This window comes from Sphingomonas sp. AAP5, assembly GCF_004354345.1.
GTDB classification, from domain to species: Bacteria; Pseudomonadota; Alphaproteobacteria; order Sphingomonadales; family Sphingomonadaceae; genus Sphingomonas; species Sphingomonas glacialis.
This window is the reverse complement of sequence record NZ_CP037913.1, coordinates 3,764,673-3,818,180: the sequence shown is the minus strand read 5'-3', so window position 1 is coordinate 3,818,180 and position 53,508 is coordinate 3,764,673. Positions and strand designations below refer to the sequence as shown.

66 protein-coding genes and 2 tRNA genes (1 of these 68 cut by a window edge) are annotated in these 53,508 nt (G+C 67.2%); 11 read left to right on the top strand and 57 right to left on the bottom strand.

The genetic code is table 11. The features are described 5' to 3' along the window. Positions 1-43 precede the first annotated feature (43 nt). Both E2E30_RS17780 and E2E30_RS17775 read left to right on the top strand, forming a co-directional pair. A complete protein-coding gene (locus E2E30_RS17780) occupies positions 44-541 on the top strand; it encodes a surface-adhesin E family protein (protein ID WP_133191690.1) in 498 nt (165 codons plus the stop codon). Between the two features lie 143 nt (positions 542-684). Then, positions 685-1,347, top strand: a complete 663-nt coding sequence (locus tag E2E30_RS17775; protein ID WP_133191689.1) for an SHOCT domain-containing protein — start codon at positions 685-687, stop codon at positions 1,345-1,347. A 34-nt stretch (positions 1,348-1,381) separates the two neighbouring features. On the opposite strand, the gene E2E30_RS17770 is transcribed toward E2E30_RS17775, so the two are convergent. From E2E30_RS17770 to E2E30_RS17740, 7 genes are all read right to left on the bottom strand, one after another. Continuing rightward, positions 1,382-2,116 carry a hypothetical protein gene (locus E2E30_RS17770; protein ID WP_133191688.1) on the bottom strand — a complete coding sequence of 245 codons (735 nt, stop codon included), beginning with the start codon at positions 2,114-2,116 and terminating at the stop codon, positions 1,382-1,384. Between the two features lie 88 nt (positions 2,117-2,204). Then, the gene (locus E2E30_RS17765; RefSeq protein ID WP_133191687.1) at positions 2,205-2,441 is read right to left on the bottom strand and encodes a hypothetical protein; all 237 of its coding nucleotides are present in this window, start codon (positions 2,439-2,441) and stop codon (positions 2,205-2,207) included. Then, entirely contained in the window at positions 2,438-2,836 is a 399-nt protein-coding gene (locus E2E30_RS20945) for a winged helix domain-containing protein (RefSeq protein WP_206365610.1), read from the bottom strand. The genes E2E30_RS17765 and E2E30_RS20945 overlap by 4 nt, the downstream gene beginning before the upstream one ends. Further along, entirely contained in the window at positions 2,829-3,023 is a 195-nt protein-coding gene (locus tag E2E30_RS17755; RefSeq protein WP_133191686.1) for a hypothetical protein, read from the bottom strand. The genes E2E30_RS20945 and E2E30_RS17755 overlap by 8 nt, the downstream gene beginning before the upstream one ends. 107 nt (positions 3,024-3,130) lie before the next feature. Next, entirely contained in the window at positions 3,131-3,589 is a 459-nt protein-coding gene (locus E2E30_RS17750; protein ID WP_133191685.1) for a hypothetical protein, read from the bottom strand. A gap of 47 nt (positions 3,590-3,636) precedes the next feature. Further along, a complete protein-coding gene (locus E2E30_RS17745; RefSeq protein ID WP_133191684.1) occupies positions 3,637-4,821 on the bottom strand; it encodes a tyrosine-type recombinase/integrase in 1,185 nt (394 codons plus the stop codon). 141 nt (positions 4,822-4,962) lie between these two features. Beyond that, positions 4,963-5,055: transfer RNA gene (locus tag E2E30_RS17740), tRNA-Ser, on the bottom strand. A 167-nt stretch (positions 5,056-5,222) separates the two neighbouring features. Here E2E30_RS17740 and E2E30_RS17735 point away from each other — a divergent pair. The 3 genes from E2E30_RS17735 (at position 5,223) to E2E30_RS20840 (ending at position 6,750) form a co-directional block, all read left to right on the top strand. Then, positions 5,223-6,080: a DUF1134 domain-containing protein gene (locus tag E2E30_RS17735; RefSeq protein WP_133192179.1), complete on the top strand. Its 858-nt coding sequence runs from the start codon at positions 5,223-5,225 to the stop codon at positions 6,078-6,080. Positions 6,081-6,154: 74 nt separating this feature from the next. Then, positions 6,155-6,601, top strand: coding sequence for a DoxX family protein (locus tag E2E30_RS17730; RefSeq protein WP_133191683.1), 447 nt, complete (start codon positions 6,155-6,157; stop codon positions 6,599-6,601). Continuing rightward, a complete protein-coding gene (locus E2E30_RS20840) occupies positions 6,598-6,750 on the top strand; it encodes a hypothetical protein (protein ID WP_165954556.1) in 153 nt (50 codons plus the stop codon). Before E2E30_RS17730 ends, E2E30_RS20840 begins: the two co-directional genes overlap by 4 nt. A gap of 7 nt (positions 6,751-6,757) precedes the next feature. On the opposite strand, the gene pyrC is transcribed toward E2E30_RS20840, so the two are convergent. Next, positions 6,758-7,795, bottom strand: coding sequence for a dihydroorotase (gene pyrC / locus E2E30_RS17725; RefSeq protein WP_133191682.1), 1,038 nt, complete (start codon positions 7,793-7,795; stop codon positions 6,758-6,760). 78 nt (positions 7,796-7,873) lie between these two features. Between pyrC and ygfZ the strand changes: the two genes are divergently transcribed. Then, the gene (gene ygfZ / locus E2E30_RS17720; RefSeq protein ID WP_133191681.1) at positions 7,874-8,587 is read left to right on the top strand and encodes a CAF17-like 4Fe-4S cluster assembly/insertion protein YgfZ; all 714 of its coding nucleotides are present in this window, start codon (positions 7,874-7,876) and stop codon (positions 8,585-8,587) included. Positions 8,588-8,601: 14 nt separating this feature from the next. Here ygfZ and E2E30_RS17715 read toward each other — a convergent pair whose 3' ends face one another. From E2E30_RS17715 to E2E30_RS17585, 27 genes are all read right to left on the bottom strand, one after another. After that, entirely contained in the window at positions 8,602-9,915 is a 1,314-nt protein-coding gene (locus tag E2E30_RS17715) for a UDP-glucose dehydrogenase family protein (protein ID WP_133191680.1), read from the bottom strand. A 207-nt stretch (positions 9,916-10,122) separates the two neighbouring features. Continuing rightward, a complete protein-coding gene (locus tag E2E30_RS17710; RefSeq protein WP_165954589.1) occupies positions 10,123-11,253 on the bottom strand; it encodes an OmpA family protein in 1,131 nt (376 codons plus the stop codon). Between the two features lie 138 nt (positions 11,254-11,391). Further along, positions 11,392-11,898 (bottom strand): DUF2793 domain-containing protein, encoded by a 507-nt coding sequence (locus E2E30_RS17705; protein ID WP_133191679.1) that lies wholly within the window; start codon positions 11,896-11,898, stop codon positions 11,392-11,394. 12 nt (positions 11,899-11,910) lie between these two features. Next, positions 11,911-14,088: a phage tail protein gene (locus tag E2E30_RS17700; protein ID WP_133191678.1), complete on the bottom strand. Its 2,178-nt coding sequence runs from the start codon at positions 14,086-14,088 to the stop codon at positions 11,911-11,913. Between the two features lies 1 nt (position 14,089). Then, a complete protein-coding gene (locus E2E30_RS17695) occupies positions 14,090-14,491 on the bottom strand; it encodes a peptidoglycan endopeptidase (RefSeq protein WP_133191677.1) in 402 nt (133 codons plus the stop codon). Then, positions 14,488-15,300 (bottom strand): DUF2163 domain-containing protein, encoded by an 813-nt coding sequence (locus E2E30_RS17690; protein WP_133191676.1) that lies wholly within the window; start codon positions 15,298-15,300, stop codon positions 14,488-14,490. The genes E2E30_RS17695 and E2E30_RS17690 overlap by 4 nt, the downstream gene beginning before the upstream one ends. A gap of 104 nt (positions 15,301-15,404) precedes the next feature. After that, a complete protein-coding gene (locus tag E2E30_RS17685) occupies positions 15,405-17,699 on the bottom strand; it encodes a DUF2460 domain-containing protein (protein WP_133191675.1) in 2,295 nt (764 codons plus the stop codon). 109 nt (positions 17,700-17,808) lie between these two features. After that, positions 17,809-18,366, bottom strand: a complete 558-nt coding sequence (locus E2E30_RS17680) for a tail tape measure protein (RefSeq protein ID WP_133191674.1) — start codon at positions 18,364-18,366, stop codon at positions 17,809-17,811. After that, the gene (locus E2E30_RS17675) at positions 18,356-18,559 is read right to left on the bottom strand and encodes a phage tail assembly chaperone (protein WP_133191673.1); all 204 of its coding nucleotides are present in this window, start codon (positions 18,557-18,559) and stop codon (positions 18,356-18,358) included. Before E2E30_RS17675 ends, E2E30_RS17680 begins: the two co-directional genes overlap by 11 nt. Continuing rightward, a complete protein-coding gene (locus E2E30_RS17670; RefSeq protein ID WP_133191672.1) occupies positions 18,559-18,873 on the bottom strand; it encodes a gene transfer agent family protein in 315 nt (104 codons plus the stop codon). The genes E2E30_RS17675 and E2E30_RS17670 overlap by 1 nt, the downstream gene beginning before the upstream one ends. Then, positions 18,870-19,277 carry a phage major tail protein, TP901-1 family gene (locus E2E30_RS17665; RefSeq protein WP_133191671.1) on the bottom strand — a complete coding sequence of 136 codons (408 nt, stop codon included), beginning with the start codon at positions 19,275-19,277 and terminating at the stop codon, positions 18,870-18,872. The genes E2E30_RS17670 and E2E30_RS17665 overlap by 4 nt, the downstream gene beginning before the upstream one ends. A 223-nt stretch (positions 19,278-19,500) precedes the next feature. Then, entirely contained in the window at positions 19,501-19,887 is a 387-nt protein-coding gene (gene gp17, locus E2E30_RS17660) for a tail completion protein gp17 (protein ID WP_133191670.1), read from the bottom strand. Next, on the bottom strand, positions 19,884-20,081 hold the full coding sequence (locus E2E30_RS17655) for a hypothetical protein (protein WP_133191669.1): 198 nt from the start codon (positions 20,079-20,081) through the stop codon (positions 19,884-19,886). The genes gp17 and E2E30_RS17655 overlap by 4 nt, the downstream gene beginning before the upstream one ends. Next, on the bottom strand, positions 20,075-20,623 hold the full coding sequence (locus tag E2E30_RS17650) for a head-tail connector protein (RefSeq protein WP_133191668.1): 549 nt from the start codon (positions 20,621-20,623) through the stop codon (positions 20,075-20,077). Before E2E30_RS17650 ends, E2E30_RS17655 begins: the two co-directional genes overlap by 7 nt. Before the next feature lie 219 nt (positions 20,624-20,842). Next, the gene (locus tag E2E30_RS17645; protein ID WP_133191667.1) at positions 20,843-21,886 is read right to left on the bottom strand and encodes a phage major capsid protein; all 1,044 of its coding nucleotides are present in this window, start codon (positions 21,884-21,886) and stop codon (positions 20,843-20,845) included. Between the two features lie 129 nt (positions 21,887-22,015). Further along, complete coding sequence (locus E2E30_RS17640; protein WP_133191666.1) at positions 22,016-22,213, bottom strand: cold-shock protein; 198 nt, start codon at positions 22,211-22,213, stop codon at positions 22,016-22,018. Further along, positions 22,206-22,673, bottom strand: coding sequence for an HK97 family phage prohead protease (locus E2E30_RS17635; RefSeq protein ID WP_133191665.1), 468 nt, complete (start codon positions 22,671-22,673; stop codon positions 22,206-22,208). Before E2E30_RS17635 ends, E2E30_RS17640 begins: the two co-directional genes overlap by 8 nt. Beyond that, positions 22,670-22,984: a DUF6127 family protein gene (locus E2E30_RS17630; protein WP_133191664.1), complete on the bottom strand. Its 315-nt coding sequence runs from the start codon at positions 22,982-22,984 to the stop codon at positions 22,670-22,672. The genes E2E30_RS17635 and E2E30_RS17630 overlap by 4 nt, the downstream gene beginning before the upstream one ends. 116 nt (positions 22,985-23,100) lie before the next feature. After that, complete coding sequence (locus tag E2E30_RS17625) at positions 23,101-24,258, bottom strand: phage portal protein (protein ID WP_133191663.1); 1,158 nt, start codon at positions 24,256-24,258, stop codon at positions 23,101-23,103. Between the two features lie 171 nt (positions 24,259-24,429). Continuing rightward, positions 24,430-25,113 carry a spermidine synthase gene (locus E2E30_RS17620; RefSeq protein ID WP_133191662.1) on the bottom strand — a complete coding sequence of 228 codons (684 nt, stop codon included), beginning with the start codon at positions 25,111-25,113 and terminating at the stop codon, positions 24,430-24,432. A gap of 229 nt (positions 25,114-25,342) precedes the next feature. After that, positions 25,343-26,692: a DNA-packaging protein gene (locus E2E30_RS17615; RefSeq protein WP_133191661.1), complete on the bottom strand. Its 1,350-nt coding sequence runs from the start codon at positions 26,690-26,692 to the stop codon at positions 25,343-25,345. Then, entirely contained in the window at positions 26,689-27,246 is a 558-nt protein-coding gene (locus E2E30_RS17610; protein ID WP_133191660.1) for a hypothetical protein, read from the bottom strand. The genes E2E30_RS17615 and E2E30_RS17610 overlap by 4 nt, the downstream gene beginning before the upstream one ends. Before the next feature lie 148 nt (positions 27,247-27,394). Then, complete coding sequence (locus E2E30_RS17605; RefSeq protein WP_133191659.1) at positions 27,395-27,943, bottom strand: glycine zipper 2TM domain-containing protein; 549 nt, start codon at positions 27,941-27,943, stop codon at positions 27,395-27,397. 71 nt (positions 27,944-28,014) lie between these two features. Beyond that, a complete protein-coding gene (gene dapF / locus E2E30_RS17600) occupies positions 28,015-28,959 on the bottom strand; it encodes a diaminopimelate epimerase (RefSeq protein ID WP_133191658.1) in 945 nt (314 codons plus the stop codon). A gap of 84 nt (positions 28,960-29,043) precedes the next feature. Then, entirely contained in the window at positions 29,044-30,123 is a 1,080-nt protein-coding gene (locus E2E30_RS17595; RefSeq protein ID WP_133191657.1) for a DUF2855 family protein, read from the bottom strand. Positions 30,124-30,180: 57 nt separating this feature from the next. Then, positions 30,181-30,444: a hypothetical protein gene (locus E2E30_RS17590; RefSeq protein WP_165954421.1), complete on the bottom strand. Its 264-nt coding sequence runs from the start codon at positions 30,442-30,444 to the stop codon at positions 30,181-30,183. Positions 30,445-30,513: 69 nt separating this feature from the next. After that, positions 30,514-30,975, bottom strand: coding sequence for a DUF6456 domain-containing protein (locus E2E30_RS17585; RefSeq protein WP_133191655.1), 462 nt, complete (start codon positions 30,973-30,975; stop codon positions 30,514-30,516). A gap of 91 nt (positions 30,976-31,066) precedes the next feature. Between E2E30_RS17585 and E2E30_RS17580 the strand changes: the two genes are divergently transcribed. Both E2E30_RS17580 and E2E30_RS17575 read left to right on the top strand, forming a co-directional pair. Then, the gene (locus E2E30_RS17580) at positions 31,067-31,651 is read left to right on the top strand and encodes a helix-turn-helix domain-containing protein (protein ID WP_133191654.1); all 585 of its coding nucleotides are present in this window, start codon (positions 31,067-31,069) and stop codon (positions 31,649-31,651) included. Next, positions 31,651-32,430, top strand: a complete 780-nt coding sequence (locus E2E30_RS17575) for a glutaminyl-peptide cyclotransferase (protein ID WP_443018355.1) — start codon at positions 31,651-31,653, stop codon at positions 32,428-32,430. Before E2E30_RS17580 ends, E2E30_RS17575 begins: the two co-directional genes overlap by 1 nt. 47 nt (positions 32,431-32,477) lie before the next feature. On the opposite strand, the gene E2E30_RS17570 is transcribed toward E2E30_RS17575, so the two are convergent. From E2E30_RS17570 to E2E30_RS17530, 8 genes are all read right to left on the bottom strand, one after another. Next, the gene (locus E2E30_RS17570; protein ID WP_133191652.1) at positions 32,478-32,843 is read right to left on the bottom strand and encodes a hypothetical protein; all 366 of its coding nucleotides are present in this window, start codon (positions 32,841-32,843) and stop codon (positions 32,478-32,480) included. A gap of 128 nt (positions 32,844-32,971) precedes the next feature. Then, positions 32,972-33,047 (bottom strand) — tRNA-Val (locus E2E30_RS17565). 79 nt (positions 33,048-33,126) lie between these two features. Further along, positions 33,127-34,089, bottom strand: a complete 963-nt coding sequence (locus E2E30_RS17560) for a hypothetical protein (protein ID WP_133191651.1) — start codon at positions 34,087-34,089, stop codon at positions 33,127-33,129. 196 nt (positions 34,090-34,285) lie between these two features. After that, positions 34,286-35,731 carry an NAD(P)(+) transhydrogenase (Re/Si-specific) subunit beta gene (locus E2E30_RS17555; protein ID WP_133191650.1) on the bottom strand — a complete coding sequence of 482 codons (1,446 nt, stop codon included), beginning with the start codon at positions 35,729-35,731 and terminating at the stop codon, positions 34,286-34,288. 108 nt (positions 35,732-35,839) lie between these two features. Next, positions 35,840-36,148: an NAD(P) transhydrogenase subunit alpha gene (locus E2E30_RS17550; RefSeq protein WP_133191649.1), complete on the bottom strand. Its 309-nt coding sequence runs from the start codon at positions 36,146-36,148 to the stop codon at positions 35,840-35,842. 18 nt (positions 36,149-36,166) lie between these two features. After that, on the bottom strand, positions 36,167-36,619 hold the full coding sequence (locus E2E30_RS21090; protein ID WP_240698970.1) for a type II toxin-antitoxin system HicB family antitoxin: 453 nt from the start codon (positions 36,617-36,619) through the stop codon (positions 36,167-36,169). Positions 36,620-36,628: 9 nt separating this feature from the next. Then, complete coding sequence (locus tag E2E30_RS17535) at positions 36,629-37,750, bottom strand: NAD(P) transhydrogenase subunit alpha (RefSeq protein ID WP_133191647.1); 1,122 nt, start codon at positions 37,748-37,750, stop codon at positions 36,629-36,631. A 1-nt stretch (position 37,751) separates the two neighbouring features. Further along, entirely contained in the window at positions 37,752-37,880 is a 129-nt protein-coding gene (locus tag E2E30_RS17530; protein ID WP_133191646.1) for an aa3-type cytochrome c oxidase subunit IV, read from the bottom strand. A gap of 200 nt (positions 37,881-38,080) precedes the next feature. On the opposite strand from E2E30_RS17530, the gene E2E30_RS17525 reads away from it, so the two are divergent. Both E2E30_RS17525 and E2E30_RS17520 read left to right on the top strand, forming a co-directional pair. Continuing rightward, positions 38,081-39,505: a sigma-54-dependent transcriptional regulator gene (locus tag E2E30_RS17525; protein ID WP_133191645.1), complete on the top strand. Its 1,425-nt coding sequence runs from the start codon at positions 38,081-38,083 to the stop codon at positions 39,503-39,505. A 96-nt stretch (positions 39,506-39,601) separates the two neighbouring features. Then, entirely contained in the window at positions 39,602-39,988 is a 387-nt protein-coding gene (locus E2E30_RS17520) for a hypothetical protein (RefSeq protein ID WP_133191644.1), read from the top strand. Positions 39,989-40,012: 24 nt separating this feature from the next. Here the strand turns inward: E2E30_RS17520 and folP are convergent, their stop codons facing one another. The 7 genes from folP to glmM all read right to left on the bottom strand — a co-directional run bounded on the left by folP (position 40,013) and on the right by glmM (position 46,710). Further along, positions 40,013-41,077, bottom strand: coding sequence for a dihydropteroate synthase (gene folP / locus E2E30_RS17515; protein WP_133191643.1), 1,065 nt, complete (start codon positions 41,075-41,077; stop codon positions 40,013-40,015). Positions 41,078-41,207: 130 nt separating this feature from the next. Then, positions 41,208-42,335, bottom strand: a complete 1,128-nt coding sequence (locus E2E30_RS17510) for a site-specific DNA-methyltransferase (protein ID WP_133192177.1) — start codon at positions 42,333-42,335, stop codon at positions 41,208-41,210. Positions 42,336-42,526: 191 nt separating this feature from the next. Further along, positions 42,527-43,570 (bottom strand): alpha/beta fold hydrolase, encoded by a 1,044-nt coding sequence (locus tag E2E30_RS17505; RefSeq protein ID WP_133191642.1) that lies wholly within the window; start codon positions 43,568-43,570, stop codon positions 42,527-42,529. A gap of 22 nt (positions 43,571-43,592) precedes the next feature. After that, positions 43,593-44,201 carry a ribonuclease HII gene (locus tag E2E30_RS17500; RefSeq protein WP_133191641.1) on the bottom strand — a complete coding sequence of 203 codons (609 nt, stop codon included), beginning with the start codon at positions 44,199-44,201 and terminating at the stop codon, positions 43,593-43,595. Positions 44,202-44,203: 2 nt separating this feature from the next. Beyond that, positions 44,204-44,983, bottom strand: a complete 780-nt coding sequence (gene thiD, locus E2E30_RS17495; RefSeq protein ID WP_133191640.1) for a bifunctional hydroxymethylpyrimidine kinase/phosphomethylpyrimidine kinase — start codon at positions 44,981-44,983, stop codon at positions 44,204-44,206. Then, the gene (locus E2E30_RS17490; protein WP_133191639.1) at positions 44,980-45,210 is read right to left on the bottom strand and encodes a DUF1272 domain-containing protein; all 231 of its coding nucleotides are present in this window, start codon (positions 45,208-45,210) and stop codon (positions 44,980-44,982) included. The genes thiD and E2E30_RS17490 overlap by 4 nt, the downstream gene beginning before the upstream one ends. 159 nt (positions 45,211-45,369) lie before the next feature. Then, positions 45,370-46,710, bottom strand: a complete 1,341-nt coding sequence (gene glmM, locus E2E30_RS17485) for a phosphoglucosamine mutase (RefSeq protein WP_133191638.1) — start codon at positions 46,708-46,710, stop codon at positions 45,370-45,372. A 74-nt stretch (positions 46,711-46,784) separates the two neighbouring features. Between glmM and E2E30_RS17480 the strand changes: the two genes are divergently transcribed. Beyond that, complete coding sequence (locus tag E2E30_RS17480) at positions 46,785-48,068, top strand: dicarboxylate/amino acid:cation symporter (protein WP_133191637.1); 1,284 nt, start codon at positions 46,785-46,787, stop codon at positions 48,066-48,068. Here the strand turns inward: E2E30_RS17480 and E2E30_RS17475 are convergent. From E2E30_RS17475 to E2E30_RS17445, 7 genes are all read right to left on the bottom strand, one after another. Next, the gene (locus E2E30_RS17475; RefSeq protein WP_133191636.1) at positions 48,065-48,808 is read right to left on the bottom strand and encodes a sigma-70 family RNA polymerase sigma factor; all 744 of its coding nucleotides are present in this window, start codon (positions 48,806-48,808) and stop codon (positions 48,065-48,067) included. The genes E2E30_RS17480 and E2E30_RS17475 overlap by 4 nt on opposite strands. Continuing rightward, positions 48,805-50,856 (bottom strand): flagellar biosynthesis protein FlhA, encoded by a 2,052-nt coding sequence (flhA, locus tag E2E30_RS17470; protein ID WP_133192176.1) that lies wholly within the window; start codon positions 50,854-50,856, stop codon positions 48,805-48,807. The genes E2E30_RS17475 and flhA overlap by 4 nt, the downstream gene beginning before the upstream one ends. Positions 50,857-50,905: 49 nt before the next feature. Next, positions 50,906-51,808 carry a lytic transglycosylase domain-containing protein gene (locus tag E2E30_RS17465; protein WP_133191635.1) on the bottom strand — a complete coding sequence of 301 codons (903 nt, stop codon included), beginning with the start codon at positions 51,806-51,808 and terminating at the stop codon, positions 50,906-50,908. A 60-nt stretch (positions 51,809-51,868) separates the two neighbouring features. Beyond that, on the bottom strand, positions 51,869-52,219 hold the full coding sequence (locus E2E30_RS17460) for a flagellar protein FlgN (RefSeq protein ID WP_133191634.1): 351 nt from the start codon (positions 52,217-52,219) through the stop codon (positions 51,869-51,871). Then, positions 52,216-52,503 carry a flagellar biosynthesis anti-sigma factor FlgM gene (locus E2E30_RS17455; RefSeq protein WP_133191633.1) on the bottom strand — a complete coding sequence of 96 codons (288 nt, stop codon included), beginning with the start codon at positions 52,501-52,503 and terminating at the stop codon, positions 52,216-52,218. Before E2E30_RS17455 ends, E2E30_RS17460 begins: the two co-directional genes overlap by 4 nt. A 94-nt stretch (positions 52,504-52,597) precedes the next feature. Continuing rightward, positions 52,598-53,143: a flagella basal body P-ring formation protein FlgA gene (locus tag E2E30_RS17450; protein ID WP_206365609.1), complete on the bottom strand. Its 546-nt coding sequence runs from the start codon at positions 53,141-53,143 to the stop codon at positions 52,598-52,600. Then, positions 53,140-53,508 carry the 3' portion of a flagellar motor protein MotB gene (locus tag E2E30_RS17445; RefSeq protein WP_133191632.1) on the bottom strand. The gene runs 222 nt beyond the window's last position, so 369 of the gene's 591 nt are visible here — the last part of the coding sequence; its start codon lies beyond the right edge, outside the window; it ends in the stop codon at positions 53,140-53,142. Before E2E30_RS17445 ends, E2E30_RS17450 begins: the two co-directional genes overlap by 4 nt.

Below are 53,508 nucleotides of genomic sequence, written 5' to 3'. Positions count from 1 at the left end.
GAAATAGGAACTACTAACATCCATTACCGGGGGACGCGCTGGCATGAAAATTATGGCATCATTTTTAGCGGCCGCAGCATTGCTAACCTACTCGACTGAGGCGGTTGCGAGCGACTGGTGGTTCGTTACGTTGGGGGGGCAAAAGCCGGATCGGCAAATAAGTTTTCTTGATACATCGTCTACAGTTAATTTGCGGAACGGAGTCATCAGAGCTTGGTCTTCAACATACTTTGAGTCGGCCGAGACAAAAACGAGCGAAGTAAAGTATGACAAAAAATTGAATGAATATGATTGCAATGCACGTACTATGAGGCTGATTTCGTGGGCCGATTACGATTCAAATGGTAGGCTAATCAACTCAACCTCTTTAAATACATATCAACAAAATGTTGTTCAGGTTATTCCGGACTCGATCGGTGACGATAAAATGCAGTTCGTTTGCAAGGATCTTCGAGATAATTCGATACATGTGGGCCAGATGACGGATGTCATTACGGCGGGAAAGACAATTATAGTTATGTTAGATAATCTAGAGAAATGAGACATCGAATTGATAAATATTTTCCATTTAGTCTGCGCCTCTACGTAAATTAACGGCTCATCGGTTCTCGCTCCACCCCGCCCGCTCGCCGACAACGCGCCCGCCGGGTTTGACGCACTCCAGCGCCAGCAATCGAGGGTACAATGCAACAACATCAAATGGACCGCCTCGCAAAACTAAATGAGCTACGCTCGGCTGGAGCTTTAACGGACGCAGAATTTGAGCGCGAAAAGAGCAACATATTTGATCGGAGGCACTTGAATCCACTGGGCATAGCAGCGTTGACCGGTGGTCTTTTTCTAACTTTGATTGTTGTTGGGGTGCTTACCTACTGGATGACCAACGACATCACGCAACGCGACAACGCGGCACAGAAAATCAGAAAATCCTCCGTTCCAATCCGGCTATCAGTGAAGACATCCGTTCCGGATACGGCTGCAGTGCAGCGACCCGTATCGCTGCCTGACGCGTCCAATAAGTGGGCTGGTCGCTATCAGGGCAAAACAGAAAACGCCAACGCAACTATGACGATCAAAAACCGACCGGGCGGGAAGGTGTTTGTCGATCTGGGCGTGGGAAGCCCTAGATGTCTTGGAGGTATCTCGTTCAACGCCGTTCCAAACGGCAACTTGATCAGCCACCGTGAGCCATACGACGCGGAATCTCAGCAGAGCTGCAAAATGACTCTAGTTCGTAACGGGCTTCGAGTGGTAGTTGAAGAGAATGAGTGTAGCTCGTTTCACGGCTTTGAATGCTCTTTTAATGGAACTCTCGCGAAGCGGTATGCTTCACGTCAGATCCACTAAATATCTCGTTCGGCGATTGGGCATAGTGAAACGCTTACGCAGAATTACTCGCGCGACTTCCAACATTCTCACTACAGCCCGACCGCTTGCCGATGACGCGCCCGCCGAATTTGACACGCTCCAGCGCCAGCGCCGCCGCGACCGAGGGCAGCGCCCCCTTCGTCAGATAGCCAACGACCTCCGCCAGATTTTCCGCATACAGATCAGGCAGGATAACCCGCCCGCTGCCTGTACCGCGTATTCGGTGCGTCCGTATTCCTCCTGTAAAATAGGGTTTGCCGCTTATCCGCTCCAGCCACCTTTTCGAGCGTTGGAAGGCCCAACGCGTGCCGGGGGGCAGATGCGCCAGGATATGAGAGTGCGCGCCATTGTCGCCGCTATTTTCGCGCACATAGGCATAGGCGAACGGCAACCCCTGCTTGCGCAAACAGTCCCGCGCGCATGTCAGAAACGCGCCCGTCGCGGCGGCGGTCGCATCGTCGGCGACCCCAAGCTTTGCCCAGTGGATCGTGACGTGACAATTGAACGCCAAGCCCCGCCGCCAAGCGGTTTGCGCCGCCGCCTCAATGCCCTCCACCTGCTTTGCGGTCAGTCCTTCCGAACAACGGTCGGCCCTGTTTCTGGAGCCTCCCCAGCCGTTACAGGCCGATTTTCCGTGGCGATGCCGCGCACTCTTAGAAGTATTGTATATTGCAGCTTGCGTGCCAGCATTGGGAAGGCGCGGATTTCCGCCATCCCCGCGAGCGCCGTCGGAGCCTGAAAAGGGCATTTCCAGCCCCCTTTCCCATGTTTCAAGATTGCGTCCGAAAAGGCAGGGGAGCGCCCGACCCGAACGCTCCCCTTAATCTAGATGCCCTCTACTTTGCTGATAGCGGCCCGTCTGGCGGGGCACTGGCGAGATAGGCGGTCAGCGCCGCGTTAAGCTCCGGAAGGCGCTCCAGCGGGATTGTCGCGCCTTGCTTGGTCGGAAGCAATTCTGCCCCCTTCCAATACCATTTGCGCCAGTTGCCAAAGGTCCGGCCTTCATGGCTCGCAACCTCCAGCCGCCACACATCGCCACGGTGGATTTGATCGAACAGGATGGTCCCGGTCATGCCACCGCGTCCGCAATCACGACAGGCGTGCGCAGCACATACCGCGCGTGCCAGCCGTCATCGTGTTCCTCGCGAAGGGTATCGATCGACAGGCCATAGTCGTGCCGCAGATCGAAGATGTACGCGCCCAGCCGGTAAGCCCAGCTCGATACCTCCAGCGACGTGACGCCCGCCGCGCCGCTTTCGATCAACGCCTCCAGTGCCCGCGCTTCCTGCCCAGTAACGGCAATCGGTCCGGCGGGGCCAATGGCGTGGACGACGCGCTTGCGGTGCCGGGGTGGCGCGTTGTAAGTTCCGCTTGTCGCGTTAGCTCCCATGCTGGCGATACCCGCCCCCTTGGCCGCTCGAACGGCCTTGGGGGCACCTCCAACAATTTGTTGGTGCGGATCAAACATTGTCCGGCCCTCCCGCGCGAACGGGAAGCGACGCACGCCATTGCTCGGCATCATCACGCGCTACGCGGCTGGCATTGCCCAGCTTGGTAAGGCGGATGCGCCCCGCATTCACTTGTCGGTAAAACTCCGTTCGCGAAATCGAGTAGCGCGACAGGAAGTCCGCTACGGTCATCAATTCGTTCAACATGGTTGACGCTCCGACCCTTAACGGTGGGCCACCGGCTTCCGGGGCATTCCTTGGCGTCGCGTTGAATATGCAGCTTTGCAGCACTTTTGAAACAGATTGTGGTCTAACTATTCCTCGCTTTGAGTGGACTCGTCAGCGACCAACGTCTTAGCCTTTATCTGGCGCAATCGCTCTTCGCCACGTGTCGCGCGAATTGAGCGCACAGCGGCATCAAATTCTTCTTGTTCTCGCAGAGCAGCAAACACCCACGCGCGGGAGCGACCGTAAATTTCGCAGACCCGAGACACCGCAGCCTTTTTTTGCAAACCCAAAACTTCAAATTGCATGACCGCCATGGTGACGTTGTGCACCTCATGCCTTCGGTTTGCGGAATCTGTTGGCGAAACAAATCTGCCCCGTTTCCGCTGGCTTAACGACACTACGTGATATTCGTCTCTATCTAAAAATGCGTTCCCCACCGCCCGAACAAAATCACCCCAATCGTCGTCCAATCCTTTGCCAATTTCTAATAAAATTGTTCCCACAATTTCGTTGTTAAAGGTCATGGGTTCATCGTCGATATCCAAGTGGATTCGCGTCATTCGTTCGAGGCCAACGGGTGTGTATCGGCGGCTCATTTCGCAATTCGCAGGATTTTGTTCTCCGGCTCTAGACCGCTGTGGGCAGACCAAGCGGCCATCATCACCCGCCGCTTCTCCAGCATGTTGCCCCGCCGGTAAGCCGCCTCGCTCTTGTTCGGGATGGCGTGCGCCAGCGCCGCCTCCGATAGTTCATTGGGGAAGTTTGTGGTCTCCGATGCCCAATCCTTAAAGCTGGAGCGGAAACCGTGCGGGACGGCGGTCAATTCCATGTCGCGCATAACTTTGGTTAGCGTCATGTCGGAAATCGGCTTGTCGCGTTTCATGCCGGGGAAAATCAGCGCGTCGTCTTTTGTCGTTCCCGTGCGCCATTGTTTTGCGCGCTCCAGCACCCGCAAAGCCGCGTCAGACAGGGGGATGACGTGCTCGCGCTCCGCTTTCATGCGCGCCGCCGGTATCGTCCACAGAGCGGCCTCCAGATCGATTTCCGCCCATGTCGCGCCGCGTACCTCGCCAGACCGGGCGGCGGTCAAAATCAGAAACTCCAGCGCCACGCGCCCTACCGATTCCCGCGAACGCAGCTTCGCCATAAAATCGGGTAGATCGGCATAGGGCAAAGCTTCGTGATGCCGGTCGGTGCGCTTCTGGCGGGGAAGCGACTTGTCGATTGCCGCCATTGCCAGCGGCACGTCGCGATAGCCCTTAGCAACCGACCAATCGACAATCGAGATAATGCGCTGGCGGATGCGCCGCGCCGTCTCCGGCTTGGTCAACCAGATCGACGCTAGCACGTCGCGCACCGCGGGACCGTCCAGATCGGAAACCGACACGTCGCCAACCGCGGGGAAGCAATGCGTCTCCAGCGATGATAGCCATTGCTTGTCGTGCTTCCCGTTGCGCCACCCTTTGCGCGTCTCGGCATGCACAAGCGCCGCCGCTTCCCGAACGGTAGGAATACCCGCCGCCTTGCGCCGCTCCGCTACCGGATCGATTCCCACCTCGATTTGCGAACGCGCCTTGACTGCACGGTCGCGAGCGAGCGCCAAAGGCACCTTTGCGGCGCTTCCAAGCCCGATATCGCGACGTTTCCCATCTTTTTGCGCCCGCAATATCCAGGAACGCGCGCCGGTGGGGCCGACTAGCAGGAAAAGCCCGTCGCCATCGCCATAGCGGCCCGCCGCTTTAGCGGCTTTTACGGCGGTTGCTGTCAACTTGCCCAACGAAGTTGCTCCCACATTATTTCCCACATCATATGCGGGCTAGTGGGAGATTGCAAGGTACAGGGAGGGACAGAAAAGGTCGGAAAAACCGCCAATTGTTGGCCCCTCTGGGCCTGTCAGGAATGTAGGGAAATCGACAGCTGGCGGAGACGGAGGGATTCGAACCCTCGGTACCAGTAAACCCGGTACGGCGGTTTAGCAAACCGCTGGTTTCAGCCACTCACCCACGTCTCCGGATCACGGCGAAGGCGGGCTATAACCGCGCTTTGCTGCCACGGCAACCGCTTGTGCGCATGTTGCTCGCCGCGGAATCGATTCCGCTGGTCGCGACGGCGCCGCTCGTTCATTGGCGCGACAGCCAGGACGGCGCTATCATGGCGCAATTGCAGCCCCGGGGGAGAATGACGATGCACTTGCGCTGGACCAGCGCGCCGAGGATTGGCGCTGCAATCCTGCTCGCGCTGGCGACCGCGGGAGCCCCGCTTGCGGCACAAGTGCGCACGATCGATCCCAACCAGGCGATCGATTCGGATCTGCGCCAGACGCAGCCGAAAGCGCAGCCGCCCCGCCGCATGCCCACCCCGCCCCCCGCTCAGTCAGATCCTGTCCCGCTGTCCGACACGCCGCGCTATCCCGACGCGCCAGGATCTACCGAGCCGGTCGAGTCCGGCTCCAGCGGATCGTCCGCGGGCAGGCCGACGGGAGCGCCGGCAGGTACGAGCGGATCGGCACAGGACGTCGCGCGCGACGGGGCAGAGGTCGAATCGGCTGACAGCCAGACCTTCCAGAAGCAGGAATTGCTCCGCGCCGCCGAGGGAACGTTCGGCAAGGGCGCATCGGGGCTCGCCGGCATCCTCGAGCGCACGCTCAAAGAGCAGGGCTATCCCAACGCCTATATCGCCGGGCGCGAGGCGTCGGCGGCGGTCGTCGTCGGCCTGCGCTATGGCAAGGGCGAGATGTTCCACAAGGTCGAGGGGCGCCAGCCGGTCTATTGGACCGGCCCATCGGTCGGCTTCGATCTGGGCGGTGATGCCAACAAGGTGTTCGTGCTGGTCTACAACCTCTACGACACCGCGGACCTGTTCAAGCGCTTCCCCGCGGCAGAGGGCCGCGTTTATTTCGTCGGCGGGTTCGCGGCGACCTATCTGCGTCGCGGCAACACGGTGCTGATCCCGATCCGGCTCGGCGTCGGATGGCGGCAGGGTGTCAATCTGGGCTATATGAAGTTCAGCCGGACCTCGAAATGGTTCCCGTTCTGAGCGCAGCGCGGCAGGCCGCAAAAGCGGCCTGACTCGCGCAAGCTCGGCCGGCGGGGCCCGCCCCGACCGACGGCATGGGCTTTGCCCATGCCCGACAAGCGCGTAACGTCCCCTGCGTGACCACCACCCGCCAGATCCTCCGCGCCCTGCTCGCCGCCGCTTATCTCGCCGCGGGCATCCTCCACGTGTTCGTGCCCAGACCGTTTCTCGGGATCACTCCGGACTGGGTCCCCTTCCCCGCCCAGGTGATCCTGCTGACCGGCCTGTGCGAGATTGCCGGGGCGATCGGCCTGTTCGTGCCGCGGCTACGCTGGTGGGCGGGCGTTGGCCTCGCCGCTTATGCGGTGTGCGTCTATCCCGCCAACGTAAAGCACGCGCTCGATTTCATCGAAACCGGCCGCGGCGGACTCGGGTTATGGTACCATATCCCGCGGCTTGCGTTTCAGCCGGTGATCGTGTGGTGGGCGCTGTTCGCCGGTCGCGTGATCGACTGGCCCTTCCCGCGACGGAGCGCAACATGAGCGATATCGACGACACCATCATCGACACGCCCGAAGGTCCGATGACCTGGGCGGCGTGGAAGAAGAAGAACCCGGTGCAGATCCCGTCGCGCCGCACCAAGGGCAAGGACCTGCCCGTCAAGGTGAAGCGCTTCACCGAACCGAAGTGACGCGGCGTTAGCCCAAGAAGCGCCAGCCGAGCGTCTGCCCGGCGTGGAACGGCACGACCGCAGTGTCACCCGCGCCGATCAGTTCGGGAACCGTCTCCTCGCGCCGCTCGAGCGTGATCGTGCCGTCGTTGAGCGGCAAACCGTAGAAACGCGCGCCGTGTTCCGAGGCGAAACCCTCGAACCGGTCGAGCGCATTATCCTCATCGAACACTGCGAGATAGCTTTCGAGCGCGTACGGCGCGTTGAAGATGCCCGCGCAGCCGCAGGACGCTTCCTTGCGCGCGCGGCCATGCGGCGCGCTGTCGGTACCGAGGAAGAAGCTCGGCGACCCCGACACCGCCGCCGCGCGTACCGCGAGGCGATGGCGTTCGCGCTTGATCACCGGCAGGCAATAGGCGTGCGGCTGGAGCCCGCCATCGAACATTGCGTTGCGATTGAGATGGAGATGCTGCGGCGTGATCGTCGCGGCGATGTTGGCCCCCGCGTCGCTCACGAACGCGGCGGCCTCGGCGGTCGTGATATGTTCGAGCACGATCTTCAGCGCAGGATAATCGCGCACCAGCGGCGCCAGCGTCCGCTCGACGAAGATCGCCTCGCGATCGAAGATGTCGATTTCGCGATCGGTCACTTCGCCGTGGATCAGCAGCGGCATGCCGATCCGCTGCAGTGTCTCGAGCACCCCCGACAGCGCGCGGATATCGGTGACGCCGTGCGCCGAGTTCGTCGTCGCATGCGCCGGGTAGAGCTTGCACGCCGCCCACACGCCCTCAGCATAGCCGCGCGCGATCTCCTCGGCATCCGCCGCATCGGTGAGGTAGCAAGTCATCAACGGGGTGAAATCGGTCCCCGCGGGCAAGGCGGCGAGGATCCGCTCGCGATATGCCTCTGCCGCCGCGATCGTGGTCACCGGCGGGGTCAGGTTCGGCATCACGATCGCGCGCGCGAACTGGCGCGCGGTGTACTGCGCAACCGCGGCAAGCATCTCGCCATCGCGGAGGTGGACATGCCAGTCGTCGGGGCGGCGGATCGTGAGGCGCTCGGTCATGCCGACCGCCTAGCGCGCGGCGCGGCGAATCGCCAGCCGCGTATTGCCGCTGCGGCGCGCCGCCCCTACCTCCATGCCATGAATGCCACCACGCTCGCCGATCGATCGCTCCTCCGCCTGTCGGGGGAGGATGTCCGCGGCTTTTTGCAGGGGCTCGTCACCGCCGACATGGCCGGGCCCTTCCCGGCCTGGGCCGGCTTGCTGACGCCGCAGGGCAAGGCGCTGTTCGACTTCATCGTCTGGACCGACGGCGACGACGTCCTGCTCGACTGCGAGGCGAGCGTTGCCGAAGCCTTGCGGCGGCGGCTGTCGATCTATCGCCTGCGGCGCGCGATCACGATCGAGCAGACCAACGGTGCGGTGCATTGGTCGCGCGAGCCCGGCCAGGGCGTGCCCGACCCCCGGCTGGCCGAACTCGGCTATCGCTGGCTGGGCGAGCCGGGCGAGGCAGCAACCGGGTGGCACGCGCATCGCCTGTCGCTCGGCGTTGCCGAAGGCGAGGCCGAGCTCGGCAGCGACAAGACGCTGTGGCTCGAGGCGAACGCGCGCGAACTGAACGGCGTCAGTTTCACCAAGGGCTGCTATGTCGGCCAGGAGAACACCGCGCGGATGCACCATCGCAGCAAGGTCAACCGCCGGCTCGTGGTGGCACCGCTCGGCGAGCCGGGCGAGCGCACCCGTGCGACCTATCCCGACCTCGGCCTGATGGTCGAACTGCGCCGCGTCGAAGCGCTCGGCGATGCCGTGGTGCCCGATTGGCTGGCGACGGCGTTAGCGCACGCCGACGCGTAACGCCAAGCGCCCCGTTACCGCCCGATCGAGCTGTATGCGAACCCGGCGCGCTCGGCATCGCTCGGCGGATAGACGTTGCGCAGATCGACCATCACCGGCGCCGCCATCGTCGCCGCCAGCCGCTTGAGATCGAGCGCGCGGTAGATGTTCCACTCGGTCACGATCACGACCGCGTCAGCGCCCTGCGCGGCGGCATAGGCGTCGCCGCAATAGGTGATGTCGGGCATCATCGTCTTGGCGATCTCCATCCCCTCGGGGTCATGCGCGCGCACCGTGATGCCAGCGTCGAGCAAGCTTTGGATGATCGCCAGGCTCGGCGCATCGCGCATGTCGTCGGTGTTGGGCTTGAAGGTCAGCCCCAGCACCGCGACGGTCTTGCCGCGCACGCTCGTCCCGTCGCCGCCGCCGAGCGCCGCAATCACCTTGCGCCCCATCGCGCGCTTGCGCGTGTCGTTGACCTGGACGACCGCCTCGACGATCCGCACCGGCGTTTCGTAATCCTCGGCGGTCTTGAGCAAAGCGAGCGTGTCCTTGGGGAAGCACGAACCGCCGTAGCCCGGCCCGGCGTGGAGGAACTTCGAACCGATCCGGTTATCGAGCCCGATCCCGCGCGACACGTCCTTGACGTTCGCGCCGACCGCTTCGCACAGATCGGCGATCTCGTTGATGAAGGTGATCTTGGTCGCCAGGAAGGCATTGGCGGCATATTTGATCAGTTCGGACGTCCGCCGCCCGGTGAACAGGATCGGGCTCTCGTTGAGATACAGCGGGCGATAGACATCGCGCATCACTTGCTGCGCGCGCGGATCCTCGGTGCCGATCACGATCCGGTCGGGCCGCTTGAAGTCGCCGATCGCGGCGCCCTCGCGCAGGAACTCGGGGTTGGAGACGACCGCGATCGGAAAGTCGCCGGCGAGTTCGGTGAGAATCTCCTCGACCTTGTCGCCGGTGCCGACGGGAACGGTCGACTTGGTGACGACCACGACCGGCCCGTCGATCGCCTCGGCGATTTCGCGCGTTGCGGCGAACACATAGCTCAGGTCAGCATGGCCGTCGCCACGGCGCGACGGTGTTCCCACCGCGATGAACACCGCATCGGCCCCGGCGACCGCAGCCTTGAGATCGGTCGTGAAGCGGAGCCGCCCCGCCGCGACATTGCTCGCGACGAGCGTATCGAGACCGGGCTCGAAGATCGGCATCTTGCCCGCCTCGAGTGCCGCAATCTTGGTCTCGTCCTTGTCGACGCAGATCACGTCATGGCCGAAATCCGAAAAGCATGCCCCTGATACCAGGCCGACATACCCCGAGCCGATCATCGTAATCCGCATGAAAAGTCCTCAAATCTCGCAAGCGTACCACAGTCCGGAGGCGCCCCGAGGCGCGCTCCACAACTGCCGCTCTAGCCGATCATGGCGGTATTGCCAGCCCGGCGCGATCGCTCGCCGGCCTCATATGTACCGTGCCACCGGCGCACAAAAAAGGGGAGACCGGCTTGCGCCGATCTCCCCGTTTTCTGACCAAGGTCAGGTCTGGGCTTAGTTGCCCGAACCCGGACCGTAGGACACTTCCACGCGACGGTTCTGCACTTCGCGAACGCCATCGGCGGTCTGGACGCGCAGATGGGCGGGATCTTCACCGAAGGCTTCGGTGCCGATCGAGCCATCCGGGATCGAATGGGCGGTCATGTACGCACGAACCGCATCGTTGCGGCGCTGCGACAGGCCGACGTTGTACTTCGGCGTACCCGAACGGTCGGTGAAGCCAGCAAGCATGACCTTTGCGTTACCGCAGTTCTGGTACTGCGCGATTGCGCCGTCCAGGATCGAGGCTGCCTCAGGCGTGACGTCCGACTTGTCCCACTCGAAGAACACGATGAACGGTCCAGGCGAGCAAGGCGTCGCGACAACCGGAGCCGGCTCAGGCGGCGGCGGGGGAGGCGGCGGCGGGGGCGGCGGCGGCGGCGGCGGAGCAGCAGGCTCGCCGAAGTTGTACGTCAGGCCTGCGAGCAGGCTGTGCGTACGATAGCGACCGTTGTAGCCACGACCCGCAACGTCGACCAGCTTGACGTTGTCGGCGGTGAAGAAGCGATACTTGATCGACGCATCGACGTGCTTCGTGATCGGCGCGCGAACGCCGGCGAGGCCCTGATACGCGAAAACCGTGTCGCTGTCGTTGAGCAGGTTCTGCAGGCTGTTGATGCCGAAGCGCTCCTTGACGCGTGCAACACCAACACCGCCGCCGACGAAGCCCTGGATGCCGTCATCGTCGCCGAAGTCGACAAGGCCGTTGACCATGAAGCTCAGTGCGGTCGTGCGACCACGAGCGAACTGGTACGTGCCAGCCGGATAGTTGCCGACTGCGCCCGACGGGATGAGACCCGGCGTCGTGACCGACGAACGATAGTTATCGACCGATGCGCTCTTGTAGCCGACTTCGGCTTCGAGGCGGAACATGCCAAGGTCGTAACCGATCACGCCATCGACGTCGTAGCCGTAGCGATGATCGACGGTACCGGCGCTCTTCACGTTGTTGATATCGAACTTGATATCTTCCACGAGCACTGCACCACCGTCGACGCCGACATACCAGGACTTATCCCGGGCCAGCGCTGGTGTGGTAACGAGAGCAGTGGAGGCAAGCGCTATGGTAACGGCTAGCTTCCGCATAAAAATCCCCTTCATCTGGTTGTCACTCGGACAGCGCAAACCCTCTACCGAATGGAAGGTTTCCACGCAAGCGCACAAATGTCCGGACTGTTGCTGATTTAACACAGATTTAGCGGGAACCGTCAGCGATTTTCGATGCTACGCGGCAGCAATGAGACCAAGCGTTTGAAGTGCCGCCAGAATCGTTGTGATCGTGGTGCGCGCCTCGGCGTCGATCGTGCTGCCGTTCGCAGGTGCAGCAATGGCCGGCCGCGGGGGCCCGAGCATCGCAAATCCGCCGAGGATAAGGTGCGACGCAGCAAGCGTTCCGACCGTCCAACGGCTGCCATCGAAACGCGCATCGGCCCGATCGGCCTCGCTCCACACGGTCATCCCGGGTTGCGCCGCAACGAACCGCCAGCCCCCCGCGGTCCAACCGGCCAGCGCCTGTGCCTGCCCGCGCCAAGCGCCGCGCGGGGCTGCGCCAACGATCCAGCATGCGCCCGGCAACGGCGCCTCTGGCGGCGTGTCGAGCCCGACCGCCTCGACGCTCGCCTGCACCGCCATGTCGAGCAACGTCAGGGCCTCGTTGTGCGAAAGCTCCTTCTGCGCCTGCCCGGGCTGCAGCAACGGCAGGCCCAGGCGCGTGCTTTTCTCATCGCTCATGCAAATCTCCTGTCATCCGTTGCCGTCGGGAATCGTGATCGTTGCGCCGTCGGATTCGCCGTGCGTGCCGATCTGGACGACGCGCAACACAACCCCGCCCCCTCGGTCCGCGGCCGCCACGACGACACGCGGTTCGTGCGTCTCGATCAGCGTCGTAGCGCCATCGCCGCGCAGCAGCGTGACGCGATACGCCTCGCGCTCTTCGCCTTGCGGAACATCGATCCCATCGCTCCAGCGCCACCCGTTTCTGCTGCGCCGCACCCAAGTCACGCAGGCATCGCCCGCCCCGCTTTCGCGCCAACGGAGATGGACGGGGGACGGCGGCACGACCGAAGTTCCGCGCACCATCACGCGCGTCGCAACCGGTCCGTCGATGTCGCCGGTCCCCGACGCGAGGAGGCGAAGGTCGGCCCCCAACGCGGCGAGCGGCAGGTCGAGCGAAAGAGCCGATTCGGCCTCGATCAGCACGAAGCGATCGCCGATCGCCTGCCCCCCCATCGCCGCTTCGGTCCCCCGCCGCCCGCGCCACAGCCCCGCCAGCCGCCAGCGCCGCGCGCCGATCTGGGTCGCGGTCGAAAATTGCAGCAGTTCATCGCCCACCAGCGCGAGATTGGCGCCCCCATCGAGCGCGCGCGGATCGGCGCTTTCGAGCGTCATCGCCGAGTAAGCGAGATCGACCTCGAACGCCTGCGCCTGATCGGCGATCGCACTCGACGCGCGCCCCGGTAGGCTCGCCAGCCGCCCCATGGTTCCTGGCGCTGCGGTCGATCCCAGCGGCGTCCAGCGCGCCCCGCCGTCGAGGCTGTAGAGCAACGCCGCACGCCGCCAGCCCGGCTGCGTTCCGCCGGCGACGATCGTCACGCGCGGTGCCGACAGCAGCGCGTCGTCGAACGGCAAGCTCTCGAACACCTCGATCACCGTGGCGCCCGTCACCACATCGGGCGCCGCCAGCACGCGCCCCGGGCTCGCCGCCACCGGCAGCGTCCCGCCCGCGAGCCGCACGCAGTCGAGCGACAGAACCATCTTTTCGAGCGACCAGCCCGTGACGCGCCACACCCCCGCCACTCCGGCGATCGTGACGCACGCGCCCGGCACCACGTCGAGCGCGTCCCAACCGAGCGTCACGCTGCGCCGCTCGCGCCCCGCCTCGCCGCGCGCGAGGATGCCGTGCGCAAGCGTCTTGGCGGTTCCCGCATCGATCGCGGCGGGCAGCTCGATTCGATCCTCGCGCCGCCCCGCACCGGGCCGCCGCACACTCTGCAAACCTATCTGGTACTCCCGCGCCGGATCGTAGTGCGACAGCGTGACCTGTCGCGGCACGCTTTCAATCGCAGCGACTGCGCGGTGATGCTTGCCGCTCGAAGCGCCCGCGCCGCGCGTCTCGCCATTGGCGATCTCGCGCTCGGGCATGGTCCCTGCGCGCATCGCCACCGTGCCGCCGATCGGCGCGAACCACGCACCCCCGGCCTGGGCCAGCGTGTCGAGCACGCTGCCGACGCTGTCGCCATACGCCGCAAAGCCGGCGAGTAGCTGGACCGCCTCTGCCGCGGCCACGCTCCCCTCCGAAAGCGCCGCGGCGATCGCGCCGACCGACACTGGCGCGGCATCGCCGATCACTTCGAAGGTCAGCGAGGGAATGCGATTGCCATAATCGGTAAGCTGGAGCGTCTCGAACACCGCATAGGCGATCCCGCGATGCGCCGGGGCGAACCCCACCCCCTCGGCCGCGGCGATCAGCGGATCGACCGGCTGGTCCTCGCCCCCCAGATGCAGCCGAAACCCCGTCGAGACCTTGAAGTCGCCGCCACTGCCGCGCAGCAGATTGCCATCCGCCCAGATCCGCCCGACCCCGACGATCGGCCGCCCCGACAGCGCCACCGCGAACGACGCCGCATAGCTGTAACGCGTGACGCTCGGCTGGCCCTTGCCGGTGCTGCTCCTCGATCGGCTCTCGAGCAGATCGGTCGCCCAGATCACGCACCCGCCGACGCGCATCGTGCCGAACACCTTCTGCAGCGGCGTGCCGTAATTCGACGTCTGCAGGTGCAGCGACGCAAGCCGCGGCCCCTCCACGCCCTTGGGCCGCATCAGCACGTCGCGATCGACCACGCCGCCGAGCGCCGCACCCAGCACCGCCCCGATCGGCCCGCCGAGCGCGCGGCCCACCACCGAAAGCACCAACGTCGCCATTTCAGTCTCCTGTCACGCGCCAGCAGCCGAGCATCGGCCACGGCGCCGCCCCCGGCCGCGCGACGACTCGCCGCAGCACCGCATCGGCATGGATCAGTCCGCCAGCCACCAGCACCGCCAGATGAAATTGCGCCGGCCCCGCCGCGAACAGCGCGATATCCCCCGGCGCCGGGTCGCCCACGCGCGCCAGCCCGCTCGCGTCGAAGCGCGCGATCAGCGTCGCGGCATCGCCGCCCCGCAGCGCGTAATCTCCCGGAATGTCACCGTCGAAGCCACCCGCCCGCGCCGCGAGCGCCGCCACCCCAACGCAGTCGAGCCCATGCGCGGGAACACGCCCCTGTAACCGAAACCCGACCCCGATCAGCGCCTCCGCCGCCGCCACGACAGCCGCCGCGCGCGTCATGCCCCAGGATAGCGCGTCAGCAAGTCGATCCCCGGCAGGAACGGCTCGCCGCGGAAGTTGACGGCATTGGCAAAGCGCCCGGCACAGGTCGCCAGGCTCTTGTCGCACCCCTCGATCAGCTCGACCAAATCCCCCGCCGCCACCGGCAGCGCGGGGTCGATCCGCAGCGTGACGCTGCTCCCGTCGGATACCGCAATCGCCCCCTCGAGCCCCGAATTCTCCCCGCCGATCCAGCGCAGCAGCCCCCCGCCATACGCGTTGGCGACCGGCTCGGCGGCGTCGAGCGTCACCACCCGTTCGTGCCACGCCGCCACCCGCGCATAGCGCCGCCGCCCCGCCATCGCGACGCGACAGCGCGCGTCGCCGAGTTCGGCACGACATTCGGGCGAGGTCACCTCGACCACGGGCCGATCGAGCGCCGCGGTCGCACCGCGCAATTCGGCGGTAAAGCCGTGCGCGTCGCTCTCGACCGCACCGATCGTCCCCTCGCCGAGCGGCACGCGACGCGCATCCGCCCCGCTCCAGTCGACCGCGAACAGCTGGACGCGCGCGCCATCCCACCGCCCGGCGAGCAAATCGCGCGCGCCGATCGCCGCACTGGTCAGCGCGCCGGTAATGTCCATCGTATCGGCATCGAGCCCGTCGCTGCGCTTGATCGCCGAGGGCGTCATCCCCGGCGCGGCGGCATGGACGAGCCCGTCGATCGCGAGATCGCGGTCATGATCGGTCAGCCCGATCGCCACGCCATCGCGCCGCTCGATCCGCCAGCACAAGGCGAGCGTGGTGAGGGGGCCGGTGAGCAAGGACATAAGATTTCTCCAGAATCCCTCTCCCTTTGGGAGAGGATGGCCGAGCGCAGCGAGGTCGGGTGAGGGCAGTCCACGCCGGGAAGGCCCCACAAGCGCACTGCACGCTACTCCCGCACCTCGATCAGCGGCACGCTGGTCGTCGCGCCCGCCAGGAACGTCGTCCGAGTGACGCTCAGCGTATCCTCGGCAAAGCGCACCGCCACGTCGAACAGAAACCCAGCACGCACCGCCACCCCCACGCCCGGCGCCACATCGAGCACGACATAGCCCCCCGCCGCGAGCGTGAACCGCGTCGTCTCGACCCCATCGACCGCAACGCGCACGCTCCCCGCGACCGGCCGCGTGATCCGCCGCACCGCGTCGCCATAGTGTTTGACGAGCGCGAAGCTGACCGTGACGCCGTCGCCTTCCCCCAGCAGCTGATCGCCCGCCCCAAAGCCCGCCCCGCTCGAGGAAAAATCGAACGGATCGCGCAAGCGAAAGCCGCGCGCCGGCCCCATCCGCGCGCGGAAGAAGGCCAGCAACATCGCGATATCCGCCTCCGATCGCACCCCCGGCGCGACATCGTAGCGCGTCCGCGCCTCGGCCCAGCTCGCATTGCGCATTTCCTGCCCGCCAGCGCTCGTGACGATCGCAGTCGAAAATTGCGGCGTCACCTCGGCCTCGCGCCCCAGCGCAAGCGGGAACAGCACATCGTCGAACGGCACCACCGCATCCTCCTCGGTCTCGAAATGGACGAACCCGTCGCGCAGCACTTGCGGCAGCGCCCAGACGAAGGTCGCCGCCACCCCGCGCGCGCGCGCCGCCTCGGCCGCCGCCGCAATCTCGTGCCACTGCGCCCGCTGGTCGCTGCGCAGCACGAAGCCCGCAAAATAATGCGTCTGCGCCGCCGCATAGCCGAGCCGCGCCTGCGCCACCGCGACCGCGCGCGCCGTGCCCGCGACATCCCCCGCAGTCACGAAATCATAATCCTCGAGCTGCAGCACATCGAACGCCGGCCACGCCCAGCCGAGCGGCACGTTGGCACGCTTTAACTCGGGCGCATCATGCGCCAGCACGCTTGGCAGATAGACCAGCAGATGCGTCTCGACCGCCGGCGCCACCGCCCTCACCGCCGCGACCAGCGCCGCGGTCGACGCCGCGAGCAGCGCTCCCGCCGCATCGAGCAGGTCGCGCTGTGCGACACTCGTGACGGCGTGAACATCCGCAATCTCGACCGGATCGCCCAGCGCCGCCCGAGCGCTCGCATCGTACAGACACGGCCGCCCATCGCCGAGCACCCACCACCACGGCTCGCCAACCTGGAATTTGGGCGCGAGCCCCGCCGCGAGCGCGATCTCGATCACCGCCACCGCAACCGCGCGCAGATAGCCCATCGCCCCCGTGCTCGCCGGCGACAGCAGGCACGACGGCGGATCCCACCCGGTCAACGCGGGCGTGCCATCCCAGGCGCGCTGCTTCCAGTCGCTCCAGCAATGCGCGTCGAACAGTTCATAGCTGATCGACCAGATCACCTCATACCCGAGCGCCTTCGCGCGCACCGCGAAATCGCGCTGCCACGCCGCCGCCGCGACATTGAGCACGCCCCCCGCCAGGCTCACGTAAAAGCCGCCCGAATTGGCCTCGACCCGCAGGAAGTGGCTCATCCCGAGATAGTGGACGATGCTTCCGCGATAGCCGAGCAGCAGCGCATTCCGCAGCAACCGCTCGGGCGTGAGATTATAGCTGTCGTCATACCCGCTCGCGATCTGCAAACCGTGTTCGGGCACCACGACATCGCCGATTGCAAGCACCGCGCCCGATCCCTCGCAGCGAAGCGCGCTCAGCTCGACCCACGCCTCCACCGGCGCGGGCAACGCCGCACTGCCGCGTTCGACGAACCCCGGCGGCACGAGCGAAACGAACATCCGGTCGACATCGCCCGCCCACACCGGGTCGGCGTCATCGGGCAGCCGATAGCCGCCGTCGAGCGCCGCGAAATCGAGCGTGATCGTCGCATCCTCGGGCGTGCCGTCGGCATAATTCCACAGCCGCACATACCAGGCGCGCGCCGCGCCGCGCGCATCGCGCCCCTCGATCGTCAGCACCGGACCGTTGACTTGATCGAGCGCCACCACCCCGTTCGCACGCCAGCGGAACGACAGCCGACAGCCGCGAAAATCGCGCGCCGTCTCATAGCGCAGCAGCGAATGATCGTGGCTATCCTCGGCCTCCCAGATCAGCCCCGCCAGATCCCCCGCGGTGTAGAACACCGCATCGACACGCAAAGCGTCGGCGGCGGTGGTGGTCACCGCCGCCATCATCGGCCGCGGAAAATTGACCGTCCAGAAGCGCGGATCGAAGCGTGTCATCACGCTCTCGCTCTGGATCGTGCGGTCCCGTGCAAGCCAGAATGGCATAAAAAGCCCCTCCCCTTCAGGGGAGGGGTTGGGGTGGGGCCGTAAAGACCCCGACCACCCAGCACGTCCCCACCCCCAGCCCCTCCCCTGAAGGGGAGGGGAGTCGATCTTACGAAAGCGCCGCCTTCACCGCGCGCGCCACCTGGCGGCTCGACGCGGCGAGCGCTTGCGGCGCATCGCTCCCGCCCTGCACGGTGATCGACACGCGCACATCGCGCGGCCCACCCGCGCCGCCGCTTGCGACGATGCTCCCGCTCGTCGTCGGCACGAACAGTTCGGGCCCACGCTCGCCGACGATATACGGCCGCGCCGGCGACACCGGCCCGCCCGTCGCACGCCCGGGCGATCCGCCGATCAGCCCGCCAAGCACGCCCAGCAGACTGTCGCCCCCACCCCCACCCCCGCCGAGCAAGGCGCTCAACCCGCTCCGCACCGCCGCCGCGGCGATATCGCCCAGCACCGACAGCGCGACCTTGCGCAGATCCTCGAAGCCGAGGCTCCCGCCCGTCAGCGCCTTGGCCAGCGTCGTTTCGATCGCGCGCCCGGCGCGATCGACTCCACTCACCAGCGGCCCGTCGAGGCTCGCGCGCATTGCATCGACATCGCGCGCAAAGCCCGCCGTATCGGCGCGCACGCCGACGACCAGCCGTTCGATTTCATCGTCCATCGGGAAACGCCTCCTGCAATCGCGCGCGCGTCGCGGCATCGGGCGGATCGACCGCCGCATCCCCGCCGCGCAGCACTGCCACCACACCAGCCAGTTCAGCGGGTGTCGCACGCCAGAAACTGTCGGGGCTCCACCCCAGCACCGCACCCGCCAGCCCCGCAAGCCGCGCCGCGGCATCGGCGAAGCACGCCATCACCGCCCCGCCAGGATCTGGCCGAGCAACACGCGCAGCACCGGCGTCGCCGCGGCGAGCCCCTGCTCGACCACCGCCTCGCCGAACTGCGCGCGCGTGATCGCGGCGGGCGTCTCCCCCCGGCAATGCCAGAACAAAGCGACCAGCTCGCCAAGCGACAAGGCCCCCGCCGCCGCGCGCTCGACCAAAGCGAACAGCGGCCCGATCTCGCCCTCGGCGGCGACCAGTGCCGCAAAGCTCGGCCGCAGCACGATCGTCTCGCCCGCGATCCGCACCTCCGCCTCGCCGCGCACCGGGTTCGCGGGCGCGCTCATGCCGCCACCACCGCGCCCGAACTCTCGAGGCTCAGCGTGTACGACCGCTCGCCATTGTAATCCCCGGCATAATCGAGCCGCGTGACGAGGAACTTGCCCGACAGCGTCTCGCCGCTCTCGAAGCTCAGCCGATAGTCGTCGATCGCCCCCGAAAGCGCATTACCCTTGATCCGCAACTCGGCCGCCGAGCCGGTAAAGATCCCCGCCCCCGACACGCTGACGCTGCGCACCCCCGCCCCCGACAGCAAGTCGCGCCACCCGCCCGAATCCTTCGAGGTGATCGCCACCATCTCGCCATTGACGCTCAATTGCGTCGTGCGCAGCCCCGCCACCGTCGCATAGACGATCGGACTGCCGCCATTGCCGACCTTCAACAAGAAGGCGCTCCCGCGTTCTGCACTCATTGCTGTATCTCCTTATGATGTCCGACATGCCGCGCGTGCGTCGCGTGGAATGGGTTCGCGCGGAGACGCGGAGACGCGGAGATGACGCGCCCGGCTCGGACCGGACGCGTCCCAAAATCGTTGGTGGCAGGCACGCCGGGCACCCCAAGCGCGACATCTCCGCGTCTCCGCGTCTCCGCGCGAACAAAACCGCTGTCGAAAGGCGGAACCGCCGAGCGGCACCCTACCCCTCCGCCAACACCCGCACGCGATATTCGACGCTCGCGCTCCAGGCGCCGGGCGCGCCGCCCCCGATCCGCGATCGCACCAGCACCACGCTCGCCAGCCGCCACCCGGCAAGATCGCGCGGCACCGCCTCCATCGCCGTGCCCACCGCCGCCGCCAGCGCCTGAATCCGCGCGGGTGCCTCCCCCACATCGCGCACCGTCACGAGCAGCCGCAGCTCGCGCCCGGCGCGATCCTTGACGCTCCAGTCCCCGCTCAGCAGCTCGCCGAGCATCGCATAAGGCGGCGTCGCCTTGACGGGCGGGCCGAGATACACGCCGTTGAGCCCCGCCACCCCGCGCAGCGCGTCGAGCGCCGCCGCCTGCACCACGCGCTCCGCGCTCATGCGAGCAAACTCCCGATCCAGCGCAGTCGCGGATCGTCGAGCGAGATCCGCCCCGACAGCACGACATCCTCGCCCTCGATGCTGACCGCGACGCCCGGCAAAGCGCTGCGCAGCGCCTCCGCCACGCGCCCACGCGCGCGCTCCGCCGCCACCGCACCCGCCGCGCTCCCACGCGCCTCGAGCGCGCTCAGCATCGCACCGACCCGCGCAGCGTCACGCGCCGAAACGGCCGCCACAACGCCGTCACCGCAGCCGGCGGCGCGACACTCGCATCGCGCTCGTCGAACAGATAGGCCGCGAGCAAAGCGACACCCTGGCGCAGCGGTGCGGGCAGCCCGGCCCACTCCACCGCGAGCCCCGCCGCATAGCGCACGACCACCAGCCCGCCGCCCCCGACGCGCACCCAGCCCTCGCCCGCCGCATCGATGTCGATCGCATACCGCTCAGCCGAGAGCGCACTCCCACCGCGCGTCTCGACCGCGCTGATCGCGCGCACCGGCCGCGCGCCGAGCCGCTGCCAGCCGCCTCGCGCCGTCACACTCTCGCGCAAGGCCCGCGCGATCATCACGCGGCCGGTGAATTGCTCGGCGAGCCCCAACGCACTTTCGGCAAAGGCGGCGATGAGATCATCCTCATCGCCACTCGCCACGCGCAGAACCGCCTTGACCGCCGCCACCGCCAGCGCACGGTCGTCCGCCCCAAGCGTCACCGCGCCCGGGCCATTGTCATCGATCATGGAATGTCTCCTCTCTCCCTCTCCCAGCGGGAGAGGAGTTTCGGGTCGGCCATGCCCCCGGCATGGCCTGAACAGCGCGGGGCGCTGTTCACCCGGAACTGGGCCCGCTCGGCGCAGCCGAGTGGGAAGGGTGAGGGCAGATCGGGCGCGCCACGTCCCTGCCCTCACCCGACCTCGCTGCGCTCGGTCACCCTCTCCCACCGGGAGAGGGAAATCGGCTCAGCTCACTGCGAACTTGAGCAGCTTGATCGCCTCGCTGTTCGCCACGCACCCGCCGATCCGCTTGGTCGCGTAGAAATTGACGAACGGCTTGTTGGTATAGGGATCGCGCAGGATCACCGTCTCGCTCCGCTCGGCGATGAGATACCCCGCCTTGAAATTGCCGAACGCGATCGCACACGCATTCGCCGCAATATCGGGCATGTCCTCGGCCTCGATCACCGGATAGCCGAGCAGGCTCGCCGGCGTCCCCGCGACGAGGCTCGGGCTCCACAGGAACGCGCCGTCGCTGGTCTTGAACTTGCGGATCCGCGCGAGCGTGCTCGCATTCATCACGAACACCGCGCCCTGCCGATAGGCTCCGCGCAGCGCCTGGACGAGATCGACCAGCCGATCCTGCGGGTTCGCCGCGAAATCGCCCGCCGCGCCGCTCGCCAGATATTGCAGCGTCCCGAAGGCACGCGCGGCATCGCCGGTCGCCGCGATCGGCGCCTGCAGGAAGCCCTTGGGCCGGTTGACGCCCGATCCGTTGACGAACGCCGCCCCTTCCGCGCGCGCGAACTCGGTCGCGATCTCACCCGCCAGCCACTCCTCGACATCGAAGGCGGCGTCGTCGAGCATCGCCTGGCTCGCGCTCGGATTGGCGTAGAGCTCGCCCATCGGCGGCGCGATCTCGGTGAAGCTCGGCGTCCCCGTGCCGCCGCGCGCATCGGTCTCCGCCGCCCAGCCCGACGGCGTGCCGCCGCTGGTCACGAGCTTGCGATACCCCGCACTCCCCACGCGCACGACATTGGCGACGCTGCGGATCGGCGAGATCGCAGTTAGCGTCGCGTCGATCTGCGCGTCGATCTCGCGCGGGATCGCATAGCCGCCGGCATCACCGCTGACGCTGCTCAGCGCCTTGATCTCGAGCGTCGCGCCCGAGCGGACGAACCCCGCAAACGCGCCCTCGCCCGGCGCCCCTGCCCGCTCGAGCAACGGCCGCTGCATCGCCTCCATCTCCTGCGCCGCAAAGCTGTCGAGCGCGTCGTGCGTATCGGTCATGCTGGTCTCCTTGGTGTTGAAAAGGATCGGGCGACCACGTCCTCGGTCACCGCGCACGAAAAAGGGGCGCCGCAAGCGCGACGCCCCTTCTGCTGAACTCGAGCGGTGCATCAGCACCGCATCATGCCATCACGCTTGCTTGACGTTCTCCGCGCGTGGCCCCTTCGGCCCCTGGCCGACGTCGAACGTGACCTTCTCGCCCTCGCGCAGATCCTCGTAGCGGACGCCCTCGACGCTCGACATGTGGAAGAACATGTCGGTGCCCGATGCGTCGGCGATGAAGCCGAAGCCCTTGTCGGTCAGTCGCTTGATGGTGCCTTCAGCCATGATCGTTCCTTCGCTCCGCGCGCCGCCGCCCGGGATCGGGAACCGCGTCGGTATGCGTCGGCGTAGCAGCATCGGCGACGCGATGCACTCGCGCGGCGGGGTGCATCGGCGATGCGACCAGGCTGACCTCGACCAGCTCGAGCGCGGTCAGCTCGCGCACCCGCCCCCCGCCCAGCCGCGGCCGCACGCCGCGCGCGCGATAGCCGATCGACAACCCCGCCACCGCCCCGCTGCGCACCAGCCCCGCAAGCCGCGGATCGTCGACTCGCGCGACCACGCGCAGCCCGCGCGCATCGGTCGCGATCCGCTCGATCGCCCCGACCGCTACGCCGCGATGCTGCCACAGCAACGGCACGCCCGCGCTCACGCCGGCAAACGCCCCCGCGCGGATCACGTCGCCCCCGCGATCGACCGTATCGAAGATAGCGGCGTACCCGGCAAAGCGCACGCCGTCGCTCACTTGACCAGATCCCAGAACCCGAACTTGACCGCGAGCCCCGTCAGCAACAGCGCCGCCGCGATCCGCACCACCCAGCCGACCACTGCCTTCCACACCGAGCGCTTGGCATCGCGCCACGCGCCGAGCAGCGCGCGCAATTCGGCCATGTCCTTGGCGGCATCGGGGTCGTCGAGCCCGAGCCGCGCCAGCGCACGCGCCGCCGCCAGCTCGCCGCCTTCCTCGGCGATCGCGCGCAGCGTCGCCAGATCGGCGCCTTCCTGCGCGCCCTGCGCCAGCAATTGCGCCAGCAGCGTACCCTCCGCGAGTGCCATAAAGATTCCTTTCGAAACGCCCTCTCCCATCGGGAGCGGAAAGAGGCCCGCGCCGAAGGCGTGGGAAGGGTGCGGGCAAAGGTCAGGGATCGAAGGTCAGCGCGCGAGGCGCCCCCTCACCCCACCAGCGCTACGCGCTGCGCTTCCCCCTCTCCCGGAGGGAGCGGGTTTGCGAGCCCGACCATCGCGCGCTGTTCGTCGCGCGTGAGAAACGGCGCCGCGCTCACTTGCGCCCACAGCCGTTCGCGATCCTCGGCAAGCGCCGGCACGCGGTCGAGCGCCACGCTAAGCGTCGCCCCCGCGAACCAGCGCTCGACGCCTTGCGCGACCCCGGCGAGGATCGTCCCCGCGAGCGGCAGGATCGCCTGGCGCCACAAGGCGCGGTTGGCTTCCCTGTAATTGGCATAGGTCGCATCGCCCGGCAGCCCGAGCAGCATCGGCGGCACGCCGAAGCCGCACGCGATCTCGCGCGCCGCGGCCGCCTTCATCTCGGCAAAATCGAGATCGGCCGGGGTCAGGCTCAGCGCCTGCCATTTCAACCCGCCTTCGAGCAGCATCGGCCGCCCGGCATTGCGCGCGCCGGCAAAGCTCGCATCGAGCTCGTCGCGCAACCGCGCGAACTGCTCGCCCGACAGCGCCGATCCGTCGCCCGGATCATAGACCAGCGCCCCCGATGGCCGCGCGGCATTGTCGAGCAGCGCGGTGTTCCACGCCGCCGCGGCATTGTGCAGCGCGATCGCGCCCGCCGCCGCGCCGAGACAGCCGAGCCCGTAATGATCGTCGAGCGGATGGAACGCCTTGATATGGACGATCTGCGGCCGCGGATCGTCGGCGACCAGCCGCACCGATTGCGTGCCCACGCCGTAGCGATACGCGACCGGCCACCCCCCGGCATCGGCCTCGACCGTGACGCGCTCGGGCCGCAATGCGAACAGCTCGACCAACCGCCCCTGCGCGTCGGTCAGCAGTTGGACATAGGCATTGCCGTGGAGCAGTAACTGCGCGGCGAGCGTCGCAGTGAGCGCCTGCCCGGCCGAGCGCGCCTGCACCAGCCGCACCAGCTCGGGCGTCCCGTCGAGCGGCGCCTCGCCGAGCGCATCGGCGATCATCCGCACCGACCGCTGCGCGACCGCGTTGCGCAGATACAGCGCGCGCACCTGTTCCTGGTAACTCGCCGGAATCGCCCCCGCCCCTTCGACGAAGCGCGAACTGCGACGCGCCTCGAGCACCGGACGCGACTCATCGCGCCCGGCCTTGCGACCGAACAATTTCATGCTGATCTCCTGTTTCTTCGCCCGCCCCGCCCCGCTTCCGCTTGCCGGAGAGGCTCCTTCTCGCTCCCCTCCCGCGTGCGGGAGGGACTCCTTCTTGCTCCCCTCCCGCTTGCGGGAGGGGCTGGGGGAGGGCCCGCGCCTACTCAAAACCTCCGGGCAAAGGTCGCGCGGCTACCCCCGCGTCGCGAACCAGATCACGTGGCGCGGCCCCTTGCCGTTCTGCCGCGCCTTGACGACGACTTCCTCGACATGGAACCCAGCCCCCTTCAACCGCGTGACGAAGCGCGGATCGGGCCCGGCCGACCACACCGCGAGCACACCCCCCGGCCGCAGCGCCTCGCGCGTGATCTTCAGCCCGCGCGGCGCATACAGCCGGTTGTTCTCCGCGCGCACCAGCCCGTCGGGTCCGTTGTCGACATCGAGCAGGATCGCATCATAGCCCGCCGCCCCCTCGCTCGCGCCCGCCGCGATCGCGGCGGCGACATCGCCCTCGAACACGCGCGTGCGCGGATCGTCGAGGCAGCCGTCGGTCACCGCCGCCATCGGCCCGCGTGCCCAGGCGAGGATCTCGGGCACCAGCTCGGCGACCGTCACCTCGGCCTTCGGCCCGACCTGCCCGAGCACCGCGCGCAGCGTGAAGCCCATGCCGTACCCGCCGATCAGCACGCGCGGCGCGGCGACCTTGGCGATGCGCGCGCACGCCAGCGTTCCCAGAGCCTCTTCGGAGCCGTTCATCCGCGTGCTCATCAATTCGTTGCGATCGACCACGATCATGAAGTCCGCGCCGCGCGCATAGAGCGTCATCACGTCCCCACCGGGGATTTGCGCGCTGTCGATCAATTCCCGCGGCACCATCGCTGCGCTCCTTCATGCTCGGGCCAAGCCTGGCCGGGCCGCCGGGCCATAAGCCCAGAACCCACGAAACGAAAGGCACCGAGCGCGCCAGGCCACACACCCATGCTCCCGATCGGCCGATCGTGCGGCTGCGACAGGCTGCGTTTTGCACTCCCGTCGCCCGCCTCTCGGCCCCTTGAGCATGGCGCGCGTCCACCGCCCCGCAGTGCGGAGGCCGCACGCCGCCGACTCACCACGGCCGCACGCGCGCCGCCTTGCGCTTGACGATCATCAGCTCGGTCAGCGCCCACACCAGGGCATCCGCGCGATCGGGCGATCGCCCCGGCCCGCGATACGCCCCGCCGACCACCAGCCCGCACAATTCGGCCTCGAGCTCGGCAAACACCCCGACATGCGCCACCTTGCCGCGTTCGTAGAGCGTCGCGACCGGCTCGGCCCGCGCGCCCTTGCCGAGCTTGGCATGGACCAGCGCGAGCGGCAGCGCGGCATCGGCGGCGAACAGCACGCTCGCCACCATCTGCCCGCCCTGGTTCTTCTCGGCGATCACGCGGTCGGCACCGTGCCGCGCCGCACACGCCACCACCGCGCGCGCCCACCCCTCGGGCGAAAGCCCCGCAACGCTCGCATCCTCGAGCACATAGCCACGCCCGTCGCGCCCGAGCGCGACCGCGACGATCCCGCACGCGTCGCCCGTCCCATCGGCACCCCCCGCCGGCGGATCGACCGCGACCACGACCCGCACCGTCTCGGGCGCGGCATCGACCCGGCACTCGTCGAGCATCGCGCGCGTCCACAGCGCGCCGTCGAGGTCCTCGATCAGTTCGCCCGCAATCTCCTGCCGCCCGAGCCGCGTCCCGCCGTATTGCGCCTCGATCGCCGCGAGAAAGGCATCGGGCAAATGCGGGTTGTCATGGCTGCTGCCCCGCGTCTCAACCGTCCCCGCCGCGCCCATCACGCGCTGCAGCAACGGGACGGGGCGCGGCGTCGTCGTCACCACGACGCGCGGGTCGGCGCCCTGCCGCATCCCGAGCATCAGATTGTCCCACGCCGCATCGCCGTAGCGCCATTTGGCGAGCTCGTCGCACCAGGCGATCTGATGCTCGGGTCCGCGCAATTTCTCGGGCGCCGCCGCCGAGAACACCGCCGCGACCGCCCCCGACTCGAATTCGACGACGCCATCGGCGCGGCGATAGGCGGTCCGCTCGCCACCATGCGCGACGCTGAGCAACCCCGCCTCGCCCTCGATCATCACGCGCCGCACATCCTCCTCGGTTGCGCCGACGAGCGCGATCCGCGCCGTGGGATGCGCGCGCGCCATCGCGCTGACCCATTCGGCCCCGGCACGCGTCTTGCCGAAGCCGCGCCCGGCTCGAATCAGCCAGACGCGCCACGCACCCGGCGGCGCGAGCTGTCCGGGATGCGCCCAATAGCGCCACGCATTGTTCAGCGTGCGCAATTGCGGGCGGCTCATGCGGTCGAGGATGGAAATCTGGTCGGCACGGTCGAGCGCGGCGAGCTGATCGAGCAGCGCGTCGAGATCGGGGCCGGCATCTGCGCGCCTGCGCTTTGCCCGCGTCATGCCAGGCCACTCCGCGCGCGCCGCCGGGCGCGCGCCGCAAGCTTGGCGAGCAAGGCATCGCGGACTTCCTCGATCGTCGTATGCTTGAAGGCGAAGGGGGTGCGGCGCCGCGCGTTGTGCGGCGTGTCCGCGGCACGCATCGCCTGATGCTGGCGCACCAGCTTGAGCGCCGCATCCGGATCGATGGGCGCCGCCGCGACCGCGTCCGGGTCGCCGATCATCGATCCGTCGTCGCGCTGCCCGAGCGCGAAAGCGAGCACTTTGGTCTCGAGCAGCTCGTATCCGAGGTCAATCGCCTCGCGCCACTGTTCGGCGAAGGCGGCGTCGCGGCGGCGCAGCGCATACACTCCGCTCGCCGAACTGCCGACCGCCTTGGCCGATTGCGCGATATTACAGGTCGCAGCGAGATGATCCAGGAACGCCATGCGCCTGGCGATGGTCCATCCGTCACCGCGCGTCGTGTACGCACGGCGCGGCTTGCCCGTGGTTGCAAGCGTGCCGAGCGTATCCGTACCCAGCGCCTCAGCGTCCTTACCGGTCGCCTCCCCCGTCATCGCGCTCTCCCATCGCTGCCGCAGCGCCAAACAAAAGGGGCCGCAGGCGCTTCCGCCCCGGCCCCTCAAGGTCGCAATTCTGCATCGTTCCTGTTATGTACCAAAACAGCGCGACGATGTCAAGCGGTTTGTACCGCTTTGGTTCGCGTTAGCGGCAGCGGACCTCGCTGTTGTTCTGGTCGACGCTCTTGCCGAGCACGCCGCCGGCAATCGCGCCGAGGATCGTGCCGACGCCGCGCGAATGGCCGCCTGCAATGACGTTGCCGAGCGCACCGCCACCGACCGCGCCGACGATCAGGCCCGTCGTGCCGTCGTTGCGCTTGCAGTAATAGCGGTCGTCGCTGCCGCGATAGATACGGTCGTCGCTGCTCAGCACGCGCTCCTGATAGCGCGTCGGATCGGCGCGATAGTAGCGGGTCGGGTCATAGCCCGCCTCGTAGCGGTCGTCGTAGCGCGGATCGGCATACCGCGGGTCGGCATAGCGCGAGTCGTTATAGGCCGGGCGGACGTCGCGATACCCACGCGCGCGCGCTTGCTGGTAGCGATCGAACTCGGCCCGGAAGATACCGAGCTCGGTGTCGAGACGCTGCTGCGCCTGGGCGAAGCGCTGATCTTCGGCCTGGGTCTGGGCGAGCGAAGGCGTAACGCCGGCAAGCAACAGCGCGAACGCGGGGACAAGAGAAGCGAGACGGCGCATAGGGACCTCCAATTGGTTACGGCACGATAACGACTCGACCCCGCTTTGGTTGCGACCGAACCGGCCCAATCTCAGACGATCGCGTCGACCACCCCGCGCCACGCCGCGACTTCATCGTCATGGCGCGTCGTCACGGTGACGGGCCCGGCTGTGCGCGTCGCGAGATGAATATCGACCGAACCGCGCCATTCGACCGTCGCATTGCCCGAGAGGCGCACCATCCCGTCCTCGCGCGCCTCGGCACGGACCAGCCCGCCGCGATTGTGCACCGTGATCTCGGTGCCGAAGCCGCAGCGCCGCGTCAGGCACGCGGCATAGGTCGATGCCGCCATCGCGCTGCCGCAACTGTCGGTGAGGCCGACGCCGCGCTCGAAGGTCCGCACGAACAGCAGATTGGCGCCGCGCACTTCGACGAACGAGACGTTGGCGCGGTTGGGCAACCAGTCGGGCGCCGCCTCGCACTGCGTGCCGAGCGCGACGAGTTCGGCCTCGTCGATCGTCTCGACGAAGCAGACGAGATGCGGGTTGGGAATCGCCACTGCGGTAAACACGCGCTCGCTGCCGAGCGGCGCGATCGGCGCCTCGACGATCCGCTTGACGCCGACGTGCATCGGCCAGTGCGACACGTCGAGATCGACCGGGCCGGCCACCTCGCGGATCGTCACCACGCCCGCGGCAAGATCGGGATCGCGCGAGACGTGCGCGTCGGACGTCTTGAGCCGCACCCGCGCCTCATCGATCCCCAATGCCTCGAAACCGGCGCGCGCGACGCAGCGCAAGCCGTTGAGGCACGTCTCGGCCTCGCTCCCGTCCGAATTGAACATCCGCATCCCGAAATCGTGCGTCGCATCGCCCGCGGTGAGCAGCAGAATCCCGTCGCCCCCCACACTCCCGCCGCGATCCGCGAGCGCGACCGCGACGCGTGCCCAATCGTCTTCGGACAGCGCGAGGTCGCGCGCGTCGATCAGCGGGAAATCATTGCCCGAACCGTGGCATTTGAGAAAGTCGATCTGCATGGTCAGCGCCTTAGCGGGTGCACGGGGAGGGCAACAAGCCGCGCGCGATGACTCGCGCGCAACGGACGGCGAGCGCCGCGTGGGTCAGAACCGGATGCAATAGCCGGTGTCGGGCTTCGCCTGCCCCGCGACCTGCAACCGCCAGATCCGCTGGAGCGCATCGATCCCGCTGTCCTCGGCGACTTTCACCAGCCCCGCCGCAAGCTCGACAAAGCCGTCCCACTGCGCCGCGACCGCCACGTTGAACGCGTCCTGGCCGATCTCGCCGATCAGCGTCGTCGCAGCGTCGGGCGCAAAGAACCAGACGGGCTTGGGCGCGAGCGGCAGCGGGGACGCGGTGGCGGCGTCGTGATGCGTCACCCCGACGCGCAGGCTGTGCGCGATCCGCCCCGCCAGCCGCGCATAGACCGCCTCGAGCACGGCGGCATCGCCGGCAAAATCGATCAGCACGCTCGATCCCGTCGGGGCGAGCGTATCGATCGCATCATAGGCGAGCACGCTGTCGTACAGCCCGGTGCCCTCGACGAAGCCGACATTGGCGGCCGCGGTCAGCCCGATCCGCGTCAAGCCGGGGCTGCGCGCCCGCAGCACATAGGCGGCGGCGAGCGCGGTCTTGCTCGATGCGCTCGTCAGCACGACGCTGTGCGCGCCGTGGTGGTCGGCGCGGCGCAGCGCGTCCTCGATCAGGAAGCTTGTCAGGAACAGCGGCTCGAACAGCATCCGCAGCGCCTCGCGCTCGGGCGTCGCGGGCAGTTCGGCGCCGAGCCGGCGATATTGGTTGTAGACCGCGCTCATCGGCTGGCGGTGCGGCGCCATGTCGCGGAACAGCCCGCGGCCGATCTTGCCGGGCGTGACGAGCAGGTGCGATGCCATCGGCATGAAGCCATAGACGCGCTCGCCGACCGCGATCTCCGCGCAGCGCGAGGCGACGACGCGCGCAAAGCCCCAGGCCGGCACCACGCCCCACCCCTCGGGCGCGGGGAAGAACTTCCAATAGCCGACGGTCTCGCCGACCACGCCGTAGGTCACGGTATTGGCGGTGATCGCGATCGCCTCGACCTGGAGCAGCACCTCGCCTGCGCCCGGGTCCGACACGAGCGTTTCGTTCACCGCCAATTGGTCGAGCGCATCGCGGCGCACCAGCATTTCGCGCTTGATCGGCATGGCAGTCTCCTCGTTGCGTCGGCGCACCTTGGCGTGCCGCGCGGTGCGAGGCCAGCGTTATACCGGGTGCGTAACGTCGTGCAGCATCGGCACCCCATAGGACCATGCCGCGGCCGCGCACCTTGGCGTGGGCCTCGTCGGCTGTAGCTCCTGCGCCAGAGCGAGCTGCTCGGCCAACACCAGCGCGACGAGTTGCGAGCGGTACAGCTTTTCGAGATCCTCGTGCATCGCGCGAATCGAATCGCACAGTGCCAGTCCGGCCAGCTCGAGCTGCGTGTTGATCTGGTGTTGCAGGTGCGCGGCATGGGTCGACAAGGGCATGCCGCGGGTTTCCGTGATAGGAATGAGGGAAACGTGCGCGAGCGTGGTTAAGAGCGGCGCCACGCCGCTTCATCGCAGACCGTAGAAATCGGCGAGCCGGTCGAGCGCGAGCGTCAGCACCAGCCGCCCCGCGCGCTGTGGCCAACCGAGCGCCTTTTCGGCGACCGGCAGCCCCTCGCCCGCGCACACCACGCGCCACAGTACATCGCTCAACCCCTTGCCGACCGCCGCGGTCGCCGCGTCGAAGCGGCGCTTGGCGGCGATCTGCGCAAGCGTCGGGTCGAGCGCATCGCTCCCGCCATCGACGCGCGCACTCCAGCTCATCGTGACTCGCGGCGCGATCGCCGCACGCTCGTAATCGGCGCGCAACCGCTCGCCCGCCTCGAACTGCCGCGCGTCGACCAGCCCACGCGCCCGCAGCCAAGCGAGCGGCGACTCGGCCTGGTTGACCGTGACCCGGCGCCCTCCCCTCGCCGCTGGCGCGTCGCCCACCACACCGTCAATGAAATTGCGCTCAACCAGCTCCCGCATCGTTCCGCTCCTTGCTCGAGTCGCGTAGGGGATTGCCATGCGGGCGCGCTTGTAGGACAGCGAAAAAACCGATCTGGTTAGGAGCTTGCCGATGATCACCGCGATTCGCGAAGTCCGTCGCGCCAAGGGGATGACGCTCGACGACGTCGCCCGCGCCTGCGTCCCGCCAACCACCGCCCAGACGATCGGCCGCCTCGAAACCGGAACGCGCACAGTTTCCGTCGCCTGGCTAAACCGTATCGCCGCAGCACTCGGCGTTCAGGCGGCCGATCTCGTCACGCTGCCGGACCGCGCCGACATCGCCGTCGCTGCGCTGCTTGATCCAAGCGGCGCGCACGCTCCGCGTCAGCCCGCGACGATCGTCCCACCAAGCGCCGCGCCAGAGCATGTCGCGGTCAGCGTCCAGGCCGGGGTCGGCGAATATCGCGCGGGCGACCAGATCTGGTGCGCGCGGATCGCACCCGATCGCTTTGCCAGTGCACTCAATCGCGACGTCCTCGTCCCGCGCCCCGCCGGCCGCTTCCTGTTCGGGCGACTGATCGGACGTGAGGGGCCAGAACCAGCCGGCGGCGGCGGCAAACTGCATCTGCTCCCGCTCGGACCGGGGTCGCGCCAGCAAGTCGTCGCCGACCCGGCATGGATCGCGACCGCGGTCACCTTGGTGCGCAGCCTGTGATGCGCGCTCTGCTGCTCGCCGCCCTTGCCGCGCTGCAAGGCGCCGCCGCGCCCGCGCCCGTCGCCACGCCTGCGCCGATCACGCCCGAACCGGCGCGCATCCTCGCAAGCTATCCGCACGACACCAGCGCGTTCACCGAAGGCCTGCTGATCGACCGCGGCACGCTTTACGAAAGCACGGGCCGCGAGGGTCAATCCGACATCCGCCGCGTCGACCTGACGAGCGGTCGCGTCCTCGCCCGCGCGAAGCTCCCGCCCGCGCTGTTCGGCGAGGGGATCGTCGCGTGGCGCAACGACCTTTTCAGCGTCACCTGGCACGGCGGCCAGGGCTTCCGCTGGAGCTTGCCCGCGCTCAAGCGCAGCGGCGGCTTCCGCTATGACGGCGAAGGCTGGGCGATGACCGAGGACGGCCGCAACCTGATCCTGTCCGACGGGACGCCCGTGCTGCGCTACCTCGATCCCAAGACGCAGAAAGTCGTGCGCCGGCTTACCGTGACGCTCGGCGGGCGACCGCTCGAACGGCTCAACGAGCTCGAATATGTCGATGGCGAGATTCTCGCGAACATTTGGATGACGCGCTATATCGTGCGGATCGATCCCGCCGACGGGCATGTCCGCGGCGTGATCGACCTCGCGCCGCTGATCGCGCAAGTGGGCACAACCGATCGCGATTCGGTACCCAACGGGATCGCGTACGATCAGGCGACGCATAAGCTCTACGTGACGGGCAAGAACTGGCCGCGCCTGTTCGAGATCGCGCGGCCCCAGCGCCCGTCGTAACGCACGCCGGGAAGGCGGGAACGGCAACGCCGCCCCGCCCCATCCCGTCAGCAGCTGCAGCCGAAGCCCTTTTTGAGGATGAGCTTGCCGGCGACCGACAGCGTGACCTGGACGCCGCACGGGATGCCCCATTTGGTGCAAATGTCGAGGCACGCCTGCACCGCGGTGCCCTCGGGCACCCAGGCGGGGACGGTAAAGCACTTGCTCCCGATGCCGAGCGGCAGGTTGATGCAGACCTTGTGGTTCTTGACCGTGACACTGATGCACTGCGCCCCGATCATCATCGCGCCGTCGGTCAGTTCCATCGCGCCGGGGGCCAGGCTCGCGTGCAGCTCATCGCTATGCGCCTTCGCGGCCGCCAGCGATTGCTTGATGATCTCCGAATCGAATGATGCATGCTCGTGCGTCGCCATGATGATCCTCCTTGTTTTTGCCAGGTTTTGGCAGCGACAAGTCTATCAAGGCTTTGAACACGACTGAGCGGAGACGCACCCATTTCGGCGGGAAGCGACGCGCGTGTGGCAAGAGGAGGCGGTGGGAATGGTGGGCGATGACGGGCTCGAACCGCCGACATTCTCGGTGTAAACGAGACGCTCTACCAACTGAGCTAATCGCCCCAATCGCGCTTTGGCGCGTCGGTGGAGCGCGACTGCCACGCCTTGCGGCGCAAGGCAAGCCGGCCGAGCGCCAAAGCTGCTAGCCGAGCGCCATCCCAGCGGCCCGCAATGCCGCGAAATAGTGCCGCATCCCCATGCTCGCGCGCCGCGAAAGGCCCATGAACGCGCGGCGACGGTCGAAGGGATCGGGGCGGCGTTCGAACAGCCCCGCTTCGGTCATCCGCGCGATCCAGCGCAGCGCGGTCGTCGGCGCCACCGCCGCGGCGATGCACAGGCTCGATACCGAGACTTGCGCTCGCTCCAATTCGGCGGCGAACAGATCGAGCAGCATGTCCCAGGCAGGGTCCTCGAACAGTCCTGCGCCGAAATGCTGGTCGCGCAAACGTCGCGCGCGAATCGCCTTGCGGATGTCGCGGGCGGCAATCTCCACGGGCGGCGCGTCGATCGACTGCGTGCGATACGATAGCGTCGGCTCCTCGACGCTGCGCGCGAAGCCAGGATCGGCATGGGGTGCCGGGTCATCGCGCGTCAGCCGCGCGAGCGTTTCGGCGATCCGCGCGACTTCTTCGTGCAGGCGCCGCAGTCGCGTGGCTTCGCTCTCGCGCACGACGTCATAGGCGCGCTCGCCGTGCCCGCTGGCGGCCAGACACAGCGCGACGACGCGATCGGCGAGTGTCGGGCCACATAGCAGATCGACGCCGGCCCCGGTCAGCGCCCCTGCAACCAGATCGATCTGGCGCGGTTCGATCGTCGCGACGATGCGGGTGGTGTCGCGACGCGCGATGCCGTCGAGCACCGGCAGCACATGGGCGAGCACCGCATCGTCGACTCCGGCAGCTTCGGCGAGGACGATTCCGACAGCACCTTGCTGCTCGAACCGGTCGAGCGCGTCAGCCCACCCGACGCGGGCGAGCAAGCGTCCTTGCGCCGCGGCGACCGCATCCTCGGCGTTTCGGACCGCGTCCTGGTCCGCGATGATCAACACGCCCCCGCCCGAAGCGCCGCGGGCGGACCAGTTCGTCGATTGCGTGATCGCCATCATGCCCGCCCGCCCCCAATGCCCGGCGGATGCCGTGCCGACATCCGCAAATTACGCATTACTCCGAAACGGGGTAGCCTAAGTCACGCCGATTCGGGGGTAACCGCCGCGGTGCTCAGGGATCGAAGCAGCAATCTGATCCGAAACGGACGAGACCGCTTTGGAACGCCCCAGACAATCCCGCCGGATCGGTGCGCGCTTATTCGATCGCCTTGACGATTTCCTCGACCATCTTCTTGGCGTCGCCGAGCAGCATCATCGTGTTGTCCATGTAGAACACATCATTGTCGACGCCGGCATAGCCGACCCCGCCCATCGAGCGCTTGATGAACAACACGGTCTTGGCCTTTTCGACGTCGAGCACGGGCATGCCGTAGATCGGCGACGTCTTGTCGGTCTTGGCCGCCGGGTTGGTGACGTCGTTGGCGCCGATCACGAAGGCGACGTCGGTCTGTGCGAACTCGGAGTTGATGTCCTCGAGCTCGAACACGTCGTCATACGGCACGTTCGCCTCGGCGAGCAGCACGTTCATGTGCCCCGGCATGCGGCCTGCGACCGGATGGATCGCATATTTCACGCGGACGCCATGTTCCTTGAGCTTGTCGCCCATCTCGCGCAGCACGTGCTGCGCCTGGCTCACTGCCATCCCGTAGCCCGGCACGATGATGACCTGTTCGGCCTGGCCGAGCAGGAAGGCGGCGTCCTCGGCGCTGCCGCGCTTCCACGGTCGGTCGGTAGCAGCCGCCGCTGCCCCGCCGACGCTGTCGCCGCCGAAGCCGCCCGCGATTACCGAGATGAAGCTGCGGTTCATCGCCTTGCACATGATGTAGCTGAGGATCGCGCCCGACGAGCCGACCAGCGCACCGGTGATGATCATCGCCGTATTGTGCAGCGTGAACCCCATCGCCGCCGCCGCCCAGCCCGAATAGGAATTGAGCATCGACACGACGACCGGCATGTCCGCGCCGCCGATCGGGATGATCAGCAGGAAGCCGATCACGAAGCTGAGCAGCGTGATCGTCCAGAAGATCCACGGGCTCTGGTCCTGCGTGAAATAGGCGATCAGGCCAAGGATCGCGGCGAGCACGCCGAGATTGATGACATGGCGCCCCGGCAGCATGATCGGCTTGCCACCCATATTGCCGTTGAGCTTGAGGAAAGCGATCACCGAGCCCGAGAAAGTGATCGCGCCGATCGCGACGCCGAGGCCCATTTCGATCCGGCTTTGGGCGAAGATCACGCCGCCCTCGGCAATGCCGAACGCGCCCGGATTGAGGAACGCCGCGCAGGCGACGAGCACCGCGGCGAGGCCAACGAGCGAGTGGAACGCGGCGACGAGCTGCGGCATGTCGGTCATCGCGATTTTGCGCGCGGTGGTGATGCCTATCGCTGCGCCGATACCGATCGCGACGAGGATTTCGCCAATCGTCGTGATGTCCGGCTTGCACATCGGCGCTTGGCACGCGTGGATCGGCACATGTGTCACCAGCGTCGTCACCACCGCGATGGTCATGCCGATGATGCCCATGCGGTTGCCGCGCTGCGACGTCGCCGGGCTCGACAGCCCGCGCAGCGCGAGGATGAAGCACACCCCGGCGACGAGATAGGCGAGCGATGCCCAGGGATTGACCGTTAAATGTTCCACGTGTTCGAACCCCTTACCGTCACCCCGGACCTGTTCCGGGGTCCACCGCGCCATTTGCCCCAGCGTCAGTGGATGAGTGGACCCCGGCACAAGGCCGAGGTGACGAAATTACTGTTTCGCGGCGCTCGGCGCCTTCTTCTTGTACATCGCCAGCATCCGCGCAGTGACCGCAAAGCCGCCGAAGATGTTGACGCTCGCCAGCACGACGGCAAGCAGCCCGAGCCATTTCGACGTCGCCCCGCCGCCGCCGATACCGGCTGCAGCAGCCGCAATCAGCGCGCCAACGATGATCACGCTAGAAATCGCATTGGTCACCGCCATCAGCGGCGTGTGCAGCGCCGGCGTGACCGACCAGACGACGTAATAGCCGACGAAGCAGGCCATCACGAAGATCGAGAGAATCGAGATGAAATCCATAGTCAGTCCCCCAGTCGGTCAGGCGGCGGCGCGGCGGGGTTGCGGGACGGGACGCCCCATTTCCCGCGCCGCCTCGATCCAGCACCCGATCGCGTCGTAGATATTGTCGAGCGCCTCTTGCGGGGTCTCGCCGTCGGAACGGCAGCCCGGAAGTTCCGGGGCAACCGCAGTATAGCCGCCGCCATCCGCGGCGGAGAGCGGCAGGATGTCGACTTCGTAATCGAACGGATTCATCTCCGTAATCCCTGCACTGCGTCGATGAACCGCACCAATTCCCGAATGTAGATCGGCTTGATCGGCCGGGATCGTCAGGATTTCGGGTCGCTCGACATGCTTCACCTTATAATGTGACCCCTTGCGCGGTGGCGTGCAAGCGATCCCGAACCCGTCGCACAGCGCCGCCACATCCTCGATCCGCCGATCGCGCGGGTTGGCGCGCATGCGCTCGAGGAGTTTGTCGGCATTGGCCACGGCCGGGCATCATCCCAGCAACCGCGCGTTGACGACCTTGCCACCCTGCGTCAGCCGGATCGCATCGCCGATCTCGGCGTCGAGCACGGGCTTGCCGGCCTCCTTGTCCCAGAAGGCATTGAGGAAATTGTACAGGTTGCGCGAGAACAGCGCCGACGCATCGGCCGCAAGCCGCGACGCCACGTTGCGATAGCCGACGATCGACACGCCGTTGACCACGACCACTTCGCCCGCAACCGCGCCCTCGACATTGCCGCCCGCCTCGACCGCGAGATCGACGATCACCGAGCCGGGCTTCATGCTTGCCACCTGTGCCGCCGAGATCAGCCGTGGCGCGGGGCGCCCCGGGATCAACGCGGTGGTGATGACGATATCCTGCTTGGCGATATGGCCGGAGACGAGTTCGGCCTGCGCCGCCTGATATTCGGGGCTCATCTCGCCGGCATAGCCGCCCGAGCCCTCGCCCTCGATGCCCGCGACGTTCTCGACGAAGATCGGCTTGGCGCCGAGCGACTGGATCTGCTCCTTGGTCGCCGAGCGCACATCGGTCGCCGAGACCTGCGCGCCCAGGCGCCGCGCGGTCGCGATCGCCTGCAGGCCTGCCACGCCGACGCCCATCACGAACACCCGCGCGGCCGAAACGGTGCCCGCCGCGGTCATCATCATCGGGAAGGCGCGGCCATAGACGCCCGCGGCGTCGAGCACCGCCTTATATCCGGCGAGGTTCGACTGCGACGACAGGATATCCATCGACTGCGCGCGCGTGATGCGCGGCATGAACTCCATCGCGAGCGCTTCGAGCCCGGCGGCGGCATAGCCGTCGATCCGCGCGCGGTCGGCAAACGGGTTGAGCCCGGCGACGAGCCAGGCGCCCGGCGCCACGCCCGCGAGCGCATCGGCCGACGGCCCCTGCACGCCAAGCACGATCTCGGCCCCCGCGAGCGTCGCCGCGCGATCAGCGACGGTCGCGCCAACCGCCGTATAATCGGCATCGGCGATCGACGCGGTCGCGCCCGCGCCGATCTCGACGGCGACGGTCGCGCCGAGCGCCAAGAATTTCTTGACCGTTTCTGGGGTCGCGGCAACGCGGCGCTCGCCCTCGACGGTTTCGCGGAGGACGGCAATCTTCATTCTACTTGCCCGACACCAGCCACACCACCACGAAAGCGATGATGAAGACCGCGACCGCGCCATATTTCATGACGCTCATGACCTTGTCATAGGTCGCGCGGTGGACCTGCATGTCGTTCTCGGCAGCCATCGTTCCATCCCCTGCAAGACGGGGTAGTCCCCCGGTTCGTCCTTGTGCTTAGCTTGCACACGCGTGCGCCTCAACCCCCGCGCATTCGCATTGCCAAACGCGCGTTTGTGTCCCGCGCGTCCCATGCCGGGGCGTTTAAGGGCGCTTTCACACCTTGGCGGTATGCTTTGCGCTGGAATTGACACGAATGGGATGGACGCATGACGCGTAACGGACAGCGGCTGCTGATGTTGATCGACGACGAGCCCGCACAGCGGCGGCTCGTCGCGGCGATCGCAGCGCGGCGCGGCTGGCGGGCGGTGTTTGCCGCCGATGGTGAGATGGCGATCGCGATGCTCGGTACGCAGGACGGGATGCAGCTCGACGCGATCCTGCTCGACCAATGGGCGCCCGAGGCCGACCCCACCGCGCTGATCGACGAGATCCGCCGCCGCCGCCCCGCGCTCCCGCTGCTGCTGCTCACCGCCAACGGATCGGTAGCACAAGCCGTCGCGGCAATGCGCAGCGGCGCGACCGATTTCCTCGTCAAGCCACTCGCCCCCGAGCGGCTTCTCACCGCGCTCGACGCCGCGGTCGCTGGCAAGGCGGCAGGCGAATTGCGCCCGCTCACCGAGAAGATCCCCGCTTTGCTCGCGTTCGACGAGATCGTCGGCTCCGCCCCCGATTTCCGCGCAGCTCTCGCCATCGCCGCCAAAGCGGCCCGCGCCCGCGTTCCGGTGCTCGTCGAGGGCGAGAGCGGCGTCGGCAAGGAAGTCGTCGCCGAGGCGATCCACGCCGCGTCCCCCCGTGGTAAAAAGGCGATGGTCGCGATCAACTGCGGCGCGCTGCCGCCGAACTTGATCGAGTCCGAGCTGTTCGGGCACGAGAAAGGCGCGTTCACCGGCGCGTTCGAGCGCAAGATCGGGCGCTTCCAGGAAGCCGATGGCGGCACGCTGTTCCTCGACGAGATTGGCGAGATGCCGCTCGAGGCGCAGGTCAAACTGCTCCGCGTGCTGCAATCGGGCGAAATCCAGCCGATCGGCGCGCGCCATACGCGCGAGGTCGACGTCCGCGTCATCGCCGCGACCAACAAGCGGCTGATCGAGGAAGTCGAGGCAGGCCGCTTCCGCGAGGACCTCTATTATCGCCTCAACGTCGTCCAGGTGACGATCCCGCCGCTTCGCGAACGCGCCGGCGACATCCCGGCGCTCGCGCGCCATTTGCTCGCGCGGATCGCCGAGCAGCCGGGGCTCCGCCCGCTTGGTATCACCGACGATGCGCTGGCGCTGCTCGGACGATACGATTGGCCGGGCAACGTCCGGCAGCTTCAGAACGCCCTGTTCCGCGCGGCGGTGCTGTGTGACGGCGCGGCGCTGACGCGCGTCGATTTTCCGCAGATCGCAGCGCTCGGCGGACAGCGTCACACCACGCCGACCCCCATGCCGATGGCGACGAGCGGCGGCGTCACGCTGTTCCACGCCGATGGCAATCTGCGCGCGCTCGAGGAGATCGAGGCCGACGTCATCCGCCTCGCGATCGGCCATTATCGCGGTCGCATGACCGAGGTCGCGCGGCGGCTCGGGATCGGGCGATCGACGCTGTATCGCAAGCTCGGCGAGCTCGGAATCGACAACGCCGCCGCCTGACCTGCCTTTCGCCACAACGATTCGTCGCAAATTTCGTCCCGCTACGGACACACCCGCGCCTCGGAGAGTTGGTACGGCAAAGGAGTATGTATTCTCATGCGTAACAAACTGATCCTCGCAGCGCTGACCGCTGCCACCCTCGTCCCCAGCATCGTACCTGTCGCCGCGTCCGCGCAGAGCTACGACGACCGTCGGTACGATCGTCGCGACGACGATCGTCGCTATGACCGTCGCGACGATGACCGCCGCGACAACCGCCGCGACGAGCGTACCTATCGTGGCCAGGATGGCCGCTATTACCCCTGCAAGCGCAGCAGCGGCACGACCGGCGCGGTTGCCGGTGGCGTTGGCGGTGCGGTTGCGGGGAACGTGCTCGGTGGCGGTCTGCTCGGGACGGTCGCTGGCGGCGTCGGCGGCGCGCTGCTCGGCAGGACGCTCGACAAACGTCATGACGCCGCCCAGAACCGCAAGAACGGGTGCTGATCGGATCCGGGTGGTAGCCTGAGGCTACCGCCCGACCAGGGCGCGGTCGCGAAGACCGCGCCATACCCGCATCGCCTGGACGGTTTCGGGTACATCGTGGACGCGCAGCAGCTGCGCGCCCGCCATCACCCCCGTCAGCGCGAGCGCAACCGATCCTCCCAGCCGCTCGGTTGCCGGTGCTTCGTTCGACAAAGCTCCGATCATGCGCTTGCGGCTCGCGCCGAGCAGGACCGGACAGCCGAGCCCGTGAAAGATGGTCAGCGCATTCATCAGCGCCAGATTATCGGCGAGCGATTTGCCAAAGCCCACGCCCGGATCGACGATGATCCGCGACCGTGCGACCCCGCCTGCCACCACCGCGGCAATCCGCGCCTCGAGCCAGTCGAACACCTCGACCACGACATCGCGATAGCCCTCCCCGCCATGCGGTCCCTTGGCCGGATCGGGTGAGTGCATCAGTACCACCGGACACCCCGCCTTGGCGACGACGTCGAGCGCGCGATCATCCCACAGCAATGCCGCAACATCATTGACGATCGCCGCCCCCGCCGCAAGCGCCGCCTCCATTACTGCGGCCTTGCGCGTGTCGATCGACACCAGCGTACCCGCGCGCGCGAGTCGTTCGATCACAGGCACGACGCGCGCGATTTCGTCGCCCTCCCACACCGTCGCCGCGCCCGGCCGTGTCGATTCGCCGCCGACGTCGATCAGCGCCGCCCCCGCCGCCGCCATCGCGACACCGGCGCTCGCTGCTGCTGCAGGATCATCCGACACGCTTCCGCCATCGGAGAAACTGTCGGGCGTCACGTTGAGGATGCCGCACACCGACGGCTGATCGAACCGGAGCGTCCGCTCGCCGAGCGTGAGCGCGGCGCGCGGGGCGATAATCGCTGCGTGCAGCCGCGCCGCGCGGTCGTCGCGCAGCAGCGTGTCGAGGTCGGCGATCGGCACCGTGCGGCGATGCCCGTCCTCGATTACCTCATAGGCCGAGAACCACAGCATCCCGCCGGCCAGCCGCGCGACCTCGCCGTCGCGGTCGACCGGGGTGTCGACGAACTGGATCGGGCGGAGGTGGAGCGAACTGGCCATGACGTCCCTCAATGCGCTCCCTGGCGAAGGCCGGGGCCCAGGCGCGGGACGTCAATACGATGAGGCGGCGCGATATTACAGCCACCACCGCGACTGGAGCCAGGCCGTTGCCGGGGAACCAAGACGTAAATCAGATCTGCGTCGCCAGCAGATAGGTCTGCCGCAGCGTATCGATCGGCTTCAATCCCTCGGGCGTCTCGTAATGCCAGAAGGTCCAGCCATTGCATGCGGGCGCCCCCTGCAGCACCGATCCGAGCTTGTGGATCGACCCAGTCTGATCACCGCTGATGACCGAGCCGTCGGCGCGCACAGTGACGCTGTAGCGCCGCTTGGCATCGACCAGCACTGCGCCCGCGACCAGCATGCCATTCTCGACGATCGTGCCGAAGGCGACGCGCGGCGCGGCCTTGGGGCTCTGCATCGTCTTGAGGGCCGATTCATCGAGCGGCAGCGCCGCCGCGATACGTTCTTCGGCCGCCGCGATATAGTCGCTCTCGCGCTCGATCCCGATCCAGTGCCGGCCGAGCCGCTTGGCGACAGCCCCCGTCGTGCCGGTACCGAAGAACGGATCGAGCACCACGTCGCCGGGCTTGGTGCACGCCAGCAGGATACGGTAGATCAGCGCTTCGGGCTTCTGCGTCGGGTGAACCTTGACGCCGTCGCGCTTCAACCGCTCCTGCCCGCCGCACGTCGGGAATTCCCAGTCGGAGCGCATCTGCAGCTCGTCATTGAGCGTCTTCATGCTGCGATAGTTGAAGGTGTAGCGCGACTTCTCGCCCATCGACGCCCAGATCAGCGTCTCGTGCGCGTTGGTGAAGCGCGTGCCCTTGAAATTGGGCATCGGGTTGGTCTTGCGCCAGACGATGTCGTTCAGGATCCAATAGCCCAGATCCTGGATCGCCGCGCCGACCTTGTAGATGTTGTGATACGATCCGATCACCCAGATCGCGCCATTGTCCTTGAGGATGCGCTTCGCCTCGGCGAGCCATTCGCGCGTGAACTTGTCATAGGCGCTGAGCGAATCGAACTTGTCCCATTCGTCGGTGACCGCATCGACATGGCTGCCATCGGGCCGCGACAGGTCGCCGCCGAGCTGGAGGTTGTAGGGCGGATCGGCGAAGATCAGGTCGACCGACTTGGCCGGCAGCGCGCGCATCGCAGCGATGCAGTCGCCGCGCAGGATCTGGTCGAGCGGGAGCTGCACCGGTGCCTCGACCGCGCGCGGCGCTGCCGTCCTGATCTTCTCCAAAACCCCCATCGTCGTCGTCCCTTCGTGTGTGACGGGCATCCCTGCCAGCAACGAGACTCGCGTCAAGCGAACATTGGTTAACGAAAACCTCTGCCAAAAGGTTAATTTGTTGGAACATTTCGGGAAATGATCCAGATATTGAGTCCGCACTTATCCACAGGCGCAACCGCTGGGGTGTGACGCAAAAGACTCGGGCGATGCTATTTCCGCGGCGATTTCGCGCGCGCCGCGTCGATCACCGCGTCGACCTCAGCGACGACGCGCTCTGGCTTGATTCGGTGGATGTAATGCGAGGTGCCATCGACGATGCGGTTGGTGCCGATCGTCGACAGCGCAGCCAACCGATCATGCTCCGCCCCCCAGATCGCGGCCATGCGTGGCAATTCGGCGCGCGCGGCGACCAGATCGGGCGGCAGGTCCGGGCCATCCGACGCGGTCAGCACGCGCAGCGGCATCGCGCCATAGCGTCGGTGCGGATCGACCATCATCGCGCTGCTACGGTCGAACGATTCGCTCAGCGAGACCTGCGTGGCGAAGCGCCTTGGATCATAACTGAGCGCGGTAATCGTAGCACGAAGAAGCGGCGAAAAATCCGCCGGATACTTAACGCAGCGCCCGATCTCGGTCGAACTGTGATCGGGCTTGGCGACCAGGTCGGCACAATGCCGCATCGCGCGCAGGCCGCCCGCTTCATATTCGGCACCGGCAGAGGTAAAGCCCGGAAGCTCGCGCGCGAACCGCGCGCCCTGGTCGGGGAAGCTCGGATCGACCAACACCATCCCGACGACCTGGCCGCGGTGCCGGTCGGCGAAGCGCAGCGATTCAAACGCGCCCATCGAATGGCCGACCAGCACATAGGGCCCAGTGATCCGCCCGCGCCGCAGCGCCGCTTCGAGATCGGCGACGGTGGCATCGACGGTTTGCGGGGCGTTGCTCGGACTGCTCAGCCCGAACCCGGCGCGGTCCCAGGCGCACACACGACTATGCTTTGCGATATCCGGCTGGACCAGGCCCCACGAGACGCCCCAATCGCCCAGGCCCGCGGTCAGGATCACCGTCGGGTTGCCAGTGCCCATGCAGGTGAGGTGAATCGTCCGCCCGTCCGTCAGACGGATCGAATACGCCGCGCTGGCATAGGCGTCGAGCGCCGGGTTCGTTGCCGGTTTGGGAGCAGGAACTTGCGCACCGGCGCTGGAACCCAGCAGCAGGAGCGCGCCCATGAGGATGTGACTGAGGCGCTTCATCTGGACTCTCCGATGCCTGAGGCTAGCCCAGCGCGTGTAACAGGTCACACGCCGCCGCAACGGGTGCGAAGCTGCGCCGATGCAGCGGACACGGCCCGTGTTCGCGCAAGGCGCGCAGATGATCGGGCGCGCCATAGCCCTTGTTGCTGTGCCAGCCATAGTGCGGAAAGGTCTCGGCATAACCGAGCATCAGCGTGTCGCGCGTGTGCTTGGCGATGATCGACGCAGCGGCGATCGACAGGCTGATCGCGTCGCCCTTCACGATCGGGGTGGCAGCGAAGCCCCATTTGGGCAGCCGGTTGCCATCGACCAGCACGTGACCCGGCGCGCAGCCGAGCGCTTCCACCGCCAACGTCATCGCCTTCATCGTCGCCCAGTAGATGTTGAGCGTGTCGATTTCGTCCGCCTCGACAATGCCGATACCGACCAGCGCGCAGCCATGCAGGCGGTCGTGCAGCCGCGCGCGTTCGGCCGCGGGCAGCTTCTTTGAATCGTTGATGCCGCGCGGGATGCCCTTGGCCGGCAAAATGACGGCGGCAGCCACGACCGGCCCGGCGAGCGGCCCGCGCCCGGCTTCATCCACGCCCGCTACGGGGGCGAGGCAGAGCTTTTCGTGTTTGAGGCTGGGCATGGTCAGCCCTCCAGTTCTTCGAACGGATTAACCCCGAGCGAATGCCCCATCGGCCCATGACCCTGACCGAGGCCAGGCGCTGAAATCAACGCGATGCGCACGAATCGAACGGCTTGGCGAAAGGCCGCTGAGATATCGAGACCTTGTGCCAGCCCGCACGCCAGCGCGCTGGCGAAGGTGCAACCGGTGCCGTGGGTGTCGTCGGTATCGATGCGTTTCGCTTCGAGCCGATCGATTTCACCGGTCGGCGACAGCAAACGATCGACGATCCAATGTCCGTCGGAATGACCACCCTTGGCGACCAAGTGGCAACCATGCGCGAGCACCGCCCCCTCACCGCCAAGCGCGGCTAGTTCGGGCAGATTGGGCGTTACCACAGAAGCGAGCCTCATCAGCCGCTCGAACGCCGCAATCGTCTCCGCATCGGCCAGCACATCGCCACTGGTCGCGACCATGACGGGATCGAAAACGATCGGCACGTCGAGCTTTTCCAACACATCCGCCACCGCATGCGCGGTCGCCGCCGATCCGATCATCCCGATCTTCACCGCATCGACGCCGATATCCGACACGCACGATTCGATCTGCGCGATCACCATGTCGGTCGGCACTGGAAGCACCGCTTGGACGCCAAGCGTATTCTGCGCGGTGATCGCCGTGATCGCGGTCATCGCATGGCCGCCGAGCATCGTCACCGTCTTGATGTCGGCCTGGATCCCGGCGCCACCGCCCGAATCCGAACCGGCGATGATCAGGATGCGCGGCGTAGCAGCGCGGCTCATTGCGGCCGCTTGAAGCGCCGCACGGTCGAGGCGGGGTGCCGCTCGAGCAAATCATCGACGCGCGCGGGGCGATCCATCAGCTCGCCGCCGCAATTGGGGCAACGGTCGTCGGCCTTTTCGGCGCATTGCGCGCAAAAGGTGCATTCGAACGAACAGATGAAAGCCCCCGCCTCATCGGCCGGGAGATCGGTGCCGCACCGTTCGCAATCGGGGCGCATTTCGAGCATCGTGTTTTCCTTTTCCCCTCGGCCTCTCCTGATCCCGCCCGCTTACGGGAGGGGCTAGGGAAGGGGCTGTCCTAGCAAAGAGGCAGCATCGCATGCCGCACTGCCCTCCCCCAGCCCCTCCCGCAAGCGGGAGGGGAGCAGAAAGACGGGGGAGAGCTTTCAGCCAGCCGCGACGCGCACCGCTTCGCAGATCCGATCGACCACCGCTTCGACCTGCGCGGGGTCGTCGCCCTCGGCCATCACGCGGATCACCGGTTCGGTGCCCGACGGACGGATCACCAGCCGCCCTCTGCCCTTCAGCTCGACCTCGGCCTGCGCGATCACCGCCTTGACCGCCGCGTCGTCGAGCGGCTTGCCACCCGCAAAGCGCACGTTCTTGAGCAATTGCGGCAGCGGCTCGAAGCGATGCAGCAGCTCGCTCGCCGGTGCCCCCGCCCAGGCGAGCTCGGCGAGGATCTGCAGCGCCGCGACAAGCCCATCGCCGGTCGTCGCATAATCCGACAGGATGATGTGCCCCGACTGCTCGCCGCCGACATTGTACCCCTGCGCGCGCATCGCCTCGAGCACGTGGCGATCGCCCACGCTCGTGCGCACCATGCCGATACCCTGCGCCGCAAGGTGCCGCTCGAGCCCGAGGTTCGACATCACCGTCGCGACCAGCCCGCCATTCTTCAACCGCCCGCTGCGCGCCCAGCCACTTGCGATCGTCGCCATCAGCTGGTCGCCATCGACGACATGGCCCTTTTCATCGACCACGATCAGCCGATCGGCATCGCCGTCGAGCGCAATGCCGAGGTGCGCGCCCGTCTTCACGACGGTTTCGCACAGCAGCGTCGGCGCGGTCGAGCCGACCCCGTCATTGATGTTCTTGCCGTTCGGCGTGACACCGATCGCGACGACCTCGGCCCCCAGCTCCCACAAGGCGGTCGGCGCGACACGGTACGCCGCGCCATTGGCGCAATCGACGACGATCTTCATCCCGTCGAGACGCATATTCTTGGGGAAGGTCGATTTGGCGAAATGGATGTAGCGCCCCTGCGCATCGTCGACGCGCCGTGCGCGACCGATTTCGGGGGCGGGCGAAAGATCGATGTCGCCGTCGATCAACGCCTCGATCGCGAGTTCGTCGGCGTCCGAAAGCTTGTAGCCATCGGGCCCGAACAGTTTGATGCCGTTGTCGAAATACGGATTGTGGCTCGCCGAGATCATCACGCCGAGATCGGCGCGCATCGACTGCGTCAGCATCGCGACGGCGGGCGTCGGCATCGGCCCGAGCAGCACGACGTCCATCCCGACCGAGGTGAACCCGGCGACCATCGCCGATTCGAGCATGTACCCCGACAGCCGCGTATCCTTGCCGATCACGACGCGGTGGCGGTGATCCCCGCGCCGGAAGTGCGCGCCCGCGGCCATCCCGACCTTCATCGCCATCGCCGCGGTCATCGGCGTTGCGTTGGTGAGTCCACGAATCCCATCGGTGCCGAAATATTTTCTTGCCATGCGCGCGCGTCCATTCGGTTATGCGGGTTCCTCTTTGGGGCGTTCGACCGCGTCCCGCAATGACAAGGGCGAGCATGTCGGCGAAGTTGAACACCCCATCGACCCGGATTTTGCTGTCGCTCGTGGCCGGGCTCGCGCTCGGCACCGCGCTCGCAGCAGGGCTGCCGGGCGCCGTCCCGACCGTCACGGCGATTGCCGGACCGATCGGTTCTGCGTGGCTCAACGGCTTGCAGATGACGGTCATTCCGCTCGTCTTCGCGCTGCTCGTCACCGGGATCGCCGAGACGACAGCGGCGGCGCAAAGCGGTGCGATCGCCGCGCGCTCGATCGCGATCATCCTCGTCGTGATGATCTCGAGCGCGGTCGCCTCGGCGATCCTCACGCCGCTGTTCCTCCGCATCGTGCCGATGCCCGCTGCATCGGCCAAGGCGCTGCGGGGTGCGCTGGTCGATGCAGCGCCCGCCGGCCCGGTGCCGCCGCTCGGGGAATTCCTCGCCGGCATGGTGCCGAGCAACGTCGTCGCCGCTGCTGCCAACGGCGCGTTCCTCTCGCTGATCCTGTTCGCGCTTGTCTTCGCCTTTGCGCTCACCAAGATCGATCGCACCGGCCGCGACATCCTGACGAGCTTCTTCGCGGCGATCCGCGATGCGATGCTGGTGATGATCGGCTGGATCATCTGGATCGCGCCGATCGGCGTCTTCGCGCTTGCGCTGAGCGTTGCAGCCAAGACCGGCACCGCCGCGGTCGGCGCGCTGTTCCATTACGTCGCGACGGTCTCGGCCGTCGGAATCGTCGTCAGCCTGTTCGCGCTACCGCTCGCGGTGTGGGGCGGACGGATCGCGCTTGGCCGCTTCCTGCGGGGCTCGGCACCCGTGCTCGCGGTCGCGCTCAGCACGCAAAGCTCGCTCGCCAGCCTTCCCGCGATGCTGCGCAGTACCGAGGCGCTGGGCGTTCCCGTCGCCACCTCGGGCGTGGTCCTGCCGCTGGCCGTCGCGATGTTGCGTGCGACCGGGCCAGCGATGAACCTCGCGGTGGCAATCTACGTCGCTTCGTGGTTCGGCGTGCCGCTGACCTTCGCGACGCTCAGCGCGGCGACCGCGATCGCGGTGCTCACCTCGCTCGGGTCGGTCAGCTTGCCGGGGCAAGTGAGCTTCATCAGCGCGATCGCGCCGCTCGCGGTAACGCTTGGCGTGCCGGTCGCGCCGCTTGGGCTGCTCGTCGCGGTAGAGACGATGCCCGATATCTTCCGCACGCTCGGCAACGTCATCTTCGACATGGCGGTCACGCTGACAGTCGCGGCGCGGAGCACCGCCACGCCCGAAACCGCTGCCGATGCGCTGCTGCGCGATCCCGCCTAGCGGCGCAGCATGGCTTTCTTGAGCCGGGCGTGCGCCGACGCCTTGATCTGGCACACCCGCGCCGCGCCGACACCGATCACCGAGCCGATGTCCTCGAGGTTGAACTCCTCGACATAATACAGCTGGATCACCAACGCCTCGCGCTCGGGCAAGCTGGCGATCGCGGCGATCAGCGTGTCGCGCTCCTGCTCGTCGGAGAGGTGGGCGAACGCGTCGGGCTCCTCGCTCGCGAACCACGGGCCCTCGTCCGAATACACATCGTCGATCGGCTCCATCCGCACCGGCTGGGCATTGGCGTAATCGAGCCGCAGCTTTTCGGGCGTCACGCCGATCCGCGCGGCGACGAGCGCCGCATCGGGCGCATGGCCGAGTTCGGTGGTCAGCATCGCGACGGTCTCGGCATACAGGCGTTTCCTTTGCATCGCGCCGCGCGTGATCGTCGCGCTGCGGCGCAGCGCGTCGATCATCGCGCCGCGCACGCGCGTGGCGAGATATTGTTCGAAGGTCACTTGCCCGCGATCCTCGAACGCAGCGGCCGCTTCGACCAGCGCGACCATCCCGGTCTGGACGAGATCCTCGACCTCGACCGCCGACGACATGCTGCCATGGATATGCCGCGCGATCCGCCGGACGAGCGGGAGATGCTTGCGCGCCAGCACGTTCATGTCGGGCGCGGCGGTGCGGCCATAAACGAGCGGCTGGGCATCGGCGAAAAGCGCGGGGTTGGGTTGTGCGGTCATGCTGGGAGCGCTCCGGCTGCGCCGATCACGGCGACGACTTCGACCGATTTGTCCTCGGGGACTTCGAAGAAGCTCATCACCGGGATATCGGGCAGGCAGGTCTTGACGAGCTTGCGGATCGCGACGCGGATCGCGGGCTGGACGACGAGCGCGAACGGCTTGGCTTCGTTGATCAGCGGCTGCGCGGCATTCTGCAGCGCATCGACGATGCGGCGGCCGAGATCGGGCTCGATCGTATGGCGCTTCGACGGATCGCCGCGCATCGCCTGGCCTAGCAGCCCTTCGAGCTGCCCCTCGAGCGTCATCACGCGCAGCGGCTCGCGCACGCCGCACAGCTTGCCGATGATCAGCCCGCCGAGCGCCGGGCGGATCATCTCGATGATCTCGTCGGCATCGAGCGTCTTCTGCGCCGCGACCGCGATCGCGGCGGCGATGCGGCGGAATTCCTTGAGCGGCACGTTCTCCGCGAGCAACCCGCGCAGCACCTGGGTGAGCGTGGTGAGCGGCAACGGATTGGGCGAGAGCGACGCGACCAGGTTCGCCGCGCGCTCCTTGAGCCCGTCGAGCAGCGCCTGGACTTCGTCGGGGCCGAGCAGTTCGGACGCATGGACGCCGAGCTGATGGTTGAGATGCGTCGCCATCACCGTGCCCGGATCGACCACGAGATAGCCCGCGCCGGTCGCGGCATCGGCGTCGCTCGGCGCGATCCACACCGCGTCGAGCCCGAAGGTCGGGTCCTTGGCGCGCTTGCCCATCAGCCCGCCGACCGCCTGGCCGGTATCGAGCGCGAGCATCTCGTCGGGCGAGACGCTGTCCTCGCCGACGACGACGCCGCCGACGATGATGCGATAGGCGAACGGCGCGAGGTTGATGTCGTCGCGCACGCGGACCTGCGGAATGACGAAGCCCATGTCCTTCGACAGCTGACGCCGCACCCCCGTGATCCGCCCCATCAGCGGCGCACCGCGACGCTCGTCGACCAGCGGCACCAGGCCATAGCCGATGTCGAGATTGACCTGCATCGTGTCGGCGACTTCGTCCCAGCCGATCTTCGAATAATCGATCGGCTCGGCCGGCACGATCTCGACCGGCGCGGGGCGGCGCGAGGCCTGGCGCATCTTCCACGCGGCAAAGCCGGCAAGGCCAGCGGCAGGCAGGATGATGAGGTGCGGCATCCCCGGCATCACGCCGAGCAGCCCGAGGATGATCGCGACCGGGGTCCAGGTCCGCGCCGAGCCGAACTGGCTGCCGATCTGGCCCGCGAGATCCATCGTCGACTGGACGCGGGTGACGATCGCGGCAGCGGCGATCGACAGCATCAGCGACGGGATTTGGGCCACGAGCGCATCGCCGATCGCGAGCAGCACGTAATTGTGCGCCGCGGCCGCGATCGTCATGCCGTGGCTGACGGGACCCAGGATCAACCCGCCGACGATGTTTGCGGCGAGGATCAGCAGGCCAGCGACCGCGTCGCCTTTCACGAATTTCGACGAACCGTCCATCGAGCCGTAGAAATCGGCCTCGGTCGCGACTTCGACGCGGCGCAGCTTGGCTTCCTCCGGCGTGATCAACCCGGCGTTGAGATCGGCGTCGATCGCCATCTGCTTGCCCGGCAGCGCGTCGAGCGTGAAGCGCGCCGACACTTCGGACACGCGACCCGCGCCCTTGGTGACGACGATCATGTTGATGATCACGAGGATCGCGAAGACGAACAAGCCGACGACATAATCGCCGCCGATCAGGAAGGTGCCGAACGCCTCGATGACATGGCCAGCGGCGCTCTCGCCCTCATGCCCGTGGACCAGCACGACGCGCGTCGAGGCGACGTTGAGGCTGAGGCGGAACAGCGTCGCGAACAGCAGGACGGTCGGAAAGGCCGAGAAATCGAGCGGCTTCTGCGCATTCAAGCTGACCATCAGCACCGCGAGGCTGATCGTGATGTTCATGATGAAGAACACGTCGAGCATCGCCGCCGGGATCGGCACGACCATCAGCACGACGAGCAACAGGATCGCGACGGGGAGCGCTGCCGAACGCAGCAGCGGCAGGATCCCGCCCGCCTTTCCGGCGGGAGCTGTCAGAGCAATCGCCACTTAGTTACGCCCCCATCTGCGCGAGCAACATGTACGCGAGCCGCGCGTTCGCCGGCGTCGGACGGAGCAAGCTGGCGGCTGAGTTCGATGCCATCTGCGTCGTCGAGCTGCCCATCGCGCCGCCCAAGCGCTCGAGCGTCGACTGCGCCCAGATCGTCGCGTCCGAGGTCGAGGTTTCGGCGTTGCCGGGGATGACGTCGGCGCCCCACGAACCAAGCCGCGTCGCGGCAAGGCCCGACGTTGCGGGTGCGCTGGCGCCCTCGATGCTCTTGCCGAGCTTGGCCGAGAAGCGGCTGTAAATGTCGGAGAGCGATCGCGCGCTGCCATCGGAATTGAAGAACACGCCGCGATTTGCGCGTGCGGCGGCGGGGAACATCGCCGCGCCGCTCTTGTCGGGATTGGCCTGCATCGTCGTCAGGAACGAGCGCGCGCCGCCGAGACCGAGGAAATGCGCCATGTAGAGATCGGTGCCGGTCGCGGTTCGCCCGGTCGCGCTTTCGAGCGCATCCTTATTGTCGCTGGCATGTTCGGCCGCCATTAGCGACGCCGCCGCCGGATCGTTGCGCAGCGCGAGGATCGCGCGCTTCATCGTCGGATCGGAGACCGTGGCATGCCCGCCGGCACCCGTCGTAATCGCGTTGGCGGCCCAGGCGAGGCCGTTCTCGGCGCCGTGCGCTTTCACGACGCGCAACCAGCTTTGGTCGACGAACTGGTACAGCCCGCGCGCACTCGACGTCCCGGCCTTGGCCGAGGCATTCAGTCCGCTCTCGAGCTTGGCTTGCCCCAGCAGATAGTTGAAGTCGATGCCGGTCTTCTGACTGGCATTGGCGATGGCGTTGCGGATCGCACCGCCAGCGCCGGTCGCATCGACCGCCCCGTTCAGAATGGAAAGTGGATTGAAAGGCATCGGACCCCTGCTTGCGCGTCTTCACGGCAAGCACAGCAAGGGTCGTGCCAAGATGCTTAATCAGGCGTAAGCGGCGAGCCCCATGCCGGGGCGATAGACCGTTCCGGGGCCCGACCCGGTCGCGACACCGGCAGACCCGGTCAAGGTTTGCAGGCGGCGGCGAACATTTGCCGCCATCAGATTGACGTAGATCCGGCAGGTTTCGTTCAAGCGATGCGCTTCCTCGGCAAGCGCGCGCAGCTCATCGCCGGCGGGCGCCTGGCCGAATGCGGCAACCGCCTCGATCGCGGCGAGCTTGTCGGCGGTCGCGCGCTCGAGCGCGGCGACGTCGTTGACCTTCAACGCACCGATCTCGGCATGGAGCGCTTCGATCACGCCGATCAGCGCGTCGCGCCGCGTCGGGACGCTCATTTGTTCGGGCTCCAATACAGTTTCAAAGCGAGCATCCGGTCGGCAATCGTTTCAGGGGAGATCGGGTACGTTCCGTTGCGCACCGCACGGCGGACTTCGTCGACGCGCTCGGTCTCGGCGGCGCTTGGCTTGCCGAAGTCGAAGGCGATCGCCGACAGCTCGCGCTGCTGGGCCACCGCGTCGCTCCGCCGCTCGACCGTCGCCGCGGGCTTTGCTGCTGCGGCTACCGGCACGACCAGCCGGTCGTGCGGTGTGACTGCCTTGGATCCGATTGCATCTACCATGTCTGCACCTTCGCGGTTCTCGCTGACATAGAGAGGAACGACCGATGCGCGCGGACCTTAAGAAAAGATTTCGCGCTTTTTTTGGCGGTGCCGCTTATTCGGTCCAGCCCGGCAGCGTCGCGCGGCCGCTGTCGATCGCGACCGCCTGGATCGGTGCCTTGGCGGCGTCGATCTTGACGAGGAAGCGCCCGCCCGCAACGGCATCGCCGACCGCAATGCCGTCGCGCGTGATCGAAAAACCGCGCGACCCCGCACTGATCGTCACCGGATCGCCGCGCTTGATGACATAAACGGGGCGCGCCGCGCTGACTTCGCTTGGCGTCAGGACGAGCGGCGCGGCACCCTTGGGCGCCGCCACGGGCAGCTTCATCGGCACATACATCCGCCATTCGGGCCCGGTGCACGTCACGACGACGGCATCATGCACCTCGGAGCGCCACGCCAGCGACACCATCGGACAAGCGGCCAGCTTCAGTCGGCTGTCGATCGGCGTGCGCGCGCCCCCTTCGTCGCCAATGCCGTGCCCGGCAAAGGCGGTCACGGCGCGGTCGAGCGCGGTGGTATCCTGGAAGGCCCGCGGCGCTGTCGCGGCGAGCGGCGCGGCGACGGCGAGCAAGAGCAAGGGGAGACGACGAATCATCGCGGGGTCCTTTGAGGCGGCAAATTGGGGTTGCCGGGCGGCAAGCGCGTGCCGGCCCCGGCAAAGCCGGTGGAAACAGTCACCGATCGGCCCAGCGGTCGCGCGGTGGAGACGATCGTGAGGCGATCGGCGGGAACGGCATGCGCGACGAGCAGCAGCGTCGCCACCGCGCGCGCGCGATCGGCGGCGAGCATCGCGCCGCTCCCGGTCACGGGGTCGACATCGCCAGGCGAGCCATCGACCGCGCCGGCGATCCGCAAGGTCACCCGGCGGTCGCGCGTTGCCTCGCGCGCCCAGGCAATCAGCGCATCGGGCGACTGCGTCGCCACTGCCGAGCCCGGCGCAAAGCCGCGCAACGCGCCGAC

Coding starts and splice junctions, on each gene's coding strand:
- E2E30_RS17780 (WP_133191690.1), top strand. CDS start 44: ATGAAAATTATGGCATCATTTTTAGCGGCCGCAGCATTGCTAACCTAC.
- E2E30_RS17775 (WP_133191689.1), top strand. CDS start 685: ATGCAACAACATCAAATGGACCGCCTCGCAAAACTAAATGAGCTACGC.
- E2E30_RS17770 (WP_133191688.1), bottom strand. CDS start 2,116: ATGCCCTTTTCAGGCTCCGACGGCGCTCGCGGGGATGGCGGAAATCCG.
- E2E30_RS17765 (WP_133191687.1), bottom strand. CDS start 2,441: ATGACCGGGACCATCCTGTTCGATCAAATCCACCGTGGCGATGTGTGG.
- E2E30_RS20945 (WP_206365610.1), bottom strand. CDS start 2,836: ATGTTTGATCCGCACCAACAAATTGTTGGAGGTGCCCCCAAGGCCGTT.
- E2E30_RS17755 (WP_133191686.1), bottom strand. CDS start 3,023: ATGTTGAACGAATTGATGACCGTAGCGGACTTCCTGTCGCGCTACTCG.
- E2E30_RS17735 (WP_133192179.1), top strand. CDS start 5,223: ATGACGATGCACTTGCGCTGGACCAGCGCGCCGAGGATTGGCGCTGCA.
- E2E30_RS17730 (WP_133191683.1), top strand. CDS start 6,155: ATGGGCTTTGCCCATGCCCGACAAGCGCGTAACGTCCCCTGCGTGACC.
- E2E30_RS20840 (WP_165954556.1), top strand. CDS start 6,598: ATGAGCGATATCGACGACACCATCATCGACACGCCCGAAGGTCCGATG.
- pyrC (WP_133191682.1), bottom strand. CDS start 7,795: ATGACCGAGCGCCTCACGATCCGCCGCCCCGACGACTGGCATGTCCAC.
- ygfZ (WP_133191681.1), top strand. CDS start 7,874: ATGAATGCCACCACGCTCGCCGATCGATCGCTCCTCCGCCTGTCGGGG.
- E2E30_RS17715 (WP_133191680.1), bottom strand. CDS start 9,915: ATGCGGATTACGATGATCGGCTCGGGGTATGTCGGCCTGGTATCAGGG.
- E2E30_RS17710 (WP_165954589.1), bottom strand. CDS start 11,253: ATGCGGAAGCTAGCCGTTACCATAGCGCTTGCCTCCACTGCTCTCGTT.
- E2E30_RS17705 (WP_133191679.1), bottom strand. CDS start 11,898: ATGAGCGATGAGAAAAGCACGCGCCTGGGCCTGCCGTTGCTGCAGCCC.
- E2E30_RS17700 (WP_133191678.1), bottom strand. CDS start 14,088: ATGGCGACGTTGGTGCTTTCGGTGGTGGGCCGCGCGCTCGGCGGGCCG.
- E2E30_RS17695 (WP_133191677.1), bottom strand. CDS start 14,491: ATGACGCGCGCGGCGGCTGTCGTGGCGGCGGCGGAGGCGCTGATCGGG.
- E2E30_RS17690 (WP_133191676.1), bottom strand. CDS start 15,300: ATGTCCTTGCTCACCGGCCCCCTCACCACGCTCGCCTTGTGCTGGCGG.
- E2E30_RS17685 (WP_133191675.1), bottom strand. CDS start 17,699: ATGCCATTCTGGCTTGCACGGGACCGCACGATCCAGAGCGAGAGCGTG.
- E2E30_RS17680 (WP_133191674.1), bottom strand. CDS start 18,366: ATGGACGATGAAATCGAACGGCTGGTCGTCGGCGTGCGCGCCGATACG.
- E2E30_RS17675 (WP_133191673.1), bottom strand. CDS start 18,559: ATGGCGTGCTTCGCCGATGCCGCGGCGCGGCTTGCGGGGCTGGCGGGT.
- E2E30_RS17670 (WP_133191672.1), bottom strand. CDS start 18,873: ATGAGCGCGCCCGCGAACCCGGTGCGCGGCGAGGCGGAGGTGCGGATC.
- E2E30_RS17665 (WP_133191671.1), bottom strand. CDS start 19,277: ATGAGTGCAGAACGCGGGAGCGCCTTCTTGTTGAAGGTCGGCAATGGC.
- gp17 (WP_133191670.1), bottom strand. CDS start 19,887: ATGAGCGCGGAGCGCGTGGTGCAGGCGGCGGCGCTCGACGCGCTGCGC.
- E2E30_RS17655 (WP_133191669.1), bottom strand. CDS start 20,081: ATGCTGAGCGCGCTCGAGGCGCGTGGGAGCGCGGCGGGTGCGGTGGCG.
- E2E30_RS17650 (WP_133191668.1), bottom strand. CDS start 20,623: ATGATCGATGACAATGGCCCGGGCGCGGTGACGCTTGGGGCGGACGAC.
- E2E30_RS17645 (WP_133191667.1), bottom strand. CDS start 21,886: ATGACCGATACGCACGACGCGCTCGACAGCTTTGCGGCGCAGGAGATG.
- E2E30_RS17640 (WP_133191666.1), bottom strand. CDS start 22,213: ATGGCTGAAGGCACCATCAAGCGACTGACCGACAAGGGCTTCGGCTTC.
- E2E30_RS17630 (WP_133191664.1), bottom strand. CDS start 22,984: ATGGCACTCGCGGAGGGTACGCTGCTGGCGCAATTGCTGGCGCAGGGC.
- E2E30_RS17625 (WP_133191663.1), bottom strand. CDS start 24,258: ATGAAATTGTTCGGTCGCAAGGCCGGGCGCGATGAGTCGCGTCCGGTG.
- E2E30_RS17620 (WP_133191662.1), bottom strand. CDS start 25,113: ATGGTGCCGCGGGAATTGATCGACAGCGCGCAAATCCCCGGTGGGGAC.
- E2E30_RS17615 (WP_133191661.1), bottom strand. CDS start 26,692: ATGACGCGGGCAAAGCGCAGGCGCGCAGATGCCGGCCCCGATCTCGAC.
- E2E30_RS17610 (WP_133191660.1), bottom strand. CDS start 27,246: ATGACGGGGGAGGCGACCGGTAAGGACGCTGAGGCGCTGGGTACGGAT.
- E2E30_RS17605 (WP_133191659.1), bottom strand. CDS start 27,943: ATGCGCCGTCTCGCTTCTCTTGTCCCCGCGTTCGCGCTGTTGCTTGCC.
- dapF (WP_133191658.1), bottom strand. CDS start 28,959: ATGCAGATCGACTTTCTCAAATGCCACGGTTCGGGCAATGATTTCCCG.
- E2E30_RS17595 (WP_133191657.1), bottom strand. CDS start 30,123: ATGCCGATCAAGCGCGAAATGCTGGTGCGCCGCGATGCGCTCGACCAA.
- E2E30_RS17590 (WP_165954421.1), bottom strand. CDS start 30,444: ATGCCCTTGTCGACCCATGCCGCGCACCTGCAACACCAGATCAACACG.
- E2E30_RS17585 (WP_133191655.1), bottom strand. CDS start 30,975: ATGCGGGAGCTGGTTGAGCGCAATTTCATTGACGGTGTGGTGGGCGAC.
- E2E30_RS17580 (WP_133191654.1), top strand. CDS start 31,067: ATGATCACCGCGATTCGCGAAGTCCGTCGCGCCAAGGGGATGACGCTC.
- E2E30_RS17575 (WP_443018355.1), top strand. CDS start 31,651: ATGCGCGCTCTGCTGCTCGCCGCCCTTGCCGCGCTGCAAGGCGCCGCC.
- E2E30_RS17570 (WP_133191652.1), bottom strand. CDS start 32,843: ATGGCGACGCACGAGCATGCATCATTCGATTCGGAGATCATCAAGCAA.
- E2E30_RS17560 (WP_133191651.1), bottom strand. CDS start 34,089: ATGATGGCGATCACGCAATCGACGAACTGGTCCGCCCGCGGCGCTTCG.
- E2E30_RS17550 (WP_133191649.1), bottom strand. CDS start 36,148: ATGGATTTCATCTCGATTCTCTCGATCTTCGTGATGGCCTGCTTCGTC.
- E2E30_RS17535 (WP_133191647.1), bottom strand. CDS start 37,750: ATGAAGATTGCCGTCCTCCGCGAAACCGTCGAGGGCGAGCGCCGCGTT.
- E2E30_RS17530 (WP_133191646.1), bottom strand. CDS start 37,880: ATGGCTGCCGAGAACGACATGCAGGTCCACCGCGCGACCTATGACAAG.
- E2E30_RS17525 (WP_133191645.1), top strand. CDS start 38,081: ATGACGCGTAACGGACAGCGGCTGCTGATGTTGATCGACGACGAGCCC.
- E2E30_RS17520 (WP_133191644.1), top strand. CDS start 39,602: ATGCGTAACAAACTGATCCTCGCAGCGCTGACCGCTGCCACCCTCGTC.
- folP (WP_133191643.1), bottom strand. CDS start 41,077: ATGGCCAGTTCGCTCCACCTCCGCCCGATCCAGTTCGTCGACACCCCG.
- E2E30_RS17510 (WP_133192177.1), bottom strand. CDS start 42,335: ATGGGGGTTTTGGAGAAGATCAGGACGGCAGCGCCGCGCGCGGTCGAG.
- E2E30_RS17505 (WP_133191642.1), bottom strand. CDS start 43,570: ATGAAGCGCCTCAGTCACATCCTCATGGGCGCGCTCCTGCTGCTGGGT.
- E2E30_RS17500 (WP_133191641.1), bottom strand. CDS start 44,201: ATGCCCAGCCTCAAACACGAAAAGCTCTGCCTCGCCCCCGTAGCGGGC.
- thiD (WP_133191640.1), bottom strand. CDS start 44,983: ATGAGCCGCGCTGCTACGCCGCGCATCCTGATCATCGCCGGTTCGGAT.
- E2E30_RS17490 (WP_133191639.1), bottom strand. CDS start 45,210: ATGCTCGAAATGCGCCCCGATTGCGAACGGTGCGGCACCGATCTCCCG.
- glmM (WP_133191638.1), bottom strand. CDS start 46,710: ATGGCAAGAAAATATTTCGGCACCGATGGGATTCGTGGACTCACCAAC.
- E2E30_RS17480 (WP_133191637.1), top strand. CDS start 46,785: ATGTCGGCGAAGTTGAACACCCCATCGACCCGGATTTTGCTGTCGCTC.
- E2E30_RS17475 (WP_133191636.1), bottom strand. CDS start 48,808: ATGACCGCACAACCCAACCCCGCGCTTTTCGCCGATGCCCAGCCGCTC.
- E2E30_RS17465 (WP_133191635.1), bottom strand. CDS start 51,808: ATGCCTTTCAATCCACTTTCCATTCTGAACGGGGCGGTCGATGCGACC.
- E2E30_RS17460 (WP_133191634.1), bottom strand. CDS start 52,219: ATGAGCGTCCCGACGCGGCGCGACGCGCTGATCGGCGTGATCGAAGCG.
- E2E30_RS17455 (WP_133191633.1), bottom strand. CDS start 52,503: ATGGTAGATGCAATCGGATCCAAGGCAGTCACACCGCACGACCGGCTG.
- E2E30_RS17450 (WP_206365609.1), bottom strand. CDS start 53,143: ATGATTCGTCGTCTCCCCTTGCTCTTGCTCGCCGTCGCCGCGCCGCTC.